Source organism: Chitinophaga polysaccharea (genome assembly GCF_007829335.1).
Lineage (GTDB): Bacteria > Bacteroidota > Bacteroidia > Chitinophagales > Chitinophagaceae > Chitinophaga > Chitinophaga polysaccharea_B.
Genome location: NZ_VIWO01000001.1, coordinates 1441789 through 1499459, shown reverse-complemented (window position 1 = coordinate 1499459; position 57671 = coordinate 1441789). Strand labels below are relative to the sequence as shown.

Annotated in this window: 45 protein-coding genes (2 of these 45 only partly in view); 19 read left to right on the top strand and 26 right to left on the bottom strand. The window is 47.2% G+C overall.

Annotation, left to right across the window (positions count from 1 at the left end):
* From pheT to FHW36_RS06325, 7 genes are all read left to right on the top strand, one after another.
* Positions 1-2092 carry the 3' portion of a phenylalanine--tRNA ligase subunit beta gene (gene pheT, locus FHW36_RS06355; protein ID WP_145664031.1) on the top strand. It extends 338 nt beyond the left edge of the window, so the window shows 2092 of its 2430 coding nt (coding positions 339-2430); its start codon lies off the left edge, out of view; its stop codon occupies positions 2090-2092.
* Positions 2093-2109: 17 nt separating this feature from the next.
* Positions 2110-2418, top strand: coding sequence for a hypothetical protein (locus FHW36_RS06350; protein WP_145664022.1), 309 nt, complete (start codon positions 2110-2112; stop codon positions 2416-2418).
* A 13-nt stretch (positions 2419-2431) separates the two neighbouring features.
* Entirely contained in the window at positions 2432-2725 is a 294-nt protein-coding gene (locus FHW36_RS06345) for a cell division protein ZapA (RefSeq protein ID WP_145664013.1), read from the top strand.
* A 171-nt stretch (positions 2726-2896) separates the two neighbouring features.
* Complete coding sequence (gene rny / locus FHW36_RS06340; RefSeq protein ID WP_145664004.1) at positions 2897-4462, top strand: ribonuclease Y; 1566 nt, start codon at positions 2897-2899, stop codon at positions 4460-4462.
* A gap of 115 nt (positions 4463-4577) precedes the next feature.
* The gene (locus FHW36_RS06335; protein WP_145663996.1) at positions 4578-5192 is read left to right on the top strand and encodes a 3-keto-disaccharide hydrolase; all 615 of its coding nucleotides are present in this window, start codon (positions 4578-4580) and stop codon (positions 5190-5192) included.
* A gap of 11 nt (positions 5193-5203) precedes the next feature.
* Positions 5204-5992, top strand: coding sequence for an SDR family oxidoreductase (locus FHW36_RS06330; protein WP_145663985.1), 789 nt, complete (start codon positions 5204-5206; stop codon positions 5990-5992).
* A 23-nt stretch (positions 5993-6015) separates the two neighbouring features.
* Positions 6016-6837, top strand: coding sequence for a purine-nucleoside phosphorylase (locus tag FHW36_RS06325; protein ID WP_145663977.1), 822 nt, complete (start codon positions 6016-6018; stop codon positions 6835-6837).
* A gap of 58 nt (positions 6838-6895) precedes the next feature.
* Here FHW36_RS06325 and scpB read toward each other — a convergent pair whose 3' ends face one another.
* From scpB to FHW36_RS06300, 5 genes are all read right to left on the bottom strand, one after another.
* On the bottom strand, positions 6896-8167 hold the full coding sequence (scpB, locus tag FHW36_RS06320) for an SMC-Scp complex subunit ScpB (RefSeq protein WP_145663970.1): 1272 nt from the start codon (positions 8165-8167) through the stop codon (positions 6896-6898).
* A gap of 118 nt (positions 8168-8285) precedes the next feature.
* Positions 8286-9170 (bottom strand): ATP synthase F1 subunit gamma, encoded by an 885-nt coding sequence (atpG, locus tag FHW36_RS06315; protein WP_145663962.1) that lies wholly within the window; start codon positions 9168-9170, stop codon positions 8286-8288.
* Positions 9171-9338: 168 nt separating this feature from the next.
* A complete protein-coding gene (locus tag FHW36_RS06310; protein WP_145663959.1) occupies positions 9339-9920 on the bottom strand; it encodes a DJ-1/PfpI family protein in 582 nt (193 codons plus the stop codon).
* Positions 9921-10001: 81 nt separating this feature from the next.
* The gene (locus FHW36_RS06305) at positions 10002-11612 is read right to left on the bottom strand and encodes a RagB/SusD family nutrient uptake outer membrane protein (protein WP_145663956.1); all 1611 of its coding nucleotides are present in this window, start codon (positions 11610-11612) and stop codon (positions 10002-10004) included.
* 23 nt (positions 11613-11635) lie between these two features.
* Positions 11636-14641: a SusC/RagA family TonB-linked outer membrane protein gene (locus tag FHW36_RS06300; protein ID WP_145663952.1), complete on the bottom strand. Its 3006-nt coding sequence runs from the start codon at positions 14639-14641 to the stop codon at positions 11636-11638.
* Between the two features lie 249 nt (positions 14642-14890).
* Here FHW36_RS06300 and FHW36_RS06295 point away from each other — a divergent pair, with 249 nt between their 5' ends.
* Both FHW36_RS06295 and FHW36_RS06290 read left to right on the top strand, forming a co-directional pair.
* Complete coding sequence (locus FHW36_RS06295) at positions 14891-16258, top strand: 3-keto-disaccharide hydrolase (RefSeq protein ID WP_145663949.1); 1368 nt, start codon at positions 14891-14893, stop codon at positions 16256-16258.
* A 115-nt stretch (positions 16259-16373) separates the two neighbouring features.
* Positions 16374-18164: a DUF885 domain-containing protein gene (locus FHW36_RS06290; RefSeq protein ID WP_145663946.1), complete on the top strand. Its 1791-nt coding sequence runs from the start codon at positions 16374-16376 to the stop codon at positions 18162-18164.
* Between the two features lie 82 nt (positions 18165-18246).
* Here the strand turns inward: FHW36_RS06290 and FHW36_RS06285 are convergent, their stop codons facing one another.
* Both FHW36_RS06285 and FHW36_RS06280 read right to left on the bottom strand, forming a co-directional pair.
* Positions 18247-19254, bottom strand: a complete 1008-nt coding sequence (locus tag FHW36_RS06285) for a c-type cytochrome (RefSeq protein ID WP_222428998.1) — start codon at positions 19252-19254, stop codon at positions 18247-18249.
* Between the two features lie 37 nt (positions 19255-19291).
* A complete protein-coding gene (locus FHW36_RS06280; protein ID WP_145663943.1) occupies positions 19292-20407 on the bottom strand; it encodes an aryl-sulfate sulfotransferase in 1116 nt (371 codons plus the stop codon).
* Positions 20408-20580: 173 nt separating this feature from the next.
* Between FHW36_RS06280 and FHW36_RS06275 the strand changes: the two genes are divergently transcribed.
* Positions 20581-23307, top strand: a complete 2727-nt coding sequence (locus FHW36_RS06275; protein WP_145663940.1) for an alpha/beta hydrolase family protein — start codon at positions 20581-20583, stop codon at positions 23305-23307.
* Between the two features lie 102 nt (positions 23308-23409).
* Here the strand turns inward: FHW36_RS06275 and FHW36_RS06270 are convergent, their stop codons facing one another.
* The 5 genes from FHW36_RS06270 to FHW36_RS06250 all read right to left on the bottom strand — a co-directional run bounded on the left by FHW36_RS06270 (position 23410) and on the right by FHW36_RS06250 (position 31045).
* Positions 23410-25050 (bottom strand): RagB/SusD family nutrient uptake outer membrane protein, encoded by a 1641-nt coding sequence (locus tag FHW36_RS06270; RefSeq protein WP_145663938.1) that lies wholly within the window; start codon positions 25048-25050, stop codon positions 23410-23412.
* A 20-nt stretch (positions 25051-25070) separates the two neighbouring features.
* A complete protein-coding gene (locus FHW36_RS06265) occupies positions 25071-28325 on the bottom strand; it encodes a TonB-dependent receptor (RefSeq protein WP_186452319.1) in 3255 nt (1084 codons plus the stop codon).
* Positions 28326-28546: 221 nt separating this feature from the next.
* Positions 28547-29752: a FecR family protein gene (locus tag FHW36_RS06260; protein ID WP_145663934.1), complete on the bottom strand. Its 1206-nt coding sequence runs from the start codon at positions 29750-29752 to the stop codon at positions 28547-28549.
* 105 nt (positions 29753-29857) lie between these two features.
* A complete protein-coding gene (locus FHW36_RS06255) occupies positions 29858-30496 on the bottom strand; it encodes an RNA polymerase sigma factor (RefSeq protein WP_145663932.1) in 639 nt (212 codons plus the stop codon).
* Positions 30497-30586: 90 nt separating this feature from the next.
* Positions 30587-31045 (bottom strand): YhcH/YjgK/YiaL family protein, encoded by a 459-nt coding sequence (locus tag FHW36_RS06250; protein WP_145663930.1) that lies wholly within the window; start codon positions 31043-31045, stop codon positions 30587-30589.
* A 374-nt stretch (positions 31046-31419) separates the two neighbouring features.
* On the opposite strand from FHW36_RS06250, the gene FHW36_RS06245 reads away from it, so the two are divergent.
* Positions 31420-31776, top strand: a complete 357-nt coding sequence (locus FHW36_RS06245; RefSeq protein ID WP_145663928.1) for an MmcQ/YjbR family DNA-binding protein — start codon at positions 31420-31422, stop codon at positions 31774-31776.
* On the opposite strand, the gene FHW36_RS06240 is transcribed toward FHW36_RS06245, so the two are convergent.
* The 6 genes from FHW36_RS06240 to FHW36_RS06215 all read right to left on the bottom strand — a co-directional run bounded on the left by FHW36_RS06240 (position 31777) and on the right by FHW36_RS06215 (position 38720).
* Positions 31777-32640 carry a sulfite exporter TauE/SafE family protein gene (locus FHW36_RS06240; protein ID WP_246121083.1) on the bottom strand — a complete coding sequence of 288 codons (864 nt, stop codon included), beginning with the start codon at positions 32638-32640 and terminating at the stop codon, positions 31777-31779.
* A gap of 208 nt (positions 32641-32848) precedes the next feature.
* Entirely contained in the window at positions 32849-34186 is a 1338-nt protein-coding gene (locus FHW36_RS06235) for a Gfo/Idh/MocA family protein (protein WP_145663926.1), read from the bottom strand.
* A gap of 108 nt (positions 34187-34294) precedes the next feature.
* Positions 34295-34900, bottom strand: coding sequence for a DUF6992 family protein (locus tag FHW36_RS06230; protein WP_145663923.1), 606 nt, complete (start codon positions 34898-34900; stop codon positions 34295-34297).
* Between the two features lie 6 nt (positions 34901-34906).
* On the bottom strand, positions 34907-36274 hold the full coding sequence (locus FHW36_RS06225; protein WP_145663920.1) for an alkaline phosphatase family protein: 1368 nt from the start codon (positions 36272-36274) through the stop codon (positions 34907-34909).
* Between the two features lie 83 nt (positions 36275-36357).
* The gene (eboE, locus tag FHW36_RS06220) at positions 36358-37566 is read right to left on the bottom strand and encodes a metabolite traffic protein EboE (protein WP_145663918.1); all 1209 of its coding nucleotides are present in this window, start codon (positions 37564-37566) and stop codon (positions 36358-36360) included.
* The gene (locus FHW36_RS06215) at positions 37566-38720 is read right to left on the bottom strand and encodes a 3-dehydroquinate synthase (protein ID WP_145663916.1); all 1155 of its coding nucleotides are present in this window, start codon (positions 38718-38720) and stop codon (positions 37566-37568) included. The genes eboE and FHW36_RS06215 overlap by 1 nt, the downstream gene beginning before the upstream one ends.
* 601 nt (positions 38721-39321) lie before the next feature.
* On the opposite strand from FHW36_RS06215, the gene FHW36_RS06210 reads away from it, so the two are divergent.
* Entirely contained in the window at positions 39322-40212 is an 891-nt protein-coding gene (locus FHW36_RS06210) for a sensor histidine kinase (protein WP_145663913.1), read from the top strand.
* A 10-nt stretch (positions 40213-40222) separates the two neighbouring features.
* Positions 40223-40861, top strand: a complete 639-nt coding sequence (locus tag FHW36_RS06205; protein ID WP_145663910.1) for a response regulator — start codon at positions 40223-40225, stop codon at positions 40859-40861.
* A gap of 8 nt (positions 40862-40869) precedes the next feature.
* On the opposite strand, the gene eboC is transcribed toward FHW36_RS06205, so the two are convergent.
* The 6 genes from eboC to FHW36_RS06175 form a co-directional block, all read right to left on the bottom strand.
* The gene (eboC, locus tag FHW36_RS06200; RefSeq protein ID WP_222428997.1) at positions 40870-41790 is read right to left on the bottom strand and encodes a UbiA-like protein EboC; all 921 of its coding nucleotides are present in this window, start codon (positions 41788-41790) and stop codon (positions 40870-40872) included.
* 53 nt (positions 41791-41843) lie between these two features.
* Positions 41844-42830 (bottom strand): TatD family hydrolase, encoded by a 987-nt coding sequence (locus FHW36_RS06195; protein ID WP_145663906.1) that lies wholly within the window; start codon positions 42828-42830, stop codon positions 41844-41846.
* A gap of 23 nt (positions 42831-42853) precedes the next feature.
* Positions 42854-43753: an EboA domain-containing protein gene (locus FHW36_RS06190; protein WP_145663903.1), complete on the bottom strand. Its 900-nt coding sequence runs from the start codon at positions 43751-43753 to the stop codon at positions 42854-42856.
* A 425-nt stretch (positions 43754-44178) separates the two neighbouring features.
* A complete protein-coding gene (locus FHW36_RS06185; RefSeq protein ID WP_145663900.1) occupies positions 44179-45717 on the bottom strand; it encodes an FG-GAP-like repeat-containing protein in 1539 nt (512 codons plus the stop codon).
* Positions 45718-45866: 149 nt separating this feature from the next.
* Complete coding sequence (locus FHW36_RS06180) at positions 45867-47648, bottom strand: RagB/SusD family nutrient uptake outer membrane protein (protein ID WP_145663897.1); 1782 nt, start codon at positions 47646-47648, stop codon at positions 45867-45869.
* Between the two features lie 30 nt (positions 47649-47678).
* On the bottom strand, positions 47679-50903 hold the full coding sequence (locus FHW36_RS06175) for a SusC/RagA family TonB-linked outer membrane protein (RefSeq protein WP_145663894.1): 3225 nt from the start codon (positions 50901-50903) through the stop codon (positions 47679-47681).
* Positions 50904-51499: 596 nt separating this feature from the next.
* On the opposite strand from FHW36_RS06175, the gene FHW36_RS06170 reads away from it, so the two are divergent.
* Positions 51500-51886: a transmembrane 220 family protein gene (locus tag FHW36_RS06170; RefSeq protein WP_145663891.1), complete on the top strand. Its 387-nt coding sequence runs from the start codon at positions 51500-51502 to the stop codon at positions 51884-51886.
* Between the two features lie 69 nt (positions 51887-51955).
* Here the strand turns inward: FHW36_RS06170 and FHW36_RS06165 are convergent, their stop codons facing one another.
* A complete protein-coding gene (locus FHW36_RS06165; RefSeq protein WP_145663888.1) occupies positions 51956-54175 on the bottom strand; it encodes an alpha-L-rhamnosidase-related protein in 2220 nt (739 codons plus the stop codon).
* Between the two features lie 140 nt (positions 54176-54315).
* Here FHW36_RS06165 and FHW36_RS06160 point away from each other — a divergent pair, with 140 nt between their 5' ends.
* From FHW36_RS06160 to FHW36_RS06140, 5 genes are all read left to right on the top strand, one after another.
* Positions 54316-54837, top strand: coding sequence for a DinB family protein (locus FHW36_RS06160; RefSeq protein WP_145663885.1), 522 nt, complete (start codon positions 54316-54318; stop codon positions 54835-54837).
* An 84-nt stretch (positions 54838-54921) separates the two neighbouring features.
* Complete coding sequence (locus tag FHW36_RS06155) at positions 54922-55662, top strand: SDR family oxidoreductase (protein ID WP_145663882.1); 741 nt, start codon at positions 54922-54924, stop codon at positions 55660-55662.
* 117 nt (positions 55663-55779) lie between these two features.
* Positions 55780-56232: a MarR family winged helix-turn-helix transcriptional regulator gene (locus tag FHW36_RS06150; protein WP_145663879.1), complete on the top strand. Its 453-nt coding sequence runs from the start codon at positions 55780-55782 to the stop codon at positions 56230-56232.
* A gap of 64 nt (positions 56233-56296) precedes the next feature.
* Positions 56297-56731 carry a DoxX family protein gene (locus FHW36_RS06145; protein WP_145663876.1) on the top strand — a complete coding sequence of 145 codons (435 nt, stop codon included), beginning with the start codon at positions 56297-56299 and terminating at the stop codon, positions 56729-56731.
* A 35-nt stretch (positions 56732-56766) separates the two neighbouring features.
* Positions 56767-57354, top strand: a complete 588-nt coding sequence (locus tag FHW36_RS06140; RefSeq protein ID WP_145663873.1) for a YceI family protein — start codon at positions 56767-56769, stop codon at positions 57352-57354.
* Positions 57355-57489: 135 nt separating this feature from the next.
* On the opposite strand, the gene FHW36_RS06135 is transcribed toward FHW36_RS06140, so the two are convergent.
* A protein-coding gene (locus tag FHW36_RS06135; protein WP_145663870.1) for a DEAD/DEAH box helicase crosses the window boundary here: on the bottom strand, positions 57490-57671 show its final stretch. The gene runs 1102 nt beyond the window's last position; only the last 182 of its 1284 coding nucleotides appear in the window; the start codon falls outside the window, past its right edge; it ends in the stop codon at positions 57490-57492.

Here is a 57671-nt window from a genome sequence, read left to right as displayed (position 1 = left end):
AAAAGCAAAAATCCGTGGAGAAGAAAGCCAGGGAATGATTTGCGCTGAAGATGAAATAGGACTGGGTACCAGTCACGATGGTATTATGGTGCTGGATGCCGGCCTGCAACCCGGTACCCCCGCCAGCGAAGTGTTTAAACCCGCACAGGACTACATCTATGAAATAGGCCTTACGCCCAACCGTATGGACGCGATGAGCCATATCGGCGTGGCAAAAGACGTATGCGCCTTTCTCAATAACATAGAACATACCCACAAATACCAGGTACAGCTGCCGGAAATAAAAGCGCTGCCAGAAGCGGCAACACCATTATCCATCAGCGTTACCATCGACAACACCGATGCATGCCCCCGTTATAGCGGCATCTCCATCACCGGCATACAGGTAGGCCCTTCTCCCGAATGGCTCAAAACCAGGCTCAGTACCATCGGCGTTCGCCCAATCAACAATATTGTGGATATCACCAACTTCGTACTGCATGAAACCGGTCAGCCGCTGCATGCCTTCGATGCTACCGCTATCAAAGGCAATGCGGTAGTGGTGAAAAACCTCCCGGCCGGCACACCATTCGTGACCCTGGATGAAAAAGAAAGGAAACTGGATGCTTCCGACCTGATGATCTGCAATGGCGCCGGTGAAGGCATGTGCATTGCAGGCGTGTTCGGCGGCCTGCATTCCGGCGTATCTGATACCACGCAAAACATTTTCCTGGAAAGCGCCTTTTTCAGCACCGGCGGTATCCGGACTACCTCCTTCCGCCATGGACTGCGTACCGACGCAGCCTCCCGCTTTGAAAAAGGCGTGGATATCTCCAATGTGGTATTGGCCCTGCAACGCGCCGCAGCCCTCATCTGTGAGCTGGCCGGCGGGCAAGCAGCTTCCGGTATCGTGGATGTATATCCTTCCGTGAAAATAAAAACACAGGTAGAAACCACTTATAGCTATATCCGCAAACTGAGCGGCAGCAACTACCCGACAGATAAAATCAAAAATATCCTCCGCAGCCTGGGCTTCGATATCCTCTCCGAATCAACAGAAGGACTTCGTGTAGCCGTACCATTCAGCAAACCGGACATTAGCCTGCCGGCCGACCTGGTAGAAGAGGTAATGCGTATTGACGGACTCGATAATATTGAAATTCCGTCTAAAATATCCATCTCCCCTGCCTTATCCGCTCAACCGGATGCAGAACAGGTGAAGGAAAAAATAGCCGATTACCTCGCCGGTAACGGTTTCAACGAAATCTTCACCAACTCCATTACCAACAGTAAGTACTATACGCCGGAAGTACTGGAGCATTCGGTAAAAATGATGAACAGCCTCACCGTGGAGCTGGACATCATGCGCCCTTCCATGCTGGAAACCGGCCTGGAAAGCATTGCCCATAACCTGAACCGCAAAAACGAAGACCTGCTGTTCTTCGAATTCGGTAAAACTTACCGGGTACTGGATAAAGGCTATGGCGAAAATAATCACCTGGTCCTGTACCTGACCGGTAAGAAAACCGCCGAAACCTGGATGCACAAGTCCAGCCCGGTAGATTTCTACTTCCTGAAGGGTTTTGTGATCAATATCCTGCAACAACTGGGTTATAAACAACTTACCTGGGCTGAAAGCACCGAACCAGGCTTGCAACCATCCTGGGAAATTAAGATAAAAAACCAGGTGGTAGTTACCCTCGGAGGCGTTACCACAGCGAAGTTGAAACAGTTCGATATCCGTCAGCCGGTATGGTATGCTACCTTCAATTGGGATAAAATACTGGGACTCTTACAAAAAAGTGATAACTTTTACAAGGAAATACCACGCTTCCCGGCAGTCAGAAGAGATCTTGCGCTTGTGCTTGATAAACAGGTACAATTTGCCTCCGTTGAAACGGCCGCCCGCAGCGTGAAATCCGGGTTGTTACAACAAGTGAATCTGTTCGATGTATTTGAAAGCGAAAAACTGGGAGCCAACAAGAAGTCTTACGCCGTAAGCTTTACCTTCCTGGATCCACAGAAAACGCTGACTGACAAAGAGATTGACAGTGTAATGGAGAAACTCATCAAAACATTTGAAACACAGTTACAAGCGGAAATCAGAAAATAAGTAATTAAGTAATAAGGATGGTTCTGGAGCAATACATTCAACGCGTAGAAGAGAAGCTGCACCTGCTGGTAAAGAAACTGCAACAGGTGCAGGCGGAGAATGTATTGCTGAAAGAAGAAGTTCATATACAGCAACAGGCGCTGCAACAGCAGCAACAGTCGCTACAAAGCCTGGAAGAAAGACTGCAACTAATGAAAATTGCGTCTACTGCCCAGGGAGGTACCACCATAGCAGCCGAAGATGATGCTTTCAGAAAGGAAATCCGGGGCAAGATCAACGATTATATCAAAGAAATTGACCGCTGCATCGCTTTACTGAACAGCTGATAAAAAATCATACATGGAAACACTCATTCCCATAAACATTGTCGTATCCGACCGCTCTTACCGCATCAAAATAAAGCCGGAAGAAGAGGAAGAAGTACGTCGTATTATGAAAGAAGTGAATGAGAAAATTGTCGATTTTAAAACGTCCTATGCAGGAAAAGACCTACAGGACTATATTGCTATGGCCCTGATTATGTACGCTACACACCCTGTAACCAGCGGCGGTAAAGCCCAGGCAAGCACTGCTCCTTTTTTACAGGAGAAGCTGGAAAAGCTGGAAGAAATTATCAACCAGGCCTTGGGATGACCACGTTACCCATTGCTTAACAACGAATTAGCTAATTAGCTAATTATCACGTATCAAAGACGCTTTAACTGCTATTTTTTTGTATTTTCGCGGGTCAGTTCTCGCCCCTGTTGTGTTTTAGCAGCAAGTTGGGTATGAGAATACTACATAAATCAAGTATAAATAATTCATATGGATGTTACACTTATCACGACAATAACTGCAGTAGTGGCATTGGTCATTGGGATTGCGCTGGGTAAGGTGATTTTTGCCAAAAATACGCAGCATAAAATAGATGAAGCGGAGCAACAGGCTAAAAAAATCATTGCAGACGCACAGATTAGTGCCGAAAATCTGAAAAAAGACCGCTTACTGGAAGCGAAAGAAAAATACCTGCAACTCAAGAGCGAGTACGACAAGGACGTACTGCAACGTAATCAGAAACTGGTCGAGTCAGAAAATCGCATCAAACAGAAAGAACAACAACTCAACCAGAAAAACGAGCAGGTTCAGAAACAAATCAACGAGAACGACGCTATCAAGGAAACCCTGAACCGCCAGATGGAACTGGTAACCATTAAGCGCACCGAACTCGAAAAGCACCAGGAAGAACATATCCGCCGCCTCGAAAAAGTAGCCGGCTTAACTGCAGAAGAAGCAAAACACCAGCTGGTAGAAAGCCTGAAGGAAGAAGCCCGTTCACAGGCCCTTTCCCATATCCAGGAAATCATTGAAGACGCCAAGCTGAAAGCCAACAAGGAAGCCAAGAAAATCATTATACAATCTATTCAGCGTACCGCTGCTGAGCAAACCATCGAAAATACCATCACCGTATTTACCCTGGAAAGCGATGAAATCAAAGGCCAGATCATTGGCCGCGAAGGTCGTAACATCCGCGCTATCGAAGCAGCTACCGGTGTTGATCTGATCGTAGACGATACCCCTGAAGCGATTGTATTGTCCTCTTTCGACCCACTCCGCCGCGAAATAGCCCGCTTGTCCCTGCAACGCCTGGTACAGGATGGACGTATTCACCCTGCCCGTATTGAGGAAGTAGTGGAAAAAACCAAGAAACAACTGGAAGAACAGGTAATGGACATCGGTGAAAGAACCGTGATAGAACTGGGTATCCATGGACTCCATAAAGAACTGGTACGTTTGGTAGGTAAGATGCGTTTCCGCTCTTCCTACGGACAAAACCTGCTCATGCACTCCAAGGAAACGGCTAACCTCTGCGCTGTAATGGCAGCAGAACTGGGCTTAAACCCGAAACTGGCCAAACGTGCCGGCTTACTGCACGATATTGGTAAAGTACCTGATGAAGAAACAGAACTGAGCCACGCCCTCCTCGGCGCCAAGCTCGCTGAAAAATATGGCGAACATGCCGCGGTGGTAAACGCTATCGGCGCCCACCACGACGAAATGGAAATGCAATACGTGATTTCCCCGATCGTTCAGGCCTGCGATGCCATCAGTGGTGCACGCCCGGGTGCACGCCGCGAAATCATGCAGAGCTACCTGCAACGTATCAAAGACCTGGAAAACCTGGCCCTCGCACACGATGGCGTGGAAAAAGCCTATGCTATCCAGGCAGGTAGAGAACTGCGTATCATTGTAGAAAGTGAAAAAGTATCCGATGGCGATGCCGACCGCTTATCGTTCGAAATTGCTAATAAGATACAGACAGAAATGCAGTATCCTGGCCAGATTAAAGTAACGGTGATCCGTGAAAAAAGAGCAGTGAATATAGCAAGATAATTTTCTGATATAGAAATACAGGAAATTGACCTTATATTGGAGTCCTCCCCCGCCTTGGCGAGGGAGGACTTTTTTATCCTCTTCACCCTCTAAATCACTAAACTCAAACAGTGTTATGAAAAAAAATTGCCTGAAATTCGTACTGGGAGCCGCTCTCCTATTGGGCGCCGGTAGTGCGTCTGCACAAAAAGCACAGTCTTTATTCAACGGAAAGAACCTGGATGGATGGAAAGTGTATGGTACCGAAAAATGGTATGTAGAAAAAGGAGAACTCATCTGTGAAAGCGGCCCTGATAAAGAATATGGCTACCTGGGTACCGATGGTCAATATAAAGATTTTGAGCTCACCGTACAGTTTAAACAGGAGGCCAATGGCAACAGCGGCGTATTCTTTCACTCCTCCCTGGAAGGCACTAAAATTACCGGCTGGCAGGCTGAAGTAGCCCCTCCCGGCTTACATACAGGCGGTATCTATGAGTCTTATGGCCGTGGATGGCTGATACAACCCGACAAAGAAAAAGAACAATACCTGAAAATGGGCGAATGGAATACCATGAAAGTAAGGGTACAGGGCGACAATGTAACCACCTGGCTCAATGGTCATGAAATGATTACCCTGAAAGATGAAAAAATTGGCGCCGCCAATGGACAAATAGCCTTACAGATCCACTCTGGTGGCGGTATTAAGGTGAGATGGAAAAACATTAAGATCGTTCCGTTGAAATCCTGATCACGGCCCACATGTATTTTACCAATAAAGTCATACTAATCACAGGTGCCAGCTCGGGTATAGGCCACGAGCTGGCATTACTGCTGGCCAGGGAAAAGGCCCGGCTTATCCTGGCCGCCCGTAACCAGGCCGCCCTGGAGGCGGTAAGGAACGAATGCCTGGTATATACGCCCCATTGTGAAATCCTCCTGATGGATGTAACAGATGAATCCCAGGTAACAGCCGGCGCCCAGACTGCGCTCACCTTTTTTGGAAAAATAGATATCCTGGTGAACAATGCCGGCGTTACCCAACGCTCCAAGCTGATAGATACTTCTGTGGCCGCCGTCCGGCAGTTAATGGAAGTGAATTTCTTCGGCGCAGTAATGCTTACACAAGCCTTATTGCCTCATTTCAAAGCACAGGGCGGCGGACAGATCATCGTGATCAGCAGCATGGCAGGATTAATGGGATATCCCTGGCGCTCCGGGTACAACGCCGCCAAACATGCCCTGCAAGGATATTTCGAAACCCTGCAAACAGAACAGCCAATCCCCGGGTTATATACTACCATTATTTGCCCCGGACGCATTCACACGCCCATTACCTATTCCGCTATTACCGCCGATGGCAGTCCCTATGGGAAAATGGACCCTACTACGGCCAAAGGTATTTCCGTGCAGCAATGCGCCCATCGTATATTGACCGCCATACGCCGGAAAAAGAAACTAGTGCTCATTGCCCGCGAAGAACGGATACTGCTCTGGTGCAAAAGATATTTTCCACCCCTGTTTTACATGATTGCCCGTAAAGGGAATTAATTTGCAGCAAATTTTAATGACGTATGGACTTGTTACTGCAACAAATAGCGGCAGCTACTGCCTATCTGCAATCCTTTTCCTTTGAGCAGCCCCGCGTGGGCGTAGTGCTGGGAACAGGACTCGGAGAACTGGTAAATCATATCAAAATAGCACATTCTATTCCCTACCAGCAAATTCCGCACTTCCCGGAATCCACAGTAGAATCACATAAAGGACACCTGATACTCGGTCATATTAACGATACGCCCGTTGTTGCTATGCAGGGACGCTTTCATTACTATGAAGGCTATACGATGCAGCAAATCACCTTCCCGGTTCGTGTCATGAAAGCATTGGGTGTTCAGCAACTGCTGCTCAGCAATGCAGCCGGCGGCATGAATCCCACCTTTAAAAAAGGGGATCTTATTTTGCTGGACGACCATATCAATATGCAACCGGAAAACCCGCTCCGCGGCCTCAATGCCGCTGCATACGGTCCCCGCTTCCCGGATATGAGCTGTCCCTATCATCCGGGGCTGGGCGCCCAAATACAGGCTGCCGCTACATTGCAGGGCGCTACCTTGAAAAAAGGGGTATACGTTTCTGTGATGGGACCTAACCTCGAAACAAGGGCGGAGTACCGCTTTCTGCGCATGATCGGCGCCGACCTGGTAGGAATGAGCACAGTGCCGGAGGTGATAGTAGCCAACCAGCTGCAACTACCTTGCGCCGCGGTATCGGTGGTAACAGATGAATGCGATCCCGACAACCTGCACCCCGTTTCTATTGAAGAAATTATCGCAGTCGCAGGTAAGGCCGATAAACTGCTAAGCCAGATTTTTGCTACGGTGATTGCCGGGTTATAAACTTTGCTATAACACAACGGCCACACCATGAAGGAGTGGCCGTTGCAATGATTTATACTTATTTTCTCCTGTCGCCGGGATCTGTACTTTCATCATCGTCTTCTTCTTCATCTTCGTCATCACTATCGTCTTCCTCATCGTCCTCATCATCCTCATCATCCCAATCATCCTCATCATCGTCGTCCTCCTCGTCCTCCTCGTCCTCCTCTTCTTCGTTACCCGCATCGGGACCATTTACCTGCAATAATTTTTCCCCGAAAAGCCGCTCTTCAAATGAGTTGTCGAATTCCTCCAATCCGTCATCTTCTTTTGGCGTTTCGTTTGTTTCTTCCGTTTTATTGGCTTCTTCTTGTGCAGGTATGTTTTCTGTAGTATCCGGCATATGGGAGATAGCATCTTCCATCATGCCATCCGGATCTTCATTACTTTTCCCCTCAGCTATTTCCTCATCGGGTGCTGCTTCCGGTTCGGGAGCGGGGATATCAATAATTTCCGCACTGCCGGTTTCTTCATCGTTATTTTCCAGTTCCTCGTTGGCTTCTTCAATAAAATCATCGAGGTGCACAATTTCATCATCTGGTTCTACTTCTTCATCTTCCGAAGCAGGAGTTTCCTCTTCTGGTGGAGCAGCGGTAATATGATCGAGCTGGTGGTCGGGATCGAGTAATTCGCCATCTTCCGATACTACCAGGGAATGAATACCTTCTGTGTTATGCTGACTATGCTCACCTCTGCCCAGGGTGGCTGTTTCATCGCTGATCAGGGTGGGCTGTACAATTTCCTCATCAAACAGTTCTTTCAGCTTAGGCAGATCGGCTACAGAGGCCAGGCCAAAATAATCCATGAAAGAGCGGGACACTGCGTACAGCAGGGGTTTACCCGGTTGGTCTTCACTACGGCCGGTAATAACGATCAGTTCTTTTTCCAGGAGTTTCTGGATAGAGTAGTCGGTGCTTACTCCACGGATGTATTCAATTTCCCCTTTGGAAATAGGCTGGCGATAAGCAATAATGGCGAGGGTTTCCAGTGCGGCGGTAGACAGGCGTTTGAGGAATTTATCCCCGTTCAGCTGGGCTACCGTCTGGTAATATTCTTTCTTGGTAAGGAATTGATAGCCTCCACCGCTGCTTCGTACTTCAAACGCATAAAACTCCGAGCTGTATTTTTCCCGGATAGCCTCCATGGCGGCTTCTACCTGATCCAGGTTGGTACGGTCTTCCAGGAAAGCCAATGCATTGTTGAGCAGATCTACTATTTCCAGCAAAGGCAAGGGCCTGTCGGCGGCAAAAATTAATGCTTCCACGTGCGGGATGATCTGTGATATTTCCATACGTTAACAGGAGGTGGATTTTATAAAAAAAGGTCAAAGACCGAAAATACAGTCTTTGACCCTAATCTGAAAATATTAATTCAGTTGTTGACTTAATGTTAAAAGTGTCTTACACTGCTTATCCAGCCAATGCTGCAGCACCGCTTACGATTTCTGTCAGCTCGGTGGTAATGGCTGCCTGACGGGCGCGGTTGTAAGAGATCTTCAGGGAACGCAGCATTTCGCTGGCGTTTTCTGTTGCCTTGTCCATTGCAGTCATACGGGCACCATGCTCAGAAGCATGTGAATCCAGGATGGCTTTAAAGAACTGGGTATTCAGAATTTTAGGCATCAGTTCCGCAATCAGGGTTTCTTTCTCAGGCTCGAAAATGAAGTCGGCTTTCAGACCGCTTTTATCCTGGTTTTCCACCTTAGCAATAGGCAGGAACTGTTCTGTTACAAAGATTTGTGTAGCGGCGTTTTTAAATTCGCTGTACACAATTTCCACTGCATCGTAATTACCGCTGATAAAACCGTTCAGGGCCACGGCGGCAGCTTCTTTTACGTGATCAAAAGTAAGGCTGGAGAAAATCTGCCAAAATTTGCCGTTTACTTTATAACCGTTTTGCACAAAGTGCTCGTATCCTTTTTTACCAATTGGTAACAGTTCTACATTGCCCTTCTCAAACTGTTCCGCGTACTTTTCGCGGATCACGCGTTTAGCCGTCTTGATCAGGTTAGAGTTGAAAGCACCGCACAAACCTCTGTCAGACGTAATAACCACGATCAATACTTTTTCAACAGGGCGCTGTGCCGCCAGTGGTGTGTTGATATTGCCTTCGCTGTTGGAAACAATATTCTGTAACATTTCCTGGAGCTTTACAGCATAAGGGCGCATCAGCATGATAGCATCCTGGGCGCGTCTTAATTTAGCAGCACTTACCATTTTCATGGCTTTGGTGATCTGCTGACCAGATTGAATAGATTTGATTCGGTTACGAACTTCTTTAAGCTGTCCGGACATATTATAAAAATCAATTACAAATTACGAATTATGAATTGCCAATGCAGGGATAGCCTCCTGAATTTGGCTGCAAAGGTAAGTAATGCCCGTTTAATTTGAAAATCCGTAGAAAGATAATTTAAATTTTCTTTATACTGTTTATAATCAACTTCTTACAGATATGTAAATTTACAGGGTTATACTGGTTCCCAGCACCTGTAAAAATGCCGCTATCCACTGCGGATGAGCTGGCCATGCCGGCGCTGTCACCAGTTTACCATCTACCACCGCTTCATATACATTCACCGATACATAGGTACCACCCGCGGCTGTTACTTCAGGCCCTACTGCGGGGTAAGCAGTTAATTTTTTGCCCCGTACCACATCCGCTGCTGTCAGGATCTGGATACCGTGACATACCGCCGCTACAGGTTTATCTTCCAGGAAAAAGTGCTTTACCAGCTCCAGTACATTCTTATTTAAACGCAGGTATTCCGGCGCCCGGCCACCCGCTATAACGAGTGCATCATAATCGGCGCCCGCTATATCATTGAAAGTGGCGTTCAGTACAAAACCATGTCCTGGCTTTTCGCTATAGGTTTGATCGCCCTCAAAATCATGGATCGCTGTTTTGATCTTATCGCCGGCTGCTTTATCAGGACAAACAGCATGTACATCATGGCCAATCATTTGTAACATCTGGAAAGGTACCATGGTTTCATAATCCTCTGCATAATCACCGGTAAGTAACAATATCTTTTTTTGTGCCATAGGACGAAAGGTTTTTTGAGTTAATGAAGATAAGCAAAAAGAAAGAGCAGAAAGCAGAAAGCTTTCTGCTCTTTCTTTTTGCTAGTAGCCAGGATTCTGTGGGAATGGGTTAGACGATCTGTCTATCTGATCCTGTGGAATCGGGCGCAGTACATGTTTAGGTTGAATGTTGGGTCCCCCTTCGGTATTATGCAGTTTTACTCTTTCCAGTAACTTGTGGGTACGGGTGAGGTCAAACCAGCGCATTTGCTCGCCTACCAGCTCCCGTCCTCTTTCATCGAGTAAAAAGTCGATGGTCATATCGGATGCTTTAACGGTGAGCGCATCGCGGTTGGCCTGTGTTTCGGCTGGTGTAGTTCCCACCCTGGCGGCTCTCCAGCGAACTATGTTTACCAGGTCGGCGGCGCCCTGGTTATCGCCCTGCATCATTTTGGCTTCTGCTTCGATCAGGTAAGCTTCTGCGAGGCGGAAAGCGATAAAGGGCCTTACTCCCGAGGCCTGGTTATCCGGGCGCAGGGAATCGGCAAATTTATTCAGGGAAGGATACAGGCGTTCGGTATACAGCCTGGGCGGCACCAGCATGTATTTTTTGCTTTCTATTTCTGCTTTGCTAACATCATAACCTGGCAGGTACACAGCGGTATCTCCTACGTTTAACTTGGCGGTAGCGGTATTGGCGTACCATACGGTAGTAAAGAACTTTTCGTAACGTACATCATGCACGCGGTCTTTATACAAGGTGTCGATCAGGAATTTTGTAGGCCTGAAACGCTTCCAGGGCGTGCCATTAGGCAAATCCCGCTTCATACCGGCCAACACATCGTACTGCATCAGGAAAAAGCGGCAGGCATTGTTGTCGGGATATCCATACAGCGGATCGGCCGTGTATTGCGCAGCAAATACCGTTTCTGAATTATTTTCCTTGCCCTGTGCCCATACCTGTCCGGGATCATCCAGCAGACGGAATCCGAAATTTTTGATCACCTGGTCGGCATATTTCGCAGCGTCGGCATAATCTGTAGGCTTAGCCTGGGGCGAAGAAGCACGGGTGAGGTATACCCTGGCCAGCAGGTGTTCAGCAGCCGCTTTGGTAGCCCGTCCCCAGTTGGCAGCAGCTGCCGGCAAGTCTTTATCAGCCGCCAGCAAATCGGCAATCACGGCATCGTATATGGCGGAAACGCTGTCGCGGTGCGATTCTGTTACAATTTTTGTGTTTTCGTGTAGCTGTAAGGGTATGGCGCCAAACATTTCCATCAGGATGAAATGGTAATGAGCACGGCAAAACAACGCCTCTGCTACCCCTGCTTTTTTGGTGGCATCGTCCAGGCCAGGGATGTTATTGGCCCGGTCTACCACTACGTTACAGGTATTGATGGTTTGATAAAAGCTATTCCATACTTCCCTGACATGGTCGTAGCGGGCGTCCAGCTGTGAAGTATATTGACTGGTAAATTTGTAGTTACCATCGGAGCCGTTGGTATAGATATCCGTACCGGTTTCGGTGAGCGTCATCCCTCTTTCGGTACTGTAAAAGTTGCGCATCGCCACATAGGAGCCTGTAACGGCGGTCTGAAAGCCGGCTTTGGTATTATAAAAATCGTCTGTCACATTGGTGACCACTTTTTCATCCAGCATTTTGTTACAGGAGCTTACTGTAAAAGCCAGCAACATGATAGGCACTATATATTTCATAACGTTTTCCTTTTAAGAGTTGATTAAAATCTCGCATTCAATCCAAACTGCAGCATCCAGGTGGCTGGTGCATCAATACCGATTACATTCACATCTTCCGGATCTATTCCTTTCCACTGTTGCCGGTAAGGCGCAATGATCAGCGGTTGTTTTACGCCTACACTAAAGCGCAATTCCTGCATCTGCATGCGTTTTACGAGTGCATCCGGCAAGTTGTAAGCCAGGGTGATATTCCTGATTTTGAAGTAGGAGCCGTCGAAATAGCTGAGCGACTGGTAGTTGCTGGGTCTTTCCTGGTTAGCATTAGGCCTTGGGAAATCGTTGGTAGGATTGGAAGGCGTGTTATAATCAATGTTCAGGTTATTGTAACGACCGAAGAGGGTATTATAGTTAGAATAAAAATCACTCCGTATCATACTGCCTATACGGGCAAATGCTACGATCGATAATTCAAAGCCTTTGTAAGAGAAGCGTTGGGTGGTACCGGCCGACCATTTAGGTTCAGGTGAACCCAATATCTGCCTGTCTTTGGCATCGATCGTACTATCTTTGTTCACATCTTCCAGCCTGATCTCTCCTGGTTTTACGCCATATTTAGCAGCCAGCTTAGCGTCTTCCGCCTGCCAGATACCTGTCTTCTTAAAGTCGTAATACACATAGGTAGGCTGGCCCACAAACCATCCATTACCCACGTCTGCACTTCTTCCACCACCAATGGAAAGGATCTTGGAACGGTTTCTGAAAACGTTTGCATCCATCTTCCAGCTAAAGCCTTTAGGGTTATCGATGATGATCGCAGAAAGCCCTACTTCCCATCCACGGTTCCTCGAAGTACCCAGGTTTTCGAGTACCTGGTTGAAACCATTGCTAAAGGGCAGCAGGTGTGGCATCAGCAGGTCGGTGGTTTTCTGGTTATACCATTCTACCACACCAGTAATGCGGCCATTAAAGAAACCGAAATCCAGGCCTATATCAGTGGACGTAGTGGTTTCCCAGGTCAGGTTAGGATTGCGCAGATCTCCTGGTACAAAGCCCAGGGAGCCCTTTCCACCGTAGGAATAGGGAATCCTGGTCAGCAATCCCTGCGTAGCATAAGGGTTGATACCGGTATTACCGATCCGGCCGTAACTGGCGCGGAGTTTCAGGTTATCCAGGGTATGCTGATTTTTGAAGGGCGCTTCATTGATAATATTCCAGGCGACTGCCACGGAAGGGAAGTAACCCCATTTCTTTCCGGGTGCAAAACGGGACGAGCCATCCGCGCGGAGGGTGAGTGTTAACAAGTAACGATCATCGTAACCATAGTTAATACGGCCCATGTAAGAGAGAATAGTCCAGGTACTGAGACTGCTGGTTACGCCGGTTACGGAGAGTGCCTGCCCCAGGTTAAAATATTGCTGTGTTTCTACCGGGATCCCTCTTACGTTGGTAGTCATGATATCCGCGGTTTGCCGTTGTACGCTGTACAAGCCGGTGGCAGCGAGGTTATGCTTTTTGATAGACTTGTTATACGTTAACACGTTTTCGATGGTATAAGCCAGGGTAGATGCGTTGCCTTTGCTGGCCTGTGCATCGCCGCCGCCTATCAGCAGGTTAGTATTATTTTTACCCTGGAAAAGGCCGTAGTTATAGTATTGCAGGTCCGGACCTACGTTCAGCCGGTATTTCAGGCCATTAACGATTTCCACTTCTCCGTATAAACTGGTAAAGAGGCGGAAACGTTTCATCAGCTCCACGCGGTTACCGGGCACATAATCCAATAGTGGATTGGGTTGCTGGCTATCGCCGGTAGGCAGGATAATGAGGTTGCCTTTATCATCGTAGGGCGACGCGATAGGCAGCATTTTCAGGGCATTGTCGATCCCGTTGTAGGTTTCGCCGTTGCGCAGGCTGTAAGCGCCCAACAGGGATGCCCCTACGCGTACCCGATTGCCTATCATCTGGTCGATGCCCAGGTTGATGTTGTAGCGTTCGTAGCTCTGTAATTTCAATACGCCCTGGTCTTTAAAGTATCCGAGTCCCACGGTATACTTGGTTCTTTCCGTACCACCTGCTACGGAAATAGCGTGGTTGGTTTGGTATCCGGGAGAGATCATGAGCTTTTGCCAGTCCACGTTTGTTCCTTTCTTAATATTGGCCAGTTCGGTGGCGTTAAAGATAACGGCGTCGGAAGAGTCGCGGTTATTGTCGTTGTACTTGCCGATGGTGCGGTTGGCTTCGCGGCGCATTTCTATGAAGCGGTTGGCGTCCATCATATCTGTTTCTCCTAATTGTTGTACATAACCGTAGGAGCCGGAGTAAGACACCACGGGTTTGCCCAGCTTACCGCGTTGGGTGGTAATGAGCACTACGCCATTGGCGCCCCTGGAACCATAAATGGCAGTAGCAGAGGCATCTTTCAAAATATCCATCGATTGTATTACTCCGGTGCCGATATCGCTGAGGTTACCAGCGTAGGGAATACCATCTACTACATAGAGCGGGTCGTTGCCGGCCGACAGGGAGCGGGTACCGCGGATACGTACCTGTGGCTCATCGCCTGGTTTGGCGCTGTTGTTAATAACTTCTACGCCGGGAGCGCGGCCTTGCAGGGCCTGTTGCGGGTTGGTAACCGGTACGTCCTGTATAGCTTTGGTGCCTACAGAGGAAATGGCGCCGGTCACATCTTTTTTCTTTTGCTGGCCATACCCTACTACCACGATTTCTTCCAGTTTTTTGCGGTCCTCCTGGAGAATGACCGGAATCGCAGTACGACCTTTAACAGGTTCTTCTACCGATGTAAAGCCAATAAAAGTGAATACCAGCGTGGCGTTAGCCGGGTCTTTTACCTGTAGCCGGTAATGTCCTTTGGCATCTGTTTGTGTGCCGGAACTTCTGCCCTTAATGGAAACAGTTACCCCTACAAGTGGCATTTTTTGGGCGTCCAGTACATTTCCCTCCACCGTTGAGGAATTTCCCTGTGCCATGGTGAGTTGCTGAAATAGCAGGCATGCTATTATACAGACAAAACGTGTGAAAGATCTTTTCATAACGTAGTTTGTGATAAGTGGAATAAAGGATACTTAAGTTAGATTTTGGCCGTCGCTTCAGGTTCTTCGATGAACCAAAATAAGACAATTTTACATTTCTGCAATCGTTTGCAAACAATATTTTAAAAATCATAGTAATCATCCGTCTCCGGGGGAGACTACGTCATATATTTAAAATAAAAATGTTTTGCAATCGGTTGTAAAAACCATTTTCATTGATTACTTTGAGCTTCTTATTGCATTTTAGTTATGAAAAAAATGATTCTTTTATGCGGCTCCCTGCTATGCATGTACGGCGGCCTGTATGCCCAGAAAGCCCAGTGGCATCAACTTTTCAATGGTAAAGACCTGAAAGGCTGGAAACAGCTGGGAGGTGAGGCAAAATACAATGCACAGAACGGTGAAATTGTGGGTACTACGGTAATGAATACACCAAATTCATTCCTGGCCACAGAGAAAGAGTACGGCGACTTTATCCTGGAGCTGGAATTCAAGCTGGGAAAGGAGTTTAACTCCGGCATCCAATTCCGCAGCCAAAGCAGGCCCGACTACCAGAACGGACGTGTATTCGGCTACCAGATGGAAATAGACCCGTCTGACCGCAAATGGAGCGGCGGTATTTATGAAGAAGGCCGCAGGGGCTGGCAATACCCGATGGAGCTGAACCCGGCGGGACAGCAGGCCTTCAAAAAAGACGGTTGGAATAAATACCGTATCGAGTGCCGGGGAAATGAAATGCGTACTTGGGTAAACGGCATACCTACCGCCCACCTGGTGGACACTGCCCTGCCTAAAGGCTTTATTGCCCTCCAGGTACATGGTATCGGCAAAAAAGCAGAAGATGACAATAAAAATATCTACTGGAAAAATATCCGGATCATCGAAAATCCGGCTCCTTCCCAGTATTCGCCATACGATAATATCTACGTAGTTAACAATGTGGATAACACCATTTCCGGTCAGGAAAAGAAAAACGGCTTCCAACTGCTGTGGGATGGCAAAACCTCCAAAGGCTGGAGAGGCGTGTACAAAAAAACTTTCCCTGATAAAGGCTGGGTGATCAACGATGGGGTATTGACCATCCAACATTCCAATGGAGATGAGGAAGGCAGCGGCGGCGACATTGTGACCGAAAAACAATATGGCGCCTTTGAACTGGAATTTATGTTCAAACTCACGCCAGGCGCGAATAGCGGCGTAAAATACTTTGTGAGCGAAACCTACGAAACCGGGGGTAAGTCGGCTATCGGGCTGGAATACCAGGTATTGGACGACGAAAAGCACCCGGATGCCAAATTAGGACGCGATGGAAACCGCACGTTAGCAAGCCTTTACGATCTCATGACAAGAAAACAGGAAAAACGTGCCATCAACCCTATTGGAGAATGGAACAAAGGTCGTATTATTGTGTATCCAAATAACCACGTAGAACATTGGTTAAATGGGTTTAAAGTACTGGAATACGAGCGTGGCTCCCAAGCCTTCAAAGACCTGGTGGCCATCAGCAAGTATAAAAACTGGAAGAATTTTGGACTGTGGCCGGAAGGACATATCCTGTTACAGGATCACGGCAATGAGGTTTCTTTCAAAAGTATTCGCATAAAAAATCTTAAATAATATTTTTTTATCTTTTTTTTCATTGTTCACTGTTCTAAATAAGCTTTCCGATTCTTCGGAAAGCTTTTTTCTTTGGATAAAACGGTAAATTACTGCTTATTCACAACCCACACACATGATCAAGTTACAACAACCGCGTTACCTGTTGATCGCAGCCTCGCTTTTCGCGGGCGCCTGTCAATCGCCCGGGAATCATAGCAACCCTGCCGCCACAGCCGATTCCCTTCACCACCTGGCCAGTCGTTACTATGCCGAAAACATGGCCCTCAACCCTTTGCAGGCCACCCAAAATGGCGAAAATCAATACAACGATCAGTTGCCGATAGATATCAGCGAAAGCTTTCGGGCAAAGGCCGATTCGTTTTACGCCCGCTACCAACAAGCCATCAAAGGGATTGATACCAGCGCCCTCTCCGGCAACGACCGTATTACCTACGATATGCTACGGAGAGAGTTCGACATCAACCGGGAAGGGCTTACCTTCCACGATCACCTGATGCCGGTGCAGCAGTTTACCTGCTTGCCGCTCACCCTCACCCAACTGGCGGGCGGCACCTCCGCTCAGCCATTCAAAACGGAAAAAGACTATCGCAACTTCATGCATCGTATGGAGCGCTTTGCGATATGGACCGATACTGCTATCGCCAACATGCGCCGTGGCATGGCCTCCGGCTATGTATTGCCCAAAAGCCTGGTGGTAAAAGTGATTCCACAGGTGACCGACCTGGCCAAAAAAGACCCCGCAAATAACGTATACTACGCCCCGCTGAAAATGATCCCCGACTCGCTCGGCAATGAGGTGAAAGCACAACTGACAAAGGATTATACAGCAGCTATTGAAAAATATATACTGCCCTCCTTCGCTAAATTGCAGGCCTTCCTGCAAAACGAATACCTGCCCCAAGCCCGCAGCAGTAGCGGCATTAGCGGTATACCAGATGGTAAAACCTATTATACCTACCTCGTTAAAACCTGGACCACTACCGACCTCACCCCTGGAGCCATCTTCGACCTGGGTGAAAAAGAAGTGGCCCGCATCCGGGGTGAAATGGAAACGGTGAAAAACAGCACCGGCTTCCAGGGCGACTTACCGGCATTTTTTGCCGCTGTTCGTACGGATAAAAAACTACGCATATTTAAAACACCTGCGGCGATTCTCGATTCATTCAAAGCCATCGAAAATAAAATCATGCCCGGTGTAAAAAAGATGTACGGTCATCTCCCTAAAACACCATTCGAAATCCGGCAAACCGAAGCCTACCGGGCTGCATCGGCATCAGCCGAATATATGCAGGGGAGTGCTGACGGTACCCGTCCCGGCGTATTCTATGTGCCCATCCTCGATGCCACACAGTTTTCTTACACCGGCATGGAATGCCTCTTCCTGCATGAAGCCATTCCCGGACACCACTTCCAGATCTCCCTGCAACAGGAAAATGATTCCCTGCCCAGGTTCCGCCGCTTCTCCTGGATTGGCGCCTATGGCGAAGGATATGCACTCTATTGCGAAAGCCTTGGGAAAGAGCTGGGCCTGTACACCGATCCCTATATGTACTTTGGCCGGCTAACCGACGAAATACATCGCGCTATTCGTTTAGTCGTTGACGTTGGCATGCATACTAAAGGCTGGACCCGCGAACAAGCTATCAAATATATGATGGATAACGAACCGTTATCTGAACAGGAAGCCACCGCTGAAATTGAGCGCTATATGGCCATTCCGGCGCAGGCGCTTTCTTATAAAATCGGGGAACTGAAAATACGTGAGCTACGCAATAAATACACTACTGCCCTGGGCAGTAAATTCAGCCTGTCTTCTTTCCACGATGAGCTATTGAAAGATGGCTGTGTACCGCTTTCTGTACTGGAACAGAAAATGGCCCGCTGGGCAGCTGCACAAAAATAATCCGGGTTAACTACGGGCATAAAAAAGGTTGTTCCATCATCGTGGAACAACCTTTTTGCTGACATAGGGATTAAATAGGGCTTCAATAACTGGCTTTCATGCCCTTCGCCTTCCAGTAATCAATTACCGGTTGATAGGGGCCAAACTTATGCTGGGCCACGGAAAAAGTATCAGCAAACGGACCTTTATCATAGTCCAATGCTTTTTCTTCCTTATGCGGATAATCAAAGTTCTTTATATCGGGGCGCTGGTGGCGGCTATCGTCGTTTACAAAAGCGGCAATATCCATGGCTTCGGCGTCGCTGAGGAAAGGCTTATCCCAGGTAGCCTTATCATACGGCATATTGGCTTTCAGCCATTGCGCCTGTTTAATAATGCGGTGCATACTGGATCCCGGCTGGTATCCATATTTTCCCCATAAGGGCGGGTAGGTATAGGTAACCTGGTCGGGGCGCAATTGTCCCTCTCCTTCCTTGCCATGACAACGCGCACAATGTTGCTCATACAGCAGCGCGCCATGCTCCGGGTTAGCCGCTATATCAGGTAGCGTTACCAACAGGTTTTTCTGGCCTTTAAAAGGCTTGTCTTTCGGCACAAAGCTGTTAATCCACCTGAAGTACGACAGAAATGCTACCATCTCTTTACTGTCGAGCGGTAACGGACGGCCGTTATGCGGGCGGGTAACGCAATTGTTCACCCTTTCCGCCAGGGTCAGTACTTTTCCTTCCCTGGCGCGGTACTGGGGATAGTCTTCGTGCGACAGCATGAGGTTAAAGGAAAAAGGCTTGGTCCCTCCCTGTTGATGACAGTTGGTACAATTCATTTTATTGCCAAGGTACTTCCCATTGATACCTTCCGGACCTATGTAGTAGGCTGTGTTGTACATGAGCTGTTGCCCATATTTTACTTCCTCTCCAAATTTATCCTTAGGGATAGCCGTGCTATCTACCTGCAATAACGCAGCGGCTATCACCGGCATTTTCTCCTTCTCTTTTTCTTCTTCCTGCACCTTTGTACGGCAGGAATAAAATACGGTGGCGGCAGTAGCCAGCAGGAAACCACCGGTAACGATACGTAGTGAACTCTTCATAATAGGCCAGGTATTTATCTTCCGAAAAAATTTTATACTATAAACCAGGTAAAGCTTCCTTAGGAATAAACTCTGCCCGGTAAGGAATAAACGTGCAACGCAGCTGCCACAGCGGTGTGCCATGCCGGTCGGTCAGCAAAACCGTATTGCGTTTTGAACAACATTGCAACAGGTTGTCCTTATCCACCAGGTAAGCGCTTCCCATGCGATCATTAAATAAATAACCGGGTAAGGGAGAATGGATATTTACAGTAGCTGTTTTATTTTGCTCATCCAGGTGGAAACTGAGTGTTTGTGACAGTTGGTGGGATACGCCGTTATCAAACAACATCAGGTCATTTTCGCTGTTGATATGCACTGCATGCCCCATATCGAAAGCAGCCGATTCGGGATAGCTAAAATCGCCGCCACGACCAAACTTCCAGATCACGCGACCTGTGTGGACATCCAGCTTCCATATTTGTCCGTTGTTGTAAAAGGAAATGAGATAGTTGCCATCTTTATCGTAACTAAGACTGTTGGCATGCATCCAGTCCGTACGCGTATGTAGTATAGCCGTATCCGTTAGTGGACTTAAAGCATCAAAAACTGTCCATTCCCACAGCTTATGACCTTTGCGATCCAGCACGAGAATACCATCGCTTTTAACGGTGTCGCGGGTGCTGCCACCGGCAGCACTGAGATCAAGAACTTTCTCCACGGTACTTAACAGCACAATGTTATTATCGGGATTTAACAGCACCTCATGATGTGCGTTGGCAGTAAAGTCCCCTTGTCCTTTGCGGAGATTTAACAGGGTGTCGCCCGCCAGCGATATTTCCAATATCTGGTTGCCGTAACTGGTGGCGTATTCCTTGCCGCCCAGGATACAGAGAAATGTTTTATTGGCCGTAAAATGTGCGGTTTTAAAACCGGTGCCTTTTACCTGGTGGAACCAAACCACCTGCCCTTTGCTGTTGAGGAGAAATAATGCGCCCGGATCGTCGCGCTGACTCAAGAGTACATAGCCATCCCGGAAACGGGGCGATAACTTTGCCGGCTGCATACTATCGATGCTAAATGCTTCCTGTACCCAGTAGGGCAAGGATTTGGTGGTTGGTTGCCGGCAAGCGCAGAAGATAAATAAAATTAAAAGCCAGTGGCGTAAACTCATCAGGTTGATAATTAGTAAAAATTCATTGTTCAGTGATATAAAAACTCCCTGGTATGAGATCAGGATTAGTATCAGCGGTAAATTATATTTCCACTTAGTGAAATCTTGACAATTGGAATAATTGTGTGTAATTTAAAACTCTATTCTCTAAGATCAAAATCGTAACCCGCAAAATGATATCCCTACGAAAGCGCCCCGGCAGGCAGCAGCCTGCGCCCCCATCTCTCCCTGGTAAGTATACCAGTCTTTTGCTGCTGTTGGCAGCCTTATTTACTGCTTGTTCCAACGCTTCAGAGATTCCGGATATCCAGTTGCCGGCAGCTGAAAAATTCAATGCTGAAGTGAATGTTGACCGCATGATACTACTTGGCCCATTTACAAGTGATTCAGGTTCATTACATCATATCGATACCGATGAGTTTATCCGGTATGGACTCCGGGAAGAGGAGATCAACTTTGATAACGTTTCCCGGTTAAGGGATAAAGCAGGCAAGAAGGGTTTCCTGTATCAAACACCCCACTCTTATGTGGATGGCGTGGATCTGTTTACAGCGCTCCCTCATGCCAACTGCTATGCTATATTTTCCGTGAACAGCCCTGTGGATCAGGATATTGCGTTTCTACTCGGTAGCGACGATGGAATGAAGATATGGGTAAATCAAAAGTTATGCTTTCGCGTAAATGATGCAAGATCTATGCAGCGAAATACAGACATCTTTGTCGTTCACCTGAAGAAAGGACCCAACTTTGTTTTGCTAAAGTGTAATAATGGCGGAGGATATTGGGCCTTCTACCTCAATATGAGCCGTATCGATTATGCCGCGGAATTTTACCAGCATAAATTTGGATACGACTTTCTGGAACACTGCCTGCTGGGCGCAAATGATAGTTTAAAAATAAACCTGAACCCTTGCTTCACAGCGTTGGGCGATTCAACCACCTTACAGGTTTTCAATCCGGCTGGGAAAGAGATGCTTTCCACCAAACTACCCCGGGGATCCAACTGGCAAATCCCGCTACCTTATCTTGATAAGGGGTCCTATAAATGCAAAATACTGGTACCAGGAGACACCTTGAGCGAAATATTCATGGTGGGTAACTACCACGACGTGTACGATACAGACTCCATAAAATTATCGGCTGGCAGGCCGGGTGGGGATTTCCTCGTGAATACCCAAACACTTTTCTCCAGGTTCCGGTACCTGAAAAGTTTTGGTACCCGGTATGGATGCGATGACCAGTTATACCGGAAAATTGCTATTACCTTATTCGACATGGCCGGTATTGTAAATGACGCCCGGTTCTCCAACAAGCCAGGGAAACATTTACGTGGTTATATTTCGAAGGTAGATGGAGGGACTGAAAACTATATGGTTTATGTTCCCGGCAGTTACCGCAAAAATGTTCCCATTCCGCTGGTGATGGTTATTCCATGGGTCAGCCAGAGGGCGCCCTTCATCCAGAGCCCCCATGTGGCTTATTTAGATAAAATAGATGCGCTGACAAGACTTGCTGAAAAATTTGGGTATGCCATCCTCTGGCCTGCTGCAAGGATCTTTGAGAGATATAATCTAAACCCGATTGTTTCCACCAGCATTTTTCAGGCAATGAATAAAGTTGGGGAAGACTATAACATCGATCCACATCGCGTTTACCTGTACGGTGTTTGTTCCGGAGGTATGTTTGCCATGCTGCTGGCAAACAGGTTCCCTGAACACTTTGCGGCCATTGGCGTAGAAGGCCCTGAACTCAATTACACCAAAAGCAAAACGATGCTGGATCCCAGCTCCGACTTATTCCGTTTTCCAACAGAATGGGTAAAGGAAAACAACCTCCTGCAAACGATCAATAACTATCAGCATATTCCCTTATATATCGCCCATGCGCCGGCAGACCATAAATCAGATTATGCTATTTCCAGGAAAATATATGCCGAAGCGAAGCAACAGGGATTCAATATCCTATTGGACAGTGTAGGGAATATTACCAAAGCTCCCACCCTGGATTTATACCCCGATGCACTTATCCTGCGAAAGATGTTTTCCTTTTTTAAAGATAAAGTAACTAAAGCACCGCTATCCATCAATTTCTCTACCTTTCAGCTAAAGTATAACCGGGCTTACTGGATAACCATTGATCAGATGGATACGCTCCATGCGCTGGCAAATATCCAGGCAACCTTCAACAGTAACAACCTGCTCAAAATAACAACGAAGAACATACGCAGTTATTCGATCGACTTAACGCAATTACCCGGACTTCAGCGAAACAAAAAGTTATTGGTGATTACCAACAACGACACTGCTTACTTTAACACTCCTCCACAAGCAGATGCCCTGCACTTATCCATTGGTAAACAACAACAGCTGGGACTCCTGGAAAAGAATCATGATGTAGAAGGCCCTATCAACGATATCTTTAAAGACAATTTCCTGTTGGTGAGTGGTGATGCCGGCACCAAAGAAGAAAGGCTTGTCAACCAAATGATGGTGAATAAATTCATTCAAAACTGGCAGGAAAATAACTTCAACACCTGCCCTGTTAAAACGGCTGCAGCTATAAATAAGGAGGATATTACCCGTAGTAACCTGATACTTATCGGCAATCCCGCTACCAATTCTTTCATTAAGCGCCTGGCGCCCAAGCTTCCCCTGAAAATTGACGCCAACGCTTTAGATATTGGCTCTCAGCATATTGATGGCAATTCTTTAGGGTACACACTTATCTATCCTAATCCTTTAAATCCTAAAAAATATATCTTGCTGCTTGGCTCCAACAACTCGTCTATAGCGCATATGGCGCCGGATTTACAGTACACCGGGTGGTATGACTATGAAGTAAAAAATCTGATCAGTGAAGCTGTCCTGAAAAAAGGGTATTTCGATAAATGCTGGAAGTAGCTGGCTACCTAATAAAAAAGCATCGCGCCGATCGGCGCGATGCTTTTTATTCACTGGGGATATACATACTATCAGCTCCTTAAAGGGATCCGATAGCGAATACTATTTCCAGAGATCATTCTGTGTTGCCTTAGGATTTGATTTCAGTTCGCTGGCCGGTATTGGGAAAACATAGTGTTTTGCCTGGAATACATTAGCGCCCTGTTTCTGCCTGGTCTTTAAAATCGCAGATAATGTACCTGCAGATTTATTCCATCTTCTCAGGTCATATACGCGGTTCTGCTCAAAGAACAGCTCCAGTAATTTCTGGTGATCAATTTCAGCGAGCAGTTGGTCTTTGCCTGGCAAGTCTGCTACTGTCTTATCATTCAGACCAGCTCGCTGGCGAATCCGGTTGATATCAGTAAGTGCTTTGCCATTGTTACCGTTCTGGGCAGCAGCTTCTGCACGCAGCAATAGTACCTCTGCAAAGCGCAATACGCGGTAGTTGGCAGTAGACGGAGTAGGGCCCCAGTAGTTATCGGCATTGGCCACATTACGCCAGGCGCTGGTTCCTTTTTTTATAAGGAAACGGCCATGGGTAACAGTATCCAGCTGTGTATCCGGATACAGGCGCACTGTTTTTGATAGGGCGGAGTTCCACAGCTGATCAAAGGTTTTACCATCATACCAGGTAGTATCGCTTTCACCGAGGGAGGAACGTTTCCACATCAGGGAAGCGTACATCCTTTTATCGAATTTGGTGTCGGAACCGGCGGGACGAGCTTCTTTCAGGAACTCATTCACCAGGTAATTGGATGGTACATATTTAAACCAGCCACCACCTGCGGGAGGTCCAATGAACTGCGGCAGGTAGTTATACATTGGTGAGTTGGGGGTTTCCGTATTCCAGGCCCCGTATTGGTCTCCGATAGGAGCAAAGGTCCATTCAAAAACGGATTCCACGTTGTACTCGTTCTTGTCGGTGAAGTTATCTTCGTAATTAGCTACCAGGTCGTAGTTGTACGGCGCTTTGGTAAGTATATCGAAAGTAGCTTCCGCTTTGGTATAATCTTCGGCGAACATGTATGCCTTACCGAGATAAGCTACGGCAGCGCCACTGGTTACCCTTCCCTGTTCTTTGGGATCGCGCGTTACCGGAAGTCCTGGAATGGCATCCGTGAAATCGGCGACCACCTGTTTCCATACATCTGCTTTGGAACTGCAAGGAGTATCATAACCATCAGTTGTTTCCAATGGGGTTGTTCTCACTGGTACACCGCCCCAGTTGGAAGCCAGCAGGTAGTAAGACAAGCCACGCAGGAACTTCGCTTCTGCGATATAGAGCGTCTTTTTATTGGCATCCATATTTACCCCGCCGATTTTGGCTATCAGGAGGTTAGAGCGATGAATACACTGATAGAGGCTACCGAAAATGCTACTCAGGTCACCATTGTTTTCATCGTTAGCAAAAGTAGCTACCGCCCAGGTACCTGGTTCTTCTCCTGGCAAGGTAAACACATCATCGCCCAGTGCATTGATATCCTGGATACCCAGGAAAGAGCCCCAGTAGCCGTAGAGCGAAGAACGCAGCGGGCTATAGGTAGCTGCCAGCGCCTGGCTTACACTGGATTCGTCTTTCCAGAAAGTAGCATCTGTGATCTTGTTGGGATCCGTTTGTTTAAGGAAGTTCTTTTCGTTACATCCCGCTGCAGTAGCCAATACCAAAGCGAGTGCTCCTATATATTTAAATGATTTCTTCATGTTGCAAAGCCATTAAACGATTAAAAAGTAAGATTCAATCCAACCAGTACTGTGCGGGACAGTGGATATACATCCCAGGAGTTGTCCATACCTCTTGACAGTGCAGCACCACCGATATCCGGGTTGTAGCCTTTGTACTTAGAAATAGTAAAGAGGTTTTCACCGGAAGCATATACTCTTACTTTGTCGATACCCCATCTGTTCATCAGTGATTTAGGAATATTGTATCCCAGTTCCACGCGTTTGAGGCGCAGGTAGGAACCATCTTCCAGCCATCTGTCGCTGTTATCGCGGTTGTTGTTATTAGGATCGGATAAAGTGAAACGTGGGAAGTTTGTATGATTTTCAGGTGTCCAGGCATTCAATACATCGGTAGAGAAGTTGGTGATCTCGTTCATCTTTTCTATCCACTTTCTACGGGCATTGTAAATTTTATTGCCAGTCACTGCTTCCAGGAACAGGCCCAGATCAAAGCCTCTCCAGGTAAGGTTAGCCGACAGTCCCATATTTAATTTCGGGAAAGGACTTCCCAGGTATTGTTCGTCCTGGTTATCGATGATACCATCGTTGTTATAATCTACGTAGCGGATATCACCTGGCTGTGCATTGGGCTGAATGGGAGTACCATTCTTGCTATGTGCAGCCACATCTTCTTTAGAGTTGAAGATGCCATCGGATTTAATCAGGAAGAAGGCACCGATAGGGTAACCAACTTTCGCACGGGAAAGGCTGCCAAATTCCTGGCGACCGGAGCCCACGCTGATAGCTGTCATTTTATTGGCGGTATGGGAAATATTGAATCCGAGACGGTAACCTACTTCACCTGCTCTGTCGTTATATTCCAGAGCCAGGTCAAATCCTTTATTCTCGATTTCACCGGCATTGAGGGTGGGTGAACCTGTTTTACCTACAGATGGCGGGAATGGTACGCTCAGCAGTACGCCGGTTGTTTTCTTGTTGAATACGTCGAAAATAACAAACAGCTTGTTGTTGAGAAAACCCGCATCCACACCCACGTTGGTAATTTTGGTTTGTTCCCACGACAGGTCTATAGGTGAAGCATAGGAGCTGGCAGTAGCGCCTGGCCATAATACGCCACCCTGTACATAGTTAAGACCATTGGTGATGCTGTTTTGTGTGAGGTAGTTACCAATTTCCTGGTTACCTAATCCACCCCAGCTACCACGCAGTTTAAAGGTATTGATCACGTTGGTGAGGGAAGAGAAGAAGTGTTCGTTATGCAGGTTCCAGCCCAGGGATACAGAGGGGAAAGAACCATATTGGTAGCCCTGTGCAAAGCGGGAAGAGCCATCTCTTCTGATAGAGGCCGACAGCAGGTAGCGGGAATCGTAGGAATAACTCACCCGACCGAAACGGGACACCATGCTGCTGTTATTGGCATTACCACCATTTTTCTGGGAATTGGCTGTTCCTGCATCCAGGGTATAGGTACCTTCTGGCAAATCATTGCGGGAAGCGCTAAAACCGGAGTAAAGGTTTTTCTGCGCACTGTATCCCAGCAATACATCAATACTATGTTTACCCAGTTTCTTGTTGTAGTTCAGGGTATTTTCCACCAGCCAGGAATTGGCGGTAGCGGTTGACTGTGACAGGTCTGGTAATGGATTGGCCGAGTTTCCATCGTCAAAAACGCCGGTAAAAACACGACCATCTGTTTGTACCTGGGTTAAACCCACATTGAATTTATATTTCAGCCCTTCAATCAGCTTCACTTCGGCAAAAGCATTGGCGAGAATGGAAAGTTCTTTGTTGGTATTTTCTATATTCTGCAAACGAGCCACAGGGTTCGACAGATTCTTCATGAACGTTGGCCTTCTGCCATATCCGCCCAGGGGTTGGGTAGGATCGTAAACAGGTACAGTAGACGGCATGGTGAGGGCACTACCTACGATACTGTGTACCTGGTCGCCACCACCGGGGTTGTTGAGAGCATTACCTCTTTTAATGATCACAGTTTCACCTACTCTGAACCGGCCTTTATCATATTCAGTTTTCACCCTGAAGTTAGCCGCATTATAATTGGTGTTGATAATAGTACCATTTTCTTTCAGGTAGCCACCGGATACGTCGTAGGTAAAGTTCTGGGAACCGCCGCTGAAGTTCACGTTGGTACGTGTTAGCAGTCCCTGTCTGAAGATCGCATCCTGCCAGTTGGTGTTCACACCGGCATAAGCCGGTATACCGGTAACATATTTGCTCATCAGGTCAGTCCATTGCTGGCCATTGAGTAAGTTCATTCTCTTAGGTATGGATTGAACACCGAACCAGGTATCGATGCTCAGTTTGGGGGCAGTTTCCTTGTGACCGCCTTTGGTGGTGATGATCACTACGCCATTAGCTGCGCGGGAACCGTAGATACTGGCGGTAGCTGCGTCTTTCAGGATTTCGATAGATTCTACATCGTTGGGGCTTACGCCATCAATATTGCTTACAAATACACCGTCTACAATATAGAGGGGAGTATTGTTACCCAGGGTACTCATACCACGGATGGTAATGATCATACCAGCGCCAGGGGCGCCGCTGGAAGATTCTACCGAAACGCCGGCTACACGGCCCTGGATCGCAGAACTGATATTTTTGGATACGTTGGCGCTGATGTTACTGACTCTTACAGAAGATACGGCGCCAGTAACGTCTTTTCTTTTCTGGGTACCATAACCTACTACTACCAGTTCTTCCGTTTGTACTGCCTTGGGTTTCAGGGCAATATCCAGTTGACCGGCAGCGGTAACCGTTTTTTCCACCGGCTCATACCCGATATAGGTAACTACCAGCACGCCGCCGTTGTCGGGCAGTTGCAGGGTATAGTTACCTTTACCATCAGAGCTGGCGCCTTTAGTGGTTCCTTTCAGCTTTACGGAAGCACCGCTGAGTGGTTCGTTGGTAGTGGCATCCGTGATTTTACCAAACACGGAAATATTAGCTACCGGTGGAATCACTTCCTCCGTTTGCGGAGTAGGTTTTACAGAAAGAATGATGGTGTTGTCTACAATGCTGTAATTGAGCTTCTTATTGAGCAAACACTTGCCCAATACGTACTCCAGGTCAGCCTGCACCACCGCCACAGATACCTTGTCGGTCTGTTCCAGCATTTCTGTGTTATAAAAGAAGGTATACCCGGTTTGTTTCCGGATTTCCTTAAACACCTTAGACAGCGACACATTACGCATGTTAAGGGTTAGTTTTTGCGAGTAACCGGTTGCACTTACCTGCATAGCCAGTACCAGCAGCAAAAAAGCAGCTAGTTTCATAACTTTCAGCATTTGCGCGAACACCGAATTTCCGGGGTGTTTGCCAACATGTCTAAATAGCATAGATTTGTTAAGTTTTAGGTGAGCGTTGCTGTTTAGGTCAAATAAGCGTGTAAGCGCTCGCCAAACAATCCGACCGGGAACGTTGCCGCGTTTCCGGTTTTTTTGTTTGTTGCATTATTACACGACGATCTTGGTTGTTACATCCTTAAATTTTGCTATTATTTTGCTTCAACGATGATTTGTTTTCCTTCAATGTTAAATTGTACCCCGGCAGTTTTCAAAATTTGTAATGCCTGGGATAACGTGGCCTGTTTACGTATTGACCCGGTATAATGCTTATCCGGTACCGGTCCGGTAAATTTTACATTCACATCGTACCAGCGCGACAGCTGTCTCATAACGGTAGCTAAATCATCATCATCAAATTCGAACGTTCCCATTTTCCATGATATCGCTTTATCTATATCAGCTTCGCTGACCTGGAGCTGTTGATTGTTTTTGGTGAGTACTGCCTGCTCTGATGGCTGGAGCAATACATTGTTGCCATTTTGCTGGTTTACTTTTACTTTTCCACTGACCAGGGTGGTGTTCACTGTTTTTTCGTCGTCGTAGGCCATTACATTGAACGCGGTGCCCAATACTGCTACCTTTAGCCCATTATTTAATTGAACCTGAAAGGGTTGTGTTGCATTGGCAGCTACTTCAAAGTAGGCTTCTCCCGTGAGCACCACTGTTCTGTCGGCGCCCGTAAACCGGGTAGGAAAGCGCAGGGAAGAAGCGGCGTTCAGCCACACTTTAGAGCCATCGGGCAATACCAGCTGGTATTCGCCACCACGGGGAGTCGAGAGGGTATTGAAAGTAACTTTGTCGCCGGAAGTGCCGGATACATCGTATACGAGCTTTCCGTTATCATTGCCGATCCGGGTGCCATCTTTTTCCTTCAGGTCCTGCTCATTCAGGGAGTCCAGCGATACCGCCGTGCCATCTCCCAGTACCAGGCTGGCTTTGGCGCCACCCGGCAGCACATCATTTTGTGCAATGGCAGCGCGCGTGGAGGTAGCCACCTTTTTACCGCTATAGTAAAACCACGCAGCGCTTCCTGCTGCCAGCAATAAAATGGCTGCAGCAGCGCGCCAGCGGGTCATATAACGGATGGAAGAGTTAGGAGCTGCCTCTGGGGCGGTAGTATCGATATGCTGTTGCAACAGGGTCCTGAACTTATTCACTTCTACATCCAGCTTCCCCTGTTGCCCGTTAATAATAGCAAACATCCTGCATGCCTGGTCAAACACGGGGCGTTTGTCCGGGTTTTCGGAGATCCATTTTTCCCAGTATGCTACATCGTGTTCATTAACCCCGATGCAGAAACGAAGGAAAGAATCGTCCAACAGAAAGTCTTCGGCAACATTAAATTGATGGTTCATTGTTACGCTTAGTAATAACTAGTGTAAGAAATGGTGATTTATTCCCAAGAAAAAGCCAACTTTTTTTAATTTTTTTTTTGAGGGAAAAGAACAGGGGGTAAATGGCTATTTACTGAGCATCCACAGCAAAATAACCAGGAGGGAAAGCTCTGCCGAAAGGCATTTCAGGGCGCTACCCAGGGTATTATAGACGGTTTTGGTGCTAATACCGGTGCGTTGGCTCACTTCCTCCATGCTAAGGCCATCGAAGTACCTGAGCTGGATCAGTTCTTTTTGCCGGGGGGTGAGTGCTGCCATGGCGCGCCTGATTTTTTGCTTTATTTCATCGGATGTCTGGATGGCTACGATACATTCCTCATACGATAATTCATGTGGGGTAGCCGTATCTGACCAGGCCCCGGCGGCCTCGGTTGTTTTTTTGCTATGGTGGATATCTGCAAAAATGCGCCGGCGCAACCAGGTGAGTAAATAGGATTTTACATTGGCCACTTCCGGTTGCTTGTGGCGTTGATCCCAGATTTCGAGAAACAGGTCGTTAATAGCATCTTTCGTAATTTCTATATCGCCACAGATGCGGATACCATAATTTACAAGATAAAAATACAATCGCTCATACAGCAGTACCAGTGCTTCCTGCTGGCCATTCCGTACACGATTCCACAGTAGCGTATTCGCAGCAGCATCCGCTGCCGGCAAATCGGCTGGAATTTGTCCGGAATATGGTGTTGGTCGATCACTGTTCATCGGTCACTGCTATTTCATAAGTGGAAAACGAGGTAGTGCACAATTACGGGCATCCTGAACACCGTCGACCAGGATGCCGGGAACAATATACTATAAGTTAACGGCTATCTTTACCACAACTTTTTTCACCGGCGCAGGTGTACTTACCTTGATATTAGGCATGTGTAAATCTGTAGGAAAGAAAATAGCAAACATGCCTTTTTCCAGCCTCGAGAAAAACATAGGATCTTCTGCAAACAACTGGTAGTCTGTTGCCTCATCATATGCTTTAGAGGGCTGCTGGTCTTTCAGGAAGTCGTGCCCTATCAGCTCTGACCCGGATACTATGTATTGGACATCGATATATTGTTTGTGCGATTCCATCTGTTCAGTAGCTGCATCCACGGTATCGTATTCGTTAACGATTGCGAAAATATTGTTGCCCTCTATTTCATATTTTCCTTTATCAAGTGCTGCCAGGTCGGTTTGTGCCAGGTATTCAAAAGCCTTGATAAATTTAACGCCTAAACGGTAGTAAAGAGGAGCATTCGACAGTAAGTCCAGTATCATGTGCTGTAAAAAGTATTAATCCAGGGGCAAGATACTTTTTTTTCTTTCTCAAAGCCACAAAGCTAAAGGCCTATGGGAATTAGCCGGCTGGTTCCGGGTAATTAAATTTTGATTAATAAATTATGAACAACCGGTACTGAATACAACCCAGTAACCAGTTCTGGAATTGCCAGCAACCACGGCAATACTTTTTTAACACCGTATATTGCGTTTTATTTCCTATTTTTATAAGGCAATTCAATCACTATTTACAGCTTAGTTGTTACGTTAGCCACGCATACGTCATATTTTAATATGTTAATGCGTGACATTTGTTGTCGGTATCAGCCGTTCTAAAAAGCGGCTTTAAATAATATTCTTTAAAACCTGCTGTTATGTTTGATCACACCCTGGATTTGTGCCGGTCTCTCCCGGCGGTCATCACTGAAAAAAAGTGGGACAATGAGCTGCGCTTTTATGTAGGCGAGAAACTATTTTGTATGCTTTCCCTCGACCCTCCTCACCGGGTGTCTTTCAAGTGTAGTCAATCACAGTTTCACCAATTGATATCCCGGCCCGGGATTGTACCTGCGCCTCACCTGGCGCGTTACCATTGGGTACAGTTAAACAATGAAAATATGCTGCCGGAGCCTGAACTCGAAACCTTCCTGCAGAATGCATATGAGCTGATTGTAAATTCATTGCCTCCCTTTGAACAGGAAGCTATCCATAAAATGAAGGCCCACGCCTGATTATTTCCAGATCGTGAAGAAGATGTCGTATACGCCAAATACGACCAGGGTAAGTGCAAATAATTTTTCGAGTACCGGTGTTTTCATTTTTACCGCTGTTTTAGCCCCCAGGTAAGAAGCGGGAAATGCAGTGAGCGACAATAACAATGCAATATTCCAATCTATATGCCCCAGGCACCAGTGTGTAATTGCGCCAGGTATCGACAATACCGCCGATAATACCACTGCACACGCCAGCGCCTGCTTAATGGGCATCTTCAATTGCTTTATAAAAAAAGAGCTGAATAATATCCCACCGGCATTGGCCAGCAGGCCTGATAAAAAGCCAATAAACAACGCGGCAGCTACCAGCTTACCTCCCGGCACCTCACTGCTTTCCAGGCGGTTTTCATTAACGGGTTTCTCCCGTAGAAAGGAATACAACAACGACAAACCTGTAATCATAATAAAGAGGGCGGTCATGATCATCAACGACTTCCCCGGCAAATAACTACTCAACCAGGAACCCAAAATGGTAGCAGGAACGCCAAAAGCAGCGCCCAGCAGGATTACCCGGCGGTTAAACAATTTTTCTTTACTATACACGGCGGTGGCAGATAAAGTGCTGGTGATAGATGCCGGCAGTGGAGATGCCAGCGCAAAGAAGGGGTTTACCCCGGCAAATATCTGCAAAGCAGGTGTGCTGATAGCACTGCCTCCTTTACCCAATAAACCGGACAAATAACCTACTATTAAACCTATCAGTAATACTGGCAGGTACTGAGATTGTTGTAAAAACTCCATGTGATCATCCCCTCCGGGGAAATATACCAGGTTGGTGTGGTTGGTTATAAAATTACAGGTAACCAAAATTAGGGGAACCACATTCCATAAACAAATAAAAGCGATAACTAAAAGTTATGGAGGATAACAACTTATTATATTTATTGCTAGTCTATAAACCTAATAGGAGAAAGGGTTTCAAGATATGTAAAGATAGGAATTCCGAGTACAGGTTGTTAGCCTCCGGAGATATTTTTTTTCAAATCCGGCCTTTCGCCTTTTCTCAGAATTCCTCTTATAAAAACGGGTTTTATACTTTGGGCGCCCAACCTTTTTCGTAGGTTCTTTCCCACATCTGCATGGCCTCCTTATCGTTGAGGATATGGCCGTTGGTGGGGTCAGTATACAATATGCGTCCACTGCGTTGTGCAATATTGCCCAGCAAACAAAGCAGGGTACTGCGATAGCCGATATTGATCTCAGAATTCAGGGTAGCGTTGCCCCGTATACTTTCCAGGAAGTTATTGATATGCACGGCATCGTAAAATTCACCGGCGGGACTCACGGTGTTGGTGACGCTCTGGTTTGGATTGGCAGATTGTTTCACCTCTTTAATCACCTTTCCTTTAGGGTCAATCAGTTTATAATTATCGCCACCCGAATTATACAGGCTTCCGTTTTCGCCAAACAGGGCAAAACCGCGGCCCGCCGCTTCTAGTTCAAATGGGCTACAGCTACGACCTTCCCAGGTAATGGCCTTGTTCCCTTCAAATTCGAATTGCAGCATCTGGGTATCGGGCGTTTCCCAGTCATCCGGCGGATAAGCATAGCGCCCGCCGGCAGAGGTAACTTTAGTCGGGAATTCCACGTCCATAAACCAACGCAGGCAATCCAGCTCATGGGTGGCGTTGTTGCAGGTTTCTGAGGTGCCCCAGTTCCAGCGCCAATGCCAGTTATAGTGAACGATGTTATCCAGGTAGTCGCGGCGGGGAGCGGGTCCCTGCCATAAATCCCAATCCAGTGTAGCCGGTACCGGTATTTTCTTACCAATACCGATAGGTGCGCGGTTATTCACATACCATCCTTTTCCATAGTATACCTTTCCCAGCACCTGCTGTTCTTTTACTTCCTTTACGGCCTGTTGCAGGTTGGGCCAGGAACGGCGCTGGTTACCCATTTGCACCAGCCGGTTGTACTTTTTGGCGGCTGCGGTGAGCAGCTCTCCTTCATGGGGGTTGTGGGCACAGGGTTTTTCCACATATACGTGCTTACCGGCTGCTGTGGCCATGATAGCCGCTGGTGCATGCCAGTGGTCGGGGGTGGCCACAAACAGGGCATCAAAATCTTTGCGCTCCAATAATTTGCGGATGTCCTTGATCACAGTAGGTTGCCTTTGCTGAGCGCCTGCAATGGCTTTGAGGCCTTTGGCGATGGCACCGTCTTCCACATCGCAGATGTAGCCAATTTCCGCACCGGGTAACTTGGCCGCGCATTGGGCCAACCAGTTGCCCCTCGAATTAACGCCCATTACGCCCAGCACCAGCTTATTGCTGGGGGCATTTTTCCCGAAAACAGGGAAATTGAGAATAGTTAATCCTGCTCCTAAACCGGCCATGGTACCGGTTTTTATAAAATCTCTTCTTTTCATAACGTTCCTGTTATTTACGCGTTTTAATTAACGGTATCAAAAAATTACAATCGGTTGCATAAATATAGCATAATAAACTTCCCAGTCATCGCTTTTGTGATGAACGCATTAAAAGGTGAGGCCGGCGCTGATGCGGCCAGGGGCAAAGGACAGTTGCATACCATCAAATTTTTTGTTGAGAACTTTGCCATGGCGGTGATGGATACTGATATTCACGATATCGTACAACAACAGGAACCCGCCCTGCAAGAGGATAGAAGAGCCATATCCCTTCCAGCGGTCCTGCTCTTTCCCGGTTTGGTTTTTCCCGTATTCCCGGGCGTAGAGTCCTCCCATGATATAGGCCAGGTCGAGGGCGCCATTGACGAGGTAAATCTTTTCTATCTTATTTTGCTCGCGGATACTGCCTTGGATATTATAGCTGGCGGGATTGAGTTTGCGGTTGCCAAAATAGCCTGCGGCAGCTATGCCCAGGTTCACCGCATTCCAGATAACATTCATCTGGTGGAAATATTTGGCTTCCCCACCAGCTTGCCCCATGCCGACCAGTCCCGTGGCGATATTGGCCACCGACCACCCGCCCAGCACAACCATGGCCGTTTTGGTGGTATGAATACGCTCCCGGTTAAACGTTTCCAGCCAGGCGGTATCCTGCGCCAGCAAGTTTACCGACAAGAGCAGCAGCATCATCAGGGCACAACCATATTTATACATAATTGGTTATTTACCGGTCAATTGGTTCCATATCACGTCATATACGTCAATTGCCTGTAACTGGGATTTGGAAGCCGGTTCGGAGCTGATCACTACCGGGTGATAAGCCGGGTTTTCTTCCAACCTGCCGTGAGACCCCTTAATCAATGTAGCATCCAGCGGAATAACGTTCATCAGGTAACGGAAGCCCAGTTTCTTCTTCAACAGTTTGCCCGCCGCCTTCAGTTTAATGAACGGATCTGCAGGATCCATAAACATCTCTACCGGATCATACCCTGGTTTTCGGAAGATTTCGACCAATCGGGCAAAATCCGGCGCCTTTTTATCATCCATCCAGTAGTAGTAAGTAAACCAGCTATTAGCATCTGCCACCGCCACCAGGTCGCCCGCGCGGGCATGACTCAGGTGGTGTTGCCGTTTACCCTCCCGGTCCAGTACGAGTTGTACGCCAGGTACATTTTCCAGGATATTACGCACCTGCTTGTAACAGGAAGGATCGTTGATATAAATATGCGCGATCTGGTGATCTGCTACCGCAAAAGCTTTGGAAGCACCGGCATCCAGCAGCTCCAGGCCATTTTCCACCCGCAGGGCCAGCAGTCCCTGTTCCCGGAGTATCCTGTTGAGATGAACAGGATTATTTACATTGGTAATCCCATACTCTGATAATACAATCGGATCACAGTTTTGTTGCTGATAATAGGTGATCAGTTGCTTCACGACCCCGTCAATTTCGCTCAGCTCTTTTGCGTTGCGCACCGAGTCCTGCCCAAACTTCTGTAAACAGTAATCCAGGTGAGGCAGGTATACGAAGGTGAGGGTTGGATGATATAGTTTATCGGTCAGGATAGTGGCATCTGCGATCCACTGACTGGATTTAATGCTGGCGGTAGGGCCCCAGTAATTAAACAGGGGAAATTTACCGAGTTGTTCGGTCAGGTAATCCCGGAGTGTAGCGGGAGTAGTATAACAATCTGGTACTTTACGGCCGTCAGACAAGTAGTTGGGGCGCGGTGTGAGGGAATAGTCCACATTGGCGTACATGTTGTACCACCAGCACATTTGCGAACAGGTAAAGGAAGGGTCCAGTTTACGGGCGCGGTCCCATATTTTTGGGGCATCTACCAGTTTATTGGATTGTTTCCAGAATTTCACTTCTGCATCTGTTCTGTCGTACCAGCCATTGCCTACAATACCATGTTCGCTGGGCCATTGGCCGGTAAGATAGGTGCTTTGTACCGACGTGGTAACCGCCGGTAACATCGGCATCACCGTGGCCAGGTGCCGCTGCTGTGTGTAAGCCTTTATAAAAGGCAGGTGCTCCAGCAAAGAAGAGGAGAGCCCTACTACATCAATAACTACTGTCTTTCTCATAAATACGATCGCCGTTACAATTCCGGTATAAAGCTATAATTCAGGTGGCAGAAAAGCAAGTTTTTAGCGGCTTCCTGCCGTTGTTACGCCTGTGCTTTGATCCAATTGAGCTCCCTCGAAACCGACAACGACATTTCCTGTTTTAATTCAGGAGGCAGCACATCCCAGGTGTATGTTTCTACTTCCAGGTGTGCGGTGAATGGTTGTTGCCGTTGTAACGCCAGTACCTGTTTAATATCTTCCTGTGTAGATTGCAGAATGCCGAATTGATCGAGGAATACAGGTACATGAAAATGAGAGCGCCATTCTGTTACTTCCGGGTTATCCTCGTCCGCCAGGGCTTGTGGCAAATCAGGATAGTGGATAAAGTTACCATCTTTTTTCCGGGCAATTACCTGGTGCAGGTACACCGGTTCATTGAACCGGCGGAACGCATCGGTCACTTCTTTCCTGGCGGCCGTATTTGCCGGCATATCAGCCTTTAATGCTGCGCTGATTTGCAGTTTACCTACTTTCAGACCATAGTGGTGAAGTCTTTCCAGCACCCGCTGCGGCGCCTCATATACCAGTGCAAAATGACAAACGTCGTAGCACAACTGGATATGGTTTTTAATGATGTCTGCTGCTTCCTGGTCATCCACGTCAAATTTCTCTTTAATAAACGGAATACCTGCGGGCAACAGCTCGTCAAAATACCAGCTGATATATTCGCTGGTATTTTCCATCAGCCCATCCGGCTCAGGCTCCACGTCGAGGTGCATCAGCGGGCCACCGCTGCGGTGAATGCGTACCAGCTGTTCCAGTACCAGCAACATATTTAACGTAGCGCTTTCGGTAAAGGAGTTCTTTTCTTCCTCACAGCGATTGCACCAAAACTTATAAGTGAGTGGGTTGGTAGATACGCCTCCTTCCATGCCAGCGGGTAGTAAGGCCGCCAAGATGCGGAACAGGCGAATGGTATAGGCTACGCGATCGGCGTTAGTCCAATCAGGGGCATGTACCTGGTCTTTTACCACTATGTTATGAAATCCGCCATAGGGAAATCCATTCATCGTAAATACATAGCAATCATTCTCCTTCAGCCATTGCTGAAATGCTTTCAGGTGTTCTTCCCTGCTGAGTTCCAGGCTGGCGGTATTGGCCAGTCGCAGCCCAATGCCGAAGGGCTGATCCGGGGATACCTGTTGCTTGATAGCAGGTATAAATTTTTTCAGTTGTGCAAAATGATCGCCCCAGCTTTCGCCGGGATGAATGTTTGTACAGTAGGTGAGATGGCCAATCGCTGTTTTCATCACTGATTATTTTTGCAGATATCCACTGCCTGGTATAACAAATCAAGGTTCATCTGGTGGACTTCTTCTCCTTTACCGATAGCGCGGAGCAGGGAAATGGTTAAGCGTCCTCCCAGGTGTTCACGGAATTCTTCCAGTCCCGCTATTACAGGAGAGTCTTTATCGTCCTGCTTTTCCAATAGCGGATGCCATACCGGCAGGTGCATATTTTTCAACACGGTTAAAATACGCTGCATATCCTGTTCAGACAACCATCCTAACAGAAACGAATATACGCTGTCGAGTGCAATACCGATAGATACGGCTTCTCCATGGCGTAGCTCAAAGTTGGTGAGTTGTTCCAGTTTATGAGCGCTCCAGTGACCGAAATCCAGCGGGCGGGAAGAGCCACTTTCAAACGGATCTCCGGCGCCGCCAATATGTTGTATGTGTAATTCCGCACAACGGTAAATCAATTCCTGCATGGCGGGCATATCGCCGGCAGTCATCGCTACGGCGGTTGCTTCTATCCGTTCAAAGAAAGCCGCATCCTTGATAAGCGCCACCTTCACTGCTTCTACCATCCCGGAGCACCAGTCGCGTGCATCGAGGGTGGTTAAAAATACGGGATCATTAAACACTGCCGCCGGCGGTGCAAAGGAGCCGAGGAAATTTTTCTTGCCCTTATAATTAACGCCGTTCTTTACGCCTACACCGGAATCATTTTGTGATAATACGGTGGTAGGTATCCTGATATGTTTTACTCCGCGATGAGAAATGGCGGCTGCAAATCCGACCATATCCAGGAGGGAACCGCCGCCGATGCCAATCACATAGGAGTGGCGATCAATACCATACTTGTCAATGGCATCTACCAGGCTGAAAAGCAAAGACAGGTCGTTCTTCACCGACTCGCCGCCTGCGAGCGTAATAATTTCCGGGGCCAGCTGAAAACCTTTTACCTGCCGGAAATATTGTTGGATTTGTTGGGTTAGCTGTGGGTGATGTGCCGCTACACCCCCATCGAGCACTACAAGCAATTTCTTTACATAAGCATCTTCCGCCTTCGACTCCAGGAAAGTCGCTAAACAGTTATTGGCAGGATCGAATAAATGACTGCTGAAGAACACTCCGTAAGAAAAGTTGACATTGAAATTTTGTTGAATATATTCCATGGCTTAATCCGCATCATCTAACTTAAAAAAACTATAGCCTTTAAAAGTACATAGAAAAATGTGATTTTTTACAAAGAATAAGGCTCCGGGAGCGGAGCCTATTTTTTGGGGTTAGCCTGTAGAATCATTTATCGGAATACAAAGGAATCTTTTTTCGGGGCAGTAGCAGACGGTAAAAACCATTAATTTATAAATTGCGTAGTTCTACTGACATAAACCGTTTGTCTACAAACCCTTTACCACAAACAGTTTCATCGCATCATTACCTGCTATTGGTCCACAAACGCATCCACTCATCCCACTGCCTATTGTGTATTAAAACAGAAATATTGACCTTTATATCGCTGTAGAAATGAAGCTTCCTATACAGTGGAAGAAAAATATTGTTTGACCAAAAAATGAGGCATTGTTTGCCTGGTAGTTAACCCTGTAACATCGGTTGTTTTTCACATCTTTTGTTGCATGCTGAGCAGTTGTCACGCACTGGAGTGGCTGGAGATAGCTATGTTATTACCTGCCAGGCTTATTCATTGTTTTTGTTGACCTACGAACATTGCATTTTTAAACATAGCAACCTGGTGGTTGCCAAAGTACATCTGAGATGTGGAGAATATTATTTCTTGCTAGTGTTTTTATCTTGTGGCCAGTGCAGGCCCTGGTAGCGCAGTCGCTGCCCTGGAAACATCCCATGGCCGATGGCAATACATGGATGGTCGTTTTCCTGGCTAATCTGCTGGTATGGCTGGTCCTGTCTTTTGTAATATGGAAGCAATCGGGCCAGCGGCAACATATACAGTCAGAGGTGTTGCAACACCTGGAGCTGGAAAAAAACAGGCAGGTGCTACAAGCCTTGATGCAGGGAGAAGAAAAAGAACGTACGCGCTTATCCAAAGATCTTCACGACGGCGTGGGCGGACTGCTATCCGCCGTAAAAATGCATTTCCGCGCCTTGCAGTCGGATCTCTCCCTGCAACATGAAAAGAGCTTCAATCACGCCATGCGCATGCTGGATGATGCCATAGGGGAAGTGCGAAAAACGGCGCACAATATGACGCCGGAAATACTTGCCCGTAAAGGCCTTCCAGCCGCATTGGAATTTTTCTGCCGAAATGTGAGCCACTCACGGAAACTACAGATCAGCTTTTATACTTCCGGCGAACTGCCCCGGTTTCGTAATAACTTTGAACTGTCTGTATACCGTATTGTACAGGAACTGGTGAATAACATTATCAAACATGCCTATGCCACCACGGCGCTGGTACAAATCACCCAACACAGGGGATATGTGAACATTACCGTAGAAGACAATGGTATTGGCTTTAAAAATATTCCCGGGGAACATACCGGCATCGGACTGAACAGCCTGGAAGAAAGGGTCAGGTCTTTAGATGGACAGCTCACTATTACGGCCTCTCCGGGTTGTGGCACTACCGCGTACATGGAATTCAACGTAGGGGTGATACCACCTATGGAAATGCAGCTTTCATTTTAACGCCTACTATATGTCGATCAAAGTAGCCATAACAGACGACCACCTATTGGTCATCAACGGAATAAAGGCGATGCTGGCGCCTTATAGCCAGGTGCAGGTAGTATATGAAAGCCATATTTCTACCTCGCTGCTGACAGCCTTGCCTGCTGTGCAACCAGATGTATTACTGCTCGATATCCAGATGCCCGACCTGGACGGAATGGAGTTATGCAAGCAGGTACGAAAAAATCATCCCGGCATCAAAGTGATTGCGCTCAGCAGTTTTATGGAATCACATTATGTAAAGCAAATGCTTCGCAATGGCGCCATGGGCTACCTGTTAAAGAATACTGATCCTGAGAAGCTGATCACCGCTATAGAAACTGTATATGCCGGAGATCAATTCCTGGATGATATTATCCGGCGACAGTTGCTGAACGAAATGCTCACCGGCCAAAAGCGATCAGGGTATGACATTCCGCTTACACGCCGGGAAGAGGAGATCCTGAAACTGATTGCAGAAGAATATTCTAACCAGGAGATAGCGGCCGCCTTGTTTATCAGTTTGCGAACAGTAGAAACACACCGGCTGAATCTTACGCAGAAGCTGGCTGTAAAAAATACAGCGGGACTGGTAAAAGAAGCGCTCAAGCGCGGTATCATAGAATAACTGACGTGTCAGGTAACGGCAAACATTTTACCCAGTACCATAGAAACAGGTAACAGCAGCAGCACTACCAATGCAAACGACAGTGTATCAAAAGCGGCTACCCATGCGGCATTCATAGCAATTAATGCAATAATGCCTCCCTTTACAGCCTTACCAATATTGGGACCAATCGGGTTTTTCATTGCCCTGAAAAGTGGTATGTTAATCATATAGGCAAAGAGCACGATAAAGGGAAGGGCCGTCCAGATGTGATGATGTAAAAACGCCAATACGGCCATGGCGATGTATACCGCAGCATAACAGAAGGCGGTGAGGCGCAGGCTTTTAACGCTGCCGCCGTGTACTTCTCCCCTGCTGATATTGGTAACCGCTGCGATGTAGACAATGGGGATAAATCCCATCCACCACCAGGAGGCCAGTGCATCAGGTACGATGCTGATACCCAGCAGTAGATTAAGTCCGCGGCAAAGGCCCATATTAAAGGGACCGAGGAAGTGATGATGTTTTCCCCATTTATCGTATATGAGGGCGCTGGCAGCTACTCCAAGCGCCAGCCATCCGGGGAAGCCGGTAAGGCCTCCTACCGAAAATGCCGCCAGGATCCCTACCAACAGCAGGTAGCTACCCAGTATAACTGCCTGGCTTTTAGCGATTAACCCGCTGGGGATGGGCCTTTCGGGGCGTTCCACGCTATCCAGGCTGGCATCAAATACATCATTAAATACTACGCCACCGCCATATAATCCAATGGTGGCCAGGCAAAGGCATATTACGGGTAATATGCCGTCGAGCGTAACATTGTTGAGTGAAACATTTATACAATAGCCTGAAATAGCCACCCCGGCCAGTATGTCTGCAATGGCAGTAACGATATTGGCGGGTCGCATCAGGCGCAGGTATCCTATCAATTTGCTAACAATATAACTCACCGTGTACTCAGGTTTTCATGGTTCATTGCCAGCAGGAACAAAGCTGCCAGACATTACCGGATGATGGTTGTGTTTTTATCGATTCGAGGCTGCTGACCGCCGCGCAATACAGAGCTACCATTAAACTTCTCACTTTGATCCACATTTTTTGCGTTGTCAAAGTCAGCTTCATTAATCTGACCGCTCTGCGCAAAGGCTTTTACAGCATTGGTGTAAGTTACCAAATGAATATCATTCATGTCAATACCACTTTCGTGCATTAAAGCGGCAGTTTTGGGAACGGCTAACGGATCGCTGATACCCCAGTCAGCAGCGGAATTGACCATAATACGTTCACTTCCATACTGTTTTACTACGGCTACCATGCGTTCATTCCCCATTTTGGTGAAGGGATAGATGGTAAATGCAGCCCAGAAGCCACGATCCAGCACTTCTTTCACGGTTTCCTCGTTATTATGATCTACAATGATCATGTGAGGCTCCAATCCATGTTCCAGTGCGATATCCATACTTCTTTGGGTACCTTTTTTCTTATCACGGTGAGGAGTGTGTATTTGTACAGGTAAACCAGCTTCCTTAGCCAGTTCCAGTTGGGCACGGTAATATTTCTCTTCGAGGGGAGTCTGGTCATCGAAACCGATTTCGCCCACGCCCACTACGCCTTCTTTATAAATGAACTGGGGCAGGATTTCCATCACGGCTTCCGCCAGTTTTTCATTGTTGGCTTCTTTGGAATTGAGCCCGATAGTACAATAGTGCTTAATGCCAAATTGGGAGGCGCGGAAACGCTCCCATCCCAGCAGGCTACTGAAATAGTCGCGGAAAGTATCTACACCGGTACGGGGTTGTCCGAGCCAGAAGGCCGGTTCAATGATAGCTACCACGCCGGCATCTGCCATAGCCTGGTAATCGTCGGTGGTACGGGCGGTCATATGTACATGCGGATCAAAGAAGCGCATGCCTTTTATTTTATTAAGATAAGCGGGTGTATAGGTGAGTGGTTGGAGATCTTTCTCTGTTAAATCATGAATGCCACACATATCAAATCAATTTAGTGATGTTATTATTTAACTATTTTCTCTGCCAGTGTTTCCCAGGTGAGACTACCTTCCAGGATGGCAGCGGTCAACGCGGGTGATTGTGTCAGCAACTCTTTTGCGGGTGCATAATCGCATTGTGCACAAACCAGGGCGGCCGCTTCTCTTTCCACACTGTTCAACGAGTGCCAGATGCGTGTAATATCCGGGAAATTATCTGCGGTCACAAATTTTATCAGCAGTCGCCATTGCATTGGGTCGGCGTTTCTGCCGGCGGCCCAGCGTTCGTGGGCGAAGTCTGTCAGGATATTGACCAGTGCTATATTGGCTCTTTCATCGAGCCCGGTGATGAGATGCAATGGTTTGTCGGTGAAAATGGCTTTCATTACCAGCTGATTCCAGGCAGGTTCGGGCAGGTAACGGGCAGGCCAGGGATTATGCAGCATAATGGCTTCCTGTACCAGGCCAATATTAGAGCGGATACCTTCAGCAGTGCGTCCTATCCATTCTTCCGGCCACGGCAACAGGGGAAGCGCGCTATATAAGGCTGCCAGCTCATTCATTTCTGCGGCGTTAAACAGTTTTTCCAGGGTATCCAGGTAAACTGCTTTATCGGATACTGGCAATTGCAATAACCACCAGACCCTCACCAGCCGGTCTAACGTCCACCCACGTACGAAAAAAGAAGGTACCAGTGCCTGTAGCGCTGCTTCTTCTGCAGGCGAAAGTGTAATAACTCCTTTCCCTGTGAAACGTGGAATAGCCGTAAAAGTTTGATTAAAAGCAGGGATAGCGCCGGTTTGTTGTTGCAGCTCCAGACGCTGCTGTAGCCAGTTGCTGGCTTTTTCGTTCCCGTTATTCCTGATGATCGTGCTAAGCAGCGTGTTCACTTTATCCTGGTCATATACGTATTCAACCACTGACATATCCTGTTTAAAACAATAATCCTGATTTCAGAATAAAATTACCCCGGAATAATGGGATTTTCCGCATTCGGTTGTTTTTTTATGATAGGTGGCAAAATAGGGCGATGGAGGGGCCGTACAGTGAATAGTATAAAATAAAAGAGAGGCATTACTGCCTCTCCTTCCGCCATTCTAAAACCTGATTATGCATCAGGATATCTTTGTGTCACCGGAACACTTATGGTATTCGCGATGCAATAAGGTATATTTTGGGAAAACATTGTTTATGAACGATTGTGCATTAATAATCAAAAACATATGATGGGTAGTGTTCTCCACAGTAATGATTTGAAAAAAAAGATTAATACACGTTGCAATAAAATATGGCCGTAAGATACATATTTCTGCTTTCATTCCAAATAAACAAACGTTTTTTACGTTGCATTTTATCGCTTAGAATTGTTCTGCAATACAATAAACGGCTGATATTCCTTCCAGTCGGGCTTATAATCATCAAGTATGATAAACCCTCTCGCATAGTTTCCTAGTACAATGTCCAGGTCACCATCTCCGTCACTGTCTTTTACATCCATGCAAATCCACCTTCCTTCTTTTTCAATTGGTGGTGCATGCGGTGTGAATGAAAGTGGTTTATTCCCTCCTTCAAAGAAGATAAATTTTTCAGCCGGATTGTTTTGAAAGTCAGCAAAAAAGGCGATGGCAGCAATGTCCATTTTCCCATCATGATTGAAGTCTGCTGCTACAGCTTTTGTGCATCCGTTCACCGGGTAATGCCAGGTTTCCCTGTATTTATTATTCCCTTCATTAAGATAGACGTATAAACCGTGGTAAGGTTTAAGCACCATCGAAAAATCGGCATTGTCGCCGCAGGTATATAGTATATCAGGTTGTCCATCGCCGTTAAAATCCGTCAGTTGGAAACTGGTAGAACCATTCAGGGGCGGGAATCTCAGGATATTTTTCGAAGTGAATCCTCCTTTCTCGTCATTCTCAAATAACCAGATCCCTTCATCGCCGGCAGCAAACAATGCCATGATATCCGTATAGCCGTCACGGTTAAAATCACCTATGATTGCCTGTAAGGCACCTGGCACCTCCCATATAGGGAGGTTTTTAAACGTATGGTCCGGCAACTGTTTCAGCCAATACAGTCCCCCCTGATTATGCCCAAAAGCACATACCAGCATATCTTCCAGGCCATCCTTATCAAAATCGGCGGTGAGGGTTTGTACCGGACGTTTCAGGAAAGGCATGAGATCTTTTTGCTGACTATGCGGATCATCGAGGGATAAACGGGTGACGATGCCAGCAGGCACATCCACAGCACGCATGTTGCCTATTTCTGTTAAAACACCAGCTTGCTGCCCACTGCTGTCTTTGGCAAACAACACATTTACAGCCGGGGAAGGCAGTTTCCAGGTATTCACCACCTGGCGGTCCCGGTTCCACCGCGTCAGGGTATTGTTATTGCCGTCGCTGGTGAGTAAACCGTTTCCATCGGGCAGGAACGCCACCAACGTAGTGGCAGCGGGCTCCAGGCTATCTTTCATTACGGGTGTTTGCAAAGAAAAAATGGACCAGTCGTGCTGTAAAGGTACCGGCGGTTTGGCTGGCATCAGCTTTTCCGGCGCCTGTGTTTGGTAGTAGGCCACCAGCGCTGTCCATTCCTTGATAGAAATAAGCGCCGGTTTTTCGCCCGGCATCGGGGGATAATAGTGATTGCCACTCCATACCCTGATTCCCAATTTAAGGGCCATTGCGGGCAATACATGCTGGGTCCAGGTAGCCTTGTCCAGTAAATCGGGAGATACCGGCAAATGGCATCCGGAGCAATACTTATCAGCCAGTTTTTTTCCTTTTTCTTCAGGAGTGGGGGTATGACATCCGCTTTGCAACCACCCGCCGGATAGAAGCAGGAATAGGGCTGCAGAGATCCGTGTCCATTTGTTTGGTTGATTGGGCATGGGTTCTTTTTTCAAACTATCACAATATAAAATATTTACGGATCTCCTGTTTTTTTGATTTCGGGAGAAGGAGTACCTGTCAGTTATCCATCTTCCGGAAAATCAAAAAAGGGAGATCCGCAAATCATATCAGGTGACCAAAATCCTGGTTAGTAGCCGGCGTTCTGTTTCAGCACCGGTTGCCCGTTCTGCAGCGTCAAATCTATCTGACGTTGCGGTATCGGGAAGTATTCATTCTTTCCTTTGGTAAACTGGGCCCCGATCAGATCAGGGAAACCAGCCTTAGTGGTTTCGTAAGTATAATAGGCAGTAAGTACCTGGTCGGCAATACCCCAGCGGGAAATGTCGAAGAAGCGGTGACCTTCGGTAGCCAGTTCCAGCTTACGTTCAAAGTAAATGGCTTTCAACGCGTAGGCGGTGGAACCGAATAGTGGGTAATCGCCAATTTTATAATTGGCCGCCATTACGCCAGGCACGAATTGCTTGGTAGCATCATCCCACTTATGCAGCCATTCCGTTGGATTATTCTTCATCCGGTCGCGCACCTTGTTCACCATATCCGTAGCCACTTGTAGGTTGCCGGTTTGCGCAGCTGCTTCTGCATACATGAGCACTACATCCGCAAAACGGATCAGGTTTACGTTGATAGCAGAACCTGGCGCCCAGGAGTGTGCATCATGGTATTTGTCCTGGTCTTTCTTCCAGTAAACCATTTTCTTGGGAGAATAAGGACCACCATAGCCCTGGTCACGCTGCCAGATAGCGCCGGGGTGATTTCCCCAGTCGTGGTAAGGCACACCACGGCGACCTACCGTCCAGTCAAGGCGGGGATCCAGTGGGTCAGCATCTGGTACAAAAGCCTGGGAACTGGTAATCCCTTTATCAGACTTTACCGGGTGATCGTTATAATCATCCAGGTAAGGAAGCCCGTTGGCATCTACGCGATAAGAGTTTACCAGGTCCTGGGAAGGCTGGAAGAATCCGCAGCAGCCAAATGGACTTGGATCATACGGGAAGTTGAGCATTTCACCGGAGTTGGCGTTAGCAATGGTATTGGTACCATCGTTAGCGGTCATTTCGATATAAAATACTGCTTCCGGGTTATTTAATTTTTTCGATGCATCAAAGTTGTCTTCAAAACGGTTAGAGAGCTGATAAGGTACGCCTGCACTGGTTTTTCCGGAAGACACCACGGTAGCTAACAAAGTAAAGGCTTCTGCATATTTTTTCTCGTACAGGTAAGTTTTACCGAGATAAGCCTGCGCAGCCGACTTGTTGGCCCGGGTTACTTCTCCGCTGGCCACGTAATCGCCAGGAAGATTATCTGCCGCAAATTTGAAGTCTGCTTCAATGAAGGGCCATATATCCTTGTCGTTAGATACCCTCACATCTGCCGAGGTATCTGTAACATAAGGTACGTTATTGAAGAACTTCTTTAATTCAAAGTAGTAGTGCCCACGCAGGAAACGTGCTTCTGCTTCCACCTGGGTCTTTTGGGCAGGTGTCATATCGGTTGCCTGCTTCATTTTCTGCAGGGTAAGATTACAACGGCTTACGCCTTCGTACACGGCTTTCCACTTAGTATTGAAAAAGCTGTTACTGGCATTGTAAGTACTTTTAGCGATATCGTTGATAGGCTCCTGGTCGCCGGCATTACTGCCTTTATGTGCATCGCCGCCTACCACGCTACCATAAATCCAGTTGGTAGGGGATGCTTCCCAGGGGTTACCACCGGCTACGGCAGCGCCATTGCCTTGTCCGTCGAGTACAGCATAAGCACCAATCAGCAAAAAGTTTACTCCATCTTTATTCGCCACAATTTCTTCTGTGAGCGTGCCCTGTGGCGCACGTTCCAGGAAGCTCTTTGAACAGGCTGTCAGCAAGCCTGCCAGCGCTACTATAACAACACTTGAATATCTTAATGTTTTCATTTGTTTCAGTTTTACAGTTCAACAAAAGGATCAGAAGGTAACGTTTACACCTACCAGGTATTGACGCTGATTAGGATACGCGCCTTCATCCAATCCGAATGACTGTGTATTTCCAGCTACTTCGGGATCTATACCAGAATATTTGGTGATAGTAAAGAGGTTGGCAGCCTGGGCATATACCCTGAACTTACTGATGCCCACCCTCTGCAGCAAATAAGTGGGCAGGGTATATCCGATCTGCATATTTTTAGCGCGCAGGTAGGAGCCATTTTCCACAAAATAAGAGTTAGGTGCACCGGAAGTGCTGGGAGAGGATGCCACTTCCTGGATAGGCGCCTTTGCATTCTGGTGCGTAGGCGTCCAGGAATCATACAGCGCTGTTTTACTCTTGGCACTTACAAAGGAAGGATAGAAGTCTGTCCACCATTTCACCTGGTTCCAGATTTTATTTCCCTGTACGCCATAGAAGAAGGCACTGAAATCCCAGTGTTTGTAAGTTAAGCCAATATTCAAACCATAGGTAAACTTAGGATTGGGGTTACCCAGGTAGGTACGGTCGCTGGCGTCTACTTTGCCATCGCCATTTACATCCTCGTATTTAAAACGCCCTAAGCCTGCGCCGATCTGGTATTCTTTCAAACCCGGGAACTTAGCTTTAGCAGATGCGTTGGCAGCATCTACTTCTGCCTGGCTGTTCCAGAAGCCTATAATTTTATACCCAAAGAATTCGCTGATAGACTGTCCGATAGCATTGCGGATGATCGGAGAACCGAAACGGCGGCTTTCCAGGTCGAAGTACGGAGCTGATTCAGAAATAGCCAGGATCTTGTTGTTATAGGTAGTTAAAGTACCGGTAATGGTGAGTTTCAGGTCCCTGGTCAGATCTGTATTGGAAGTGATGGAGGCGTCCCATCCTTTGTTTCTCATTTTGGCCACGTTGGTATATGGTGTAGTGGCCGCGCCGTATACGCCGGCCAGCTCCGGATTATACAACAGGTCTCTTACTTCTTTGGTGTAGTAATCAACGGTAAATTCCAGCTTGCCTTTAAACAACGTTGCGTCTACACCAATGTTGGCGTTGACATTGCTTTCCCACTTAGCATTGGGGTTACCAAGTTGTCTTTTGATGAACCCTTTGCTGGTAGTAGCAGCACCATTGATGGCATAGAAAGAAGACGTTCTATCGAAGCCATATGCGGTAAACTGGTTGCTGGGCGTTACGTTGATCTGGTTACCCATGATACCGTAGCCTCCACGCAGTTTCAGGTCGGAAATCCAGGAAACGTTTTTCATGAATTCTTCCTGTGAAATACGCCAGGCGAGGCTCACCGCAGGGAAATTACCATAGCGGTTAGAGGGTCCGAAACGACTGGAACCATCGCGGCGAATTAAAGCACCGATGAGGTAACGATCTTTGTAGGAGTAGTCGGCCCGGGCAAACAGTGAAAATAATCCATCAGTACCAAAACCGCTGCCATTGGTAGGTGTACCGGTACCGGTACTCAGGTTGGCAAAGTCAGGATCGAAGGAGAAATAATCGGTGGTTGTACCGGTCAGTGTACGGAAATGATTATCGTACGCTTCAGTACCAATCATCACTTTCAGATCATGTTGCTGATTGAAATTCTTATGAAAGGTCAGGGTGTTGGTCCAGGTCCAGTCGTAGCCGTTGCCGGTAGTTTCTGTATACTGGTTCACCGTTGTATTCTCTGCATTTTCATATTCGGGGAGCGTAAAACTGTTGTTATCGAAAGAATATATTTCACCACCAAAGCTGGTTCTCAACGTGAAATTCTTGAGGATGTCTGCTTCTGCATACACGTTACCCAGCAAGCGATTGGCGAGTGCTTTGGTTCTTCCGAAGCGATCCTGTATCGCAACAGGGTTACGGGCGTTACCCAGGTCTTTTCCGCTGGATCCGGCATAATTCCCTTTGATATCATACACCGGGATGATGGTTAGTTCACGGAAGGCCATACCGATACCGCTACCTTCTACCAGCGTGCCAATCTGCGGGTTGTTGATAATGGAATATTCCAGGTTTTCGCCTATCCGGATATGATCGGTTACGTTGAAGTTGCTGTTGGCGCGTACGGCGTAACGTTTGTTATAAGTATTGGTAAGTGTACCCTGTTGATTGAAGTAATAGAAGGAAAAGAAATAGTTACCGATATCGCTGCCACCGCCCACGGAGATATTGTGGCTGGTGATAGGTGCTGGTTTAAATATTTCGTGAAACCAGTCAGTACCTTGTTTGTTGGCTTTGGTAATACGATAAAAGGTGGCCAGGTCTGCGGCAGATTTATAGTTCGGGTTCACGAAATATAAATTGGGATTGGTAGCAGGGTCGCCTTCTTTCAGGCCTACCGGTGCAATATAATCAGGCAGTACAGGTGTAGGGCCGCTACCATATTGCGCATCTGTTAAAGGGTTGCCCGGAGAATTTTTAATGGCCATCCATTTCAGGTCGGCTTGTTCCTGCGGATTGAGGAGGTTCCATACGTTACCGCCTTGTGGTTTTTGACGACCATAGTAGCCATCATAAGAAACCTTTACTTTGCCGGTACCTCTTTTGGTGGTAATTACGATCACTCCGTTGGCAGCGCGGGCGCCGTAAATAGAGGCAGCGCCTGCATCTTTCAGTACCTGCATAGTTTGTACATCATTAGGGTTTACGTCGGTGAGATTAGACACCGGTACTCCATCAATGATGTAGAGTGGCGTATTATTACCAAAGGTATTGATACCCCTGATTTTCACTTGTGGTTCCTGGCCTGGCTGACCACCGCCCAATACGGTTACACCGGATACCTGCCCCTGCAGCTGGCTGGCAATCTGCGAGGTAGGTTGTTTGGTGAGGTTTTCTACTTTTACGATAGAAACGGCGCCTGTCAGATCTTTCTTTTTCTGGCTGGCATAACCGGTTACTACCACTTCTTCCAGTGACCCCACTTTTTCTCCGAGTTGTACATTCATGGGTCCGCTGCCTACTACGGCTTCCTGCGGATCGTATCCTACGAAAGAGAAAACGAGTGTTTCACCTGATTTGGCCTGGATAGAGAAAGTACCTGCCGGATCTGTAGCGGTACCACGATTAGTACCTTTTACAAAAACGGTGACACCGGGCAGCGCATTGCCGGATGCCTTGTCAGTCACCTTTCCCGTGATTTTTGTTTGTGCGTAAACGTTGCCGCCGGCCAGCAGCAACAGGATGCCGCATAGCGCGGCAAGGGCCTGGTAAAAATGCTTTTTCATAACGTGATTTAAGGGTAACGTTTAAGAAAAAATGGTTAGAAAATAAGAGTACCTCTTGTATATACTTTTACTGCTAACCAGACACCACCTTGCATACCTCTCCCTTTCCCATTATGCGTGAGCAATAACAGGTCATTGATGATAGATGTATATAAAGCATTAACTACCCGGCAACCATGCATGATGCGCTACATGGAGCAGAATAAGAAATAAAGTGTCTGTTCAACAGTTAAATTATAACCGTTAAGCATTGATTAACTAAAACAAACACCGCTGATCAAATGATGGTTATTTCATGTGAATCTTCGTTTAAAATTGTTTAGTGATATGGACTACTTTACTACTGGGTGTGAGAAACTTTGACGACTGTTACAAACATTTTCTAGCTCAGATTTTGGTTCTCACGTGGAATTCTGTTATCGGTTTCGAATATATAACATTATTCCAGTCCGTACAAATGCTACTTTAACATTTTCTTTAAAAATGCCAAATTTGCAGGTCATTCTTCCACTATTCCACACTGTTGAGATAAAATAATACAAGGAAATACACTTTTGAAATTCTTTTGTGTATGTTTAAGCCCTAATTTTTATGTCATGAAAGCATTGAATATCTTCCTTTCCCTGATGTTCGTCCTCTTTGCCGGCTTACAGTACAACGATCCCGATCCATACGTATGGATGCCTATCTATTTATACTCCGCCGTGTTTTGCTGGCTGGCAGCCCGCCAACGTTTTTATCCCAAATGGTATATAGCGGGGATATTGGTATACCTGTTATATGCTACCTATAAATTCTTTGATCAGAATGGTGTGGAGGACTGGTTTACCAAACACAATGCAGAAAACCTGGCTGAAACAATGAAGGCCACCAAACCATGGATAGAAGAAACCCGTGAATTTTTCGGTCTGTTCATCTGCATTGGCGCATTGTTGATGAATTACTTTTACGGCAAGCGGAAAATGAAGACTGGCCGGGCCTGAGAAAATATCTCTTTATAAAAACAGGAGGGCGGTGGTAGATCCACCGCCCTCCTGTTTTATACTCCCCTGTTATAAGCTAATTTCCTGGGGGCCTCCATGCAGGGTAATTTCTTTGTTTTTCCAACGGAACTTTCCTGTAATCCCGAAAGGCAGCTTAACGTTACCGGTTACACGATTATTCTTAAATGCCAGGTCCACCTCCAGCAAGCCGCCATCCGGATGCGCCAGGGTAGCTTTTACATAGGTTGACTCGCCAGGATCTGGCGCTATTAATACGGTTTTACAACCATAGCTGGTTGACTGTATCCCCGCCATAATCCCCAGCAGGAAGATATTGGTGACTGCACAGGCCGACTGGTATTGCTGCTCCTGTAGCGGCAACAACGCCTGCAGCTCTGCCGGGAAGGTAGTGGTAACACCCGTTTCCTGCATCGCTTTAAAAATATAGTATTTCTCCCGCCAGGATTCCTGTGGCGACGGCGCTTCTTTTAATAAACGTTGCATTATGCTCTTTACCTGCCTTGGCGGTACGGCCTGTGCCAGCACGAGCAGGGCGTTGGTATAGCGGGAGTAGCTTTTCCCCCCGGGTGTTTCTGCATACCATCCTTTATCGGCATCATAGCATTGCTGGTATAGTACTTCCCGGAGCTTGTCGGCATTGCGGGACCAGGAGAGGGAGTCGCCCGGCTTATCACAGTAGCCGGCAATGAGCGCTGCTTGTCTTAATGCATACAGGTATTGTGCTGTCAGCGGACAAAGCGGCAGGCTGTCTTTATAAGGCATATAACCCGGCAGGCCGGTATTGGCATCGGGGTAGCGGTCTACCCAGTCGAGGATGCTCTTAATACCGGGGTATACCTGTCTGGCCAGCGCCTTATCTGATTTGTATAAAAGGTAGTCTTGTATAGCGCCTATCCAGGAGAGAGCTGCCGTTACCGTTACCTGGCGGTCGTCTGACGGATACCGGGCACGTACCAGGCCTTCCGGAATGCGCGACTGGTCTGTTTGCAGCAAGGCGTTTCTCCACGGCTGATGATCTCCGGAAAAAAATGCCAGTGCCAACCCCTGTATTTGTGCATCTTGGATGTATTGTAATTGTTCCTGGAAGGGATCGTTATAGAGGTTGTCCTGCGCTCCCAGCAATGTCATACGCTTGCAGCTGTTCCACAGCGAGTCTGCCATAGTGTTGGCAGCAAAAGCAGATTTATCGGATAAGCCATACTGCGTATATACGTTAAAGTAATCGTGCAGGATGAGCGGAGCTTTGCCGGTTTCAATATCCAGCTGCACGTAGCGAAAACTACGGTACCCGGAAGCGCTGATCCGGCGCCGGTTTCCACCATCAGGGCGGACTATATCCCTTACCGTTGCATTGCCATCCGTTATCGCTTTATAGGTTATATGGATTGTAGCATCGAGTCCACCACTGATCAACATTTCTGGGAAACCGGTAGTGGGTTGCCCTACATCCAGGAGTAAAGCAACTTTTCGTTTAGCCGGTATTGTTAGTGCGCCGGTACCTTTTAAAAAGCTGTCGTCCGCGGTTGTTCCTTGTTGCGATACCAACCGGGAAAAGCTCTGCCGCTCCTGGGAGAGAGGCCCCAGGGGCCTGGGAGTAAGCAGGCGCCCGTTTCCTGCGCTGCTGCCTTGCCGTACCGGGGCGGCCACGCTGACTGCTTTTTCCCAACTACTATCTTTATACGCTGTTTGCTCCCATCCCCAGGGATGATATTGTGCCACGATGCTATCGCCCGGGAACGCACCATAGAAGCGGGCGCCGGGCTTCACCGGCAGCAAGTTAAAGGCTTCATCTTCCGTTACCCGCCACGGAGTAGTGCCTGTGTTGATAATGGCGGCTTCCCGGGAACGATGCCCCTGCACCAATAGGGCGGTACCCTTCGTAAATTGTCCCAGTGGCCTGGCCGGACCATAGTTGACAACTTCTATCGCCAGGCTGTTGTCGCCATATTTCAGGTAAGGGCTGATATCCACCGTTTCATAATACCAATTGGCCAGGTCGGACCGGGCAGGCCCCATGCCAGCGAAACGCCCATTTACATACAGGCGGTAGTAATTGTCGGCCGACAAATGAATAATAAAAGGACCTGAATAATTCAGTAGTGAAAACTGTTTACGGAAAAGATATACGCCGTAGACGTAGGGGGTGTTGGTAACGGGACTGATCCAGCTGGCATCCCATTGCCAGGGCGTAGTATTGGCTGCTTCCGGCGTTTGTGCGTGCGTAGTAACGGAAAGCCCTATTAATGCCCATAATAGCAAATATTTCATAGTAGGGTACTTGTAGGTAATCGGTAGTCAGGATATGTTATACACAAATATATTAAATATAATAATAACATTACATAACTATCCAGTGTGAAGGGTGGCTGTAAAAATTGTTTGTATCTTGACCCAATAAAATACCACTAATGAAAAAAGATGCCATCTCCCCTGATCCTGGTTATTATACCCGGTATATTTCCCTGGTGCCGGATACAGACCTTAACACCGCGCTGGACCAGGCGTTAAAAGACTTGGAGGCCCTCGATGCAGCCCAGTTGGAACCTCTGGGCAACTATGCCTATGGACCAGGCAAATGGACCGTAAAAGAAGTATTGCAACATATTACCGATACAGAACGCGTATTCACTTTCCGGGCGTTGATGTTTGCACGGGGCGACAAGCAGGTGCCACCCAGCATGGACCAGGATGAATATGCAGCACATGCGGCCACCAATCATCGTAGTGTTGCGGAGGTACTGGAGGAATTAAAGGCCGTGCGTATGGCCAGCATTGCGCTGTTCAAGAGCTTTTCCGATGAGGTGCTGAAGCAAACCGGCATGAGCTGGGAAACGGAGATGTCGGTACTTGCATTGGGATTTACCACCGTTGGGCACCAGCTGCATCACCTGCAAATACTCCGGGAAAGATACCTGCAGGCACAAAACTAACATAGAGGTTAGTAGTTAACAATTAATACCCCTCTTCTTTACACCGGGCGACCAGGCTAGCTTTGCTGTCATAAAATATTTTTTATGAAACGTCTGGAAAATAAAATAGCGCTGGTTACAGGAGGAAGTCGTGGTATGGGTGCCGCCATTGTTAAGCGTTTAGCCGCAGAAGGCGCCACAGTTGTTTTCACCTATGTAAAGGGAGCGGCAGCTGCTGCCGCATTGGTAGCTGAATTAACTGCCAAAGGAGAAAAGGCAAGTGCCCTGGCGGCCGACAGCGCCGACCCTGCCGCAGTGATTGCATCTGTTAATGAAACCGTGGCGCAACATGGCCGTATCGATATACTTGTTAATAATGCCGGTACTGCCGTCATGAAAGCATTTACCGAATACACCCTGGACGACTATGAACATGTAATGGGGGTGAATACCCGTGCCGTATTTGTAGGTACGCAGGCCGCCTTACCGTACATGAGTGCGGGTAGCCGGATTATTACCATTGGCAGCTGTATGGCCGACCGGGTAGTAGGTCCGCACGGTACGCTGTACAGCATGAGCAAATCGGCATTGATCTCCTTCAATAAAGGGCTGGCCCGCGACCTGGGCGCCCGTGGTATTACCACTAACCTGGTGCAGCCGGGTCCTGTAGATACCGATATGAACCCAGCAGACGGTCCGCATGCCGATTTCCAGCGCCAGCACATTGCATTGGGGCATTATGGAAAGGCTGAGGATGTGGCTGACCTGGTGAGCTTCCTGGCCGGTCCGGAAAGCAGTTATATTAATGGATCTGCGCTCACGATAGACGGCGGTTTGAATAGCTAAATAAGCAGGAAGACCTGAGGTCTTCCTGCTTATTTTATAGGATACTTTGTTAAAAAATTTGGAGAAATAAAAAATACACCTACCTTTGTTGTATAAACAACAGTTGTAAATGTAATTATGAAACTGGAGGAAGAACTGAAACAAACAAAATTCAAGGATGAATACCAACATGCTATGCTGAATATCATATTCACGGGCAGCTGGCTGGAAGTAGCCACATCTCATATATTGAAGCAGTTTGACTTATCCCCTCAGCAGTTTAATGTATTAAGAATCCTTCGCGGAAGCCATCCCAGGCCATTGAATTTGCTGGATATACAGGAACGTATGATGGACCGGATGAGCAATGCGACAAGATTGGTAGAGAAGCTGCGCCAGAAAGGCCTGTTGACCCGCAAGCAATGCGATAGCAATCGCCGGAAAGTGGAAATTGAAGTAACAGAAAAGGGCCTGGACTTATTAAAGGAGCTGGATCCCTTAATGGATAAGAGCCACAAAGAGCTGACAAAGAAAATCACGAAAGAAGAAGCCATTCTCCTCAGTGAATTACTGGATAAACTGAGAAGTTGATTTTTTTTGCGCTAACAGTTGTATATACAATAAAAGTATCAACGATAATTTAAAACCTACATTTATGTTCAAACGATTATTGCAAACAGACGACAACATTGTATCATTCATCATACGCATTACCGTAGCACTGGTAATATTACCGCACGGCGCTCAGAAGTTGCTGGGGATGTTTGGAGGTTATGGATTTAAAGCTACCATGAACTATTTCACCTCTTCCGGTACACCGTCGATCCTGGCTTTCCTGGTGATCTTCACAGAAAGCATCGGTGCCTTATTGATATTACTGGGTTTCACCACCCGCCTTTGGGCAGCTATGCTAACCGTTATTATGCTGGTTGCCATCTCCGTACACCATGCCAACGGATTCTTTATGAACTGGACCGGTACACAAGCAGGTGAAGGATTTGAATATCACTTACTGGTAATTGGTATCAACCTGGCCTTAATCATTAAAGGCGCCGGACGCTGGTCAGCAGACCGTCAACTTTCAAAATAAAACATCATTATAATATTCTTTAAAACAAACAAATCATGAAGAAAGGTTTCTTTTTCACGACTCTCCTGGTATTAGCCAGCATCGCCTCTTTTGCACAGGTAAAATGGAACGCCGACCCGGCACACACCAGCATCATCTTTGGTGTAAAACACTTAGGACTGAGCTATGTGCAAGGTCATTTCAACAAATTCAACGGTACCATTGAAACTACCGACAGCACCAACTTCCAAAACGCAAAAGTAGATTTTACCGTAGATGCCAGCAGCATCTCCACTGGTGTAGATCAACGCGATGGCCACCTGAAAACAGACGACTTCTTTAACGTAGCCGAATATCCCGCCATTACTTTAAAAAGTGTATCCCTGAAAAAAGTAACAGGCAACAAATACTTACTACTGGCTGATCTGACCATTCGTAATACTACTAAACGTGTAACCTTCGACGTTACTTATAATGGTGTAATCAAAGATCCATGGGGCTTAAGAAGAGCTGGTTTCACTGCTAAAACTACCATCAACCGTTTGGACTTTGGTGTAAAGTATGCGGATAAACTACCTTCCGGCGTGTATGCAGTAGCACCTACTGTTGACATCACTGTGAATGTTGAAGCGGTAAAGCAATAAAAGAGATTGTAAATATATTGGGGAATGATGCCGGCGCAATGCCGGCATTGTTGCTTTGAGCAAGTATTAAGATACTATATTTAAGAAAAAAGAGGATACACACAGCACCCTCTTCTCTTCTATTTCTCAGATAAACTATTTCTTCTTCGCCTTCTTCTTCGCTGTAGCCGCGGCACGTTTCTTCACTTTCTTCTGTAATTCGTCCATTTCCTTGTTATGCTGATCGAGCAGCAGTTGCCAGTTATCGTTGGGGATATCTTCGGAGAAGCTGATCGTTTCACGGTAATCATCTTTGTTGATGGTCATCTCCGTAATAT

Bases quoted from the DNA above. Each gene is read 5' to 3' on its own strand.
- FHW36_RS06350 (WP_145664022.1), top strand. From the start codon at position 2,110: ATGGTTCTGGAGCAATACATTCAACGCGTAGAAGAGAAGCTGCACCTG.
- FHW36_RS06345 (WP_145664013.1), top strand. From the start codon at position 2,432: ATGGAAACACTCATTCCCATAAACATTGTCGTATCCGACCGCTCTTAC.
- rny (WP_145664004.1), top strand. From the start codon at position 2,897: ATGGATGTTACACTTATCACGACAATAACTGCAGTAGTGGCATTGGTC.
- FHW36_RS06335 (WP_145663996.1), top strand. From the start codon at position 4,578: ATGAAAAAAAATTGCCTGAAATTCGTACTGGGAGCCGCTCTCCTATTG.
- FHW36_RS06330 (WP_145663985.1), top strand. From the start codon at position 5,204: ATGTATTTTACCAATAAAGTCATACTAATCACAGGTGCCAGCTCGGGT.
- FHW36_RS06325 (WP_145663977.1), top strand. From the start codon at position 6,016: ATGGACTTGTTACTGCAACAAATAGCGGCAGCTACTGCCTATCTGCAA.
- scpB (WP_145663970.1), bottom strand. From the start codon at position 8,167: ATGGAAATATCACAGATCATCCCGCACGTGGAAGCATTAATTTTTGCC.
- atpG (WP_145663962.1), bottom strand. From the start codon at position 9,170: ATGTCCGGACAGCTTAAAGAAGTTCGTAACCGAATCAAATCTATTCAA.
- FHW36_RS06310 (WP_145663959.1), bottom strand. From the start codon at position 9,920: ATGGCACAAAAAAAGATATTGTTACTTACCGGTGATTATGCAGAGGAT.
- FHW36_RS06305 (WP_145663956.1), bottom strand. From the start codon at position 11,612: ATGAAATATATAGTGCCTATCATGTTGCTGGCTTTTACAGTAAGCTCC.
- FHW36_RS06300 (WP_145663952.1), bottom strand. From the start codon at position 14,641: ATGAAAAGATCTTTCACACGTTTTGTCTGTATAATAGCATGCCTGCTA.
- FHW36_RS06295 (WP_145663949.1), top strand. From the start codon at position 14,891: ATGAAAAAAATGATTCTTTTATGCGGCTCCCTGCTATGCATGTACGGC.
- FHW36_RS06290 (WP_145663946.1), top strand. From the start codon at position 16,374: ATGATCAAGTTACAACAACCGCGTTACCTGTTGATCGCAGCCTCGCTT.
- FHW36_RS06285 (WP_222428998.1), bottom strand. From the start codon at position 19,254: ATGAAGAGTTCACTACGTATCGTTACCGGTGGTTTCCTGCTGGCTACT.
- FHW36_RS06280 (WP_145663943.1), bottom strand. From the start codon at position 20,407: ATGAGTTTACGCCACTGGCTTTTAATTTTATTTATCTTCTGCGCTTGC.
- FHW36_RS06275 (WP_145663940.1), top strand. From the start codon at position 20,581: ATGATATCCCTACGAAAGCGCCCCGGCAGGCAGCAGCCTGCGCCCCCA.
- FHW36_RS06270 (WP_145663938.1), bottom strand. From the start codon at position 25,050: ATGAAGAAATCATTTAAATATATAGGAGCACTCGCTTTGGTATTGGCT.
- FHW36_RS06265 (WP_186452319.1), bottom strand. From the start codon at position 28,325: ATGAAACTAGCTGCTTTTTTGCTGCTGGTACTGGCTATGCAGGTAAGT.
- FHW36_RS06260 (WP_145663934.1), bottom strand. From the start codon at position 29,752: ATGAACCATCAATTTAATGTTGCCGAAGACTTTCTGTTGGACGATTCT.
- FHW36_RS06255 (WP_145663932.1), bottom strand. From the start codon at position 30,496: ATGAACAGTGATCGACCAACACCATATTCCGGACAAATTCCAGCCGAT.
- FHW36_RS06250 (WP_145663930.1), bottom strand. From the start codon at position 31,045: ATGATACTGGACTTACTGTCGAATGCTCCTCTTTACTACCGTTTAGGC.
- FHW36_RS06245 (WP_145663928.1), top strand. From the start codon at position 31,420: ATGTTTGATCACACCCTGGATTTGTGCCGGTCTCTCCCGGCGGTCATC.
- FHW36_RS06235 (WP_145663926.1), bottom strand. From the start codon at position 34,186: ATGAAAAGAAGAGATTTTATAAAAACCGGTACCATGGCCGGTTTAGGA.
- FHW36_RS06230 (WP_145663923.1), bottom strand. From the start codon at position 34,900: ATGTATAAATATGGTTGTGCCCTGATGATGCTGCTGCTCTTGTCGGTA.
- FHW36_RS06225 (WP_145663920.1), bottom strand. From the start codon at position 36,274: ATGAGAAAGACAGTAGTTATTGATGTAGTAGGGCTCTCCTCTTCTTTG.
- eboE (WP_145663918.1), bottom strand. From the start codon at position 37,566: ATGAAAACAGCGATTGGCCATCTCACCTACTGTACAAACATTCATCCC.
- FHW36_RS06215 (WP_145663916.1), bottom strand. From the start codon at position 38,720: ATGGAATATATTCAACAAAATTTCAATGTCAACTTTTCTTACGGAGTG.
- FHW36_RS06210 (WP_145663913.1), top strand. From the start codon at position 39,322: ATGTGGAGAATATTATTTCTTGCTAGTGTTTTTATCTTGTGGCCAGTG.
- FHW36_RS06205 (WP_145663910.1), top strand. From the start codon at position 40,223: ATGTCGATCAAAGTAGCCATAACAGACGACCACCTATTGGTCATCAAC.
- FHW36_RS06195 (WP_145663906.1), bottom strand. From the start codon at position 42,830: ATGTGTGGCATTCATGATTTAACAGAGAAAGATCTCCAACCACTCACC.
- FHW36_RS06190 (WP_145663903.1), bottom strand. From the start codon at position 43,753: ATGTCAGTGGTTGAATACGTATATGACCAGGATAAAGTGAACACGCTG.
- FHW36_RS06185 (WP_145663900.1), bottom strand. From the start codon at position 45,717: ATGCCCAATCAACCAAACAAATGGACACGGATCTCTGCAGCCCTATTC.
- FHW36_RS06180 (WP_145663897.1), bottom strand. From the start codon at position 47,648: ATGAAAACATTAAGATATTCAAGTGTTGTTATAGTAGCGCTGGCAGGC.
- FHW36_RS06175 (WP_145663894.1), bottom strand. From the start codon at position 50,903: ATGAAAAAGCATTTTTACCAGGCCCTTGCCGCGCTATGCGGCATCCTG.
- FHW36_RS06170 (WP_145663891.1), top strand. From the start codon at position 51,500: ATGAAAGCATTGAATATCTTCCTTTCCCTGATGTTCGTCCTCTTTGCC.
- FHW36_RS06165 (WP_145663888.1), bottom strand. From the start codon at position 54,175: ATGAAATATTTGCTATTATGGGCATTAATAGGGCTTTCCGTTACTACG.
- FHW36_RS06160 (WP_145663885.1), top strand. From the start codon at position 54,316: ATGAAAAAAGATGCCATCTCCCCTGATCCTGGTTATTATACCCGGTAT.
- FHW36_RS06155 (WP_145663882.1), top strand. From the start codon at position 54,922: ATGAAACGTCTGGAAAATAAAATAGCGCTGGTTACAGGAGGAAGTCGT.
- FHW36_RS06150 (WP_145663879.1), top strand. From the start codon at position 55,780: ATGAAACTGGAGGAAGAACTGAAACAAACAAAATTCAAGGATGAATAC.
- FHW36_RS06145 (WP_145663876.1), top strand. From the start codon at position 56,297: ATGTTCAAACGATTATTGCAAACAGACGACAACATTGTATCATTCATC.
- FHW36_RS06140 (WP_145663873.1), top strand. From the start codon at position 56,767: ATGAAGAAAGGTTTCTTTTTCACGACTCTCCTGGTATTAGCCAGCATC.